Genomic DNA, 56,302 nt, shown 5'->3' on the forward strand with positions numbered 1-56,302 from the left:
GGGGGATTCGCGCATGTGGCGCGCAACCTGAGCGACCTGCCCTTCCGCAATCTCACCATTGAGTTCTTGAAGCCCCAGGGCGAGGTGCACAACCTCTGCGAGAAAATCGTGCCCGGCGACGCGGGGCCGTGCGAGAAAGTCCAGGGGAAAGGCCATGTGACCACGCCGCTGATGGAGACGGCGGAAATGCGCATCGAGTTGGTTCGGCTGGACCCGCAAGCGCAGAAGATCGAAATGGCGCCCGGCACAGGAACCCTGGTGGCCGCGCTGGAACAGGCCGGTATCGAAGTGGAATCCGAGGGGCAGCCGCCGGCGAGCATCGCCACCGGGGGACTCTTGTGGCTTCCGGCCGGGTCGCGGCAAGTTTTCTCCAATCTTCGCAACACGCCTGCAAATTTTCTGCGGATCGCTTTCAAGGACAGCGGGGCGCAGGAAACAACCGTGCACTGAGGATTTCCCCCGGCCTTCCGGAGTTTTTCCCGGTGATATACCGTGTGGCAAACCTGTACTGCACGGCGTTTGCCGGGCGGGCAGACCCGGGAGTAAGATACCTTCCCAGCGGGCTCCTCGCACCCGCTTGGCACGCACGCGGCCTGGCCGCGTACCAGTTCACCACGCGCACCCGGAGGCAATCATGGCCACACCTACTCTGACGAAACCCGCAGCCAAAGGGGGGAGTTTCCTGCTGGAGGCGGCGCGGCCCGAAGACGTATTCACGCCGGCGGATTTCACGGACGATCAGAAGCTGATCGGGCAGACGGCTGAGGAGTTTGTGACCAAGGAAGTGCTGCCGCGGGCGAAGGAGCTGGAAGAGAAGAAGCCCGGCCTGATGGTCGAGATGATGAAGAAGGCGGGCGAACTGGGCCTGCTGGGCGGGGGCGTGCCGGAGGCTTACGGCGGCGGAGGGCTGGACAAGGTGGCCACGACGCTGCTGACGGAAAAGATTTCGGTGTATGGCGGATTTGCGACCACGTTTGGCGCGCAGACCGGCATCGGCACGCTGCCCATCGTCTATTTCGGAACGGAAGAGCAGAAGAAAAAGTACTTGCCGAAGATCGCCAGCGGGGAATGGATTTCGGCCTATTGCCTGTCCGAGCCGCAGGCCGGCTCCGACGCGCAGAACCTGCTGACGCGCGCGGAGCTTTCCCCGGACGGGAAGAACTGGATCCTGAACGGGCAGAAGATGTGGATCACCAACGGCGGCTTCGCCGATGTGTACATCATTTTTGCCAAGGTAAACGGCGAGAAGCTTTCGGCGTTCATCGTCGAGCGCACTTTCCCCGGCTGCAAGCCCGGCAACGAAGAGCACAAGATGGGCATTCACGGCAGCTCGACGACGCCGGTGTTCCTGGAAAACTGCCAGGTGCCCAAGGAAAACCTGCTCTATGAGATCGGGCGCGGGCACATCGTGGCCTTCAATATTCTGAATTCGGGGCGCTTCACGCTGGGCGTGTCCTGCGTGGGCGGGGCCAAGCTGGTCATTGCGAACGCATCGAAGTACACCAAGGAGCGCAAGGCCTTCGGCAAATCCATCGGCGAATTCGGGCTGATGAAGGAGAAACTGGCGGAGATGGCTATCCGCATCTACGCGATGGATTCCGTGGTTTACCGCATCGCGGGGATCATCGAAGCGGCCATGGCGGCGGCCGAGGGCAGCGGCGACAAGACCCAGCAGATGATGAAGGTGCTGGAGGAGTACGCGCTGGAATGCTCGATCGCCAAGATCGCCGGCAGCGAGATGCTGGATTACGTGGTGGACGAGGGCGTGCAGATTTTCGGCGGCTACGGCTTTCATGAAGATTATTCCGTGTGCCGGGCCTATCGCGACAGCCGCGTCAACCGTATTTTCGAGGGCACCAACGAGATCAACCGCATGCTCATCATCCAGATGCTGATGAAGCGCGCCATGGGCGGGCAACTGCCGCTGATCCCCGCGGCCATGAAGCTGGCGGACGAGATTCTGGCCGGACCGTCGATGGAAGAGGCGCCGGAGGGCGTACTGGCCGAGGAGGCGCGCGTCGTCGCCAATGCCAAGAAGATGTTCCTACAGGGGGCGGGCGGGGCAGTGCAGAAGTACCGGGAGAAGCTGGCCGACGAGCAGGAGCTGATTGCGGCGCTGGCCAATATCGTGATGGAGATTTACGCCATGGAGTCCTCGCTGCTGCGCGCACAGAAAGCCGCCGCGGCCAGGGGCGAATCCGCCGCGCAAGCGATGATCGCGGCGGCGCGGGTGTTCATCGCCGACGCCGCGGAACGCGTGGAGCACGAAGCGCGCCGCGCGCTGGCCGCGGTGCACGAAGGCGACATGCTCACCACGCAGATGGCCGTCCTCAAGCGCTTCGCCAAGCGCCCCGCCGTGGATACCATCGCGCTGCGCCGCGTGGTGGCCGCCGCCGTGCAGGCCCAGGACCGCTATCCGTTCGAGGGCAAGTAAGAAAGTTGACCGCTTCGGGGTCACGCCTACGGAAGATTAGCCACAGAGACGCAGAGCCACGGAGTTCAAAGAGGAAGCCCAGGAAACAACGGGCTTCCTCTTTTTGTTTGTGCCGGTACCGTAGCCAGCGGCTGGCAGCGCCGCAAATTCGTCAGCGTCAGGCGGAAGCGCTGGCCAGGGCTTCGAGTTTCTTGATTTGGGTGTCGCCGCCGATGACGATGAGGTTGTCGTTGGGGCGGATGGGGGTATCGGGGGCGGGGTTGAAGAGCATGGCGCCGTCGGCGGGCTTCAAGCCGAGGATGATGACGCCGGCCTGCTCGCGGATCCGGGCATCGGCGAGGGTTTTGCCGACCAGCGCGGACTTGGGGCGAATCTCGACCTCGCTGATTTCCACGTCCAGGCGCTCGGTGCCGAAAGCGGCGTCTATGAAATCGAGGACGTTGGGGCGCAGCAGAAGCTGGGCGATGCGGTGGCCGACGAAGTAGTAGGGAGAAATGACCTGGGAGGCGCCGGCGCGCAGCAGCTTGGAGGTGGCTTCTTCTTCGCTGGCCCGGGCGATGATCTTGAGGTCGGAGCGGAAGCCGCGCGCGGTCAGGACGATATAGAGATTTTCGGCGTCGGAGCTGACGGCGGCGACAAAGCCCTGCGCGCGGTCGATATGCGCCTGCTTGAGGTTTTCTTCCGAGGAAGCGTTTCCGACGATCACGGGGATCTTTTCGTTGATGGCCCACTGCGCGCGGTTGGCATCGCGCTCGATGAAGATGCAGCTCTGCCCGCGGGTGAGCAGTTCCCGCGCCACGGTGCGCCCCACGCGCCCGGCGCCGCAGATGATGTAGTGGCCCTTGAGCTTGGCGATTTCCCGTTCCATGCGGCGGCGCCCGAAAACCTTTCCGAACTCGAATTCTAGCAACGCCTGGGTGAAGGTGGCAATCGTGAAGCCGCCGGCAATCACGGAGGCCACGATGAGGAAGCTGTTGAAGACCCGGCCGGCATGGGAGAGCGGGTGGATCTCACCGTAGCCGACGGTGGTCATGGTGGTCAGGGTCATGTAGAAGGCGTCGAACCAGGGCCAGCCTTCGAGGTAGTGGAAGCCGGCGCAGCCGCTGAAGACCACCAAAGCGAGGAGAATCAAGACCAGGCTGATGCGGTTGCGGAGGCTCATCGGGTCACCGGAGATGGCCAGGCATGGTGTTCCGCGGAGAAGGGAAAGTCAAGATGAGGGAAAGAAAGTGCCGGGAGGCGGGCGAAGGATTTGCGCCAAGAGAATAGGCCGGAGTGCGCAACAAAGCGGGAGACTCGGCGAACTTTCGCGCGTCCTTCCCGGGTCATTCCTTCGGCGATCTTCAGGCTGCGGTGCGTTCTTGATTGACGCGGTTTGTGCGCCTGTGTTAGAAACGGCACGATGGTTCTCCGCGCTGCTCGTGTGTAAGCAGCTCATTCCGCTGGGGCTATGGCCGACGATCCAAAGGAACAAAAACCACCTGTAAGTTCTGCGGGCGAACAACCCGTGGCGCCGAGTGCTGCCCCGGCACCACCCAAATCGGCCGCACCGCCCGCGCCCAAAGCCCCGCCCGTGGGCCCCGCCCCGCTCGAAAATGACCTGGTGCAGCGCTACCGCGCGCGGTTTGGCGATGCCCTTCGCGAAGCCGTGGAAGACCGCAAGCAGGCCATCCTGGTGGTGGAGCGTGAGCGCCTGGCGGAGATCGCCCGCTATACCCGCGACGAAGAAAAATTCGATCTGCTCAGCGACCTGACGGCGGTGGACTGGCCGAAGCGCGAGAAGCGCTTCGACGTGGTGCTGAACCTCTATTCGTTCGCGCACAACACGCGGCTGCGCCTCAAGGTGCAGGCGGGCGCGGATGAAAGCGTGGCCAGCGTGAGCGGGGTGTGGGCCACGGCGAACTGGCTGGAGCGCGAAGTCTATGACATGTTCGGGATCGACTTTGCCGGGCACCCGAACCTCAAGCGTATCCTGCTGCCGGAGGAGTGGCAGGGCTTTCCGCTGCGCAAGGATTACGACATTTTGACGCAGGATCAGGCGTGGGTGCGGGAGAATTTGGGGATTGAGAGCGGGCAGTAGCGGAAGAAGGGTCGAAGAGCCAGAGAGTGGAGAACACGCTAAAAGCCGGACCGGGGACGCTGCTGGGGGCGGACGAGCTCATTCTGAACATGGGGCCGCAGCATCCCTCGACGCACGGCGTGCTGCGGGTGAAGCTCAAGCTCGACGGGGAGCGGGTGGTCGGGTCGGAGTGCGTGATCGGGTACCTGCACCGCGGCGTGGAGAAGATCGCGGAGCACCGCACCTACCAGCAGTTCGCCCCCTACGTGGACCGCATGGACTACGTCGCGGCGGTGAGCAACGGGCTGGGCTACTGCGAAGCCGTGGAGAAGCTGCTGGGAGTGGAAGCGCCGCCGCGGGCCAGGGTCATCCGCACGATCCTCACGGAGCTGCAGCGCGTCGCCAGCCACCTGCTCTGGCTGGGCACGCACGCGCTGGATATCGGCGCGCTGACCCCGCTTTTTTACTGCCTGCGCGAGCGCGAAGAGATCCTCAAGATTTTCGAAAAATACTGCGGGGCGCGGCTGACCACGCACGCCTTCCGCATCGGCGGGCTGCAGTACGACGCCTACGACACGCTGGAGAAGGACACCGAGCGCTTCTGCAACGATTTTCACCGGCGCGTCGCGGAATACGAAGAGCTGCTGACGGGCAACCGCATCTGGATCGCGCGCACCAGGGGCGTCGGCATTCTTTCCGCCAAGGACGCCATCGCCATGGGCGTGACCGGCCCGGTACTGCGCGCCAGCGGCGTGCCGTGGGACATCCGCAAGGCCATGCCCTATGCGGCCTACGACCAGTTCGAATTCGACATTCCGGTGGGCAAGACCGGCGACACCTACGACCGGTATCTGGTGCGCATGGAGGAGATGCGGCAGTCGGTGCGCATCTGCATGCAGGCGATTCAGAGCATCCCCGCGGGGCCGATCCTCGGCAAGGTCGGCAAGGTCCTGAAGCCGCCGGTGGGGGAGGTCTATCACGCGATTGAGGCGCCCAAGGGCGAGCTGGGCTATTACGTGGTCAGCGACGGCACCGTGCAGCCCTACCGCGTGCGCATCCGGCCGCCGTCGTTCGTGAATCTGCAGGCTTTCGACAAGATGGTGCGCGGGCATCTGGTGGCCGACGTGGTGGCCATCATCGGCACGCTGGATATCGTGCTGGGGGAGGTCGACCGCTGATGCCGGCCGCTCTGCACGCCACGCTGGAATTTCTGCGCGCCTACGCGGGGCCGCTCATCGCGGCGCTGGTGATCGTGGGAGTGCTGCCGCTGATCGCCGGCTACGTGGTGCTGGTGGAGCGCAAGGTGATGGCGGACATGCAGGCGCGGCTGGGCCCCATGCGCGTGGGCCCCCACGGGCTGCTGCAGCCGATCGCCGACGCGGTGAAGCTGCTGCTGAAGGAAGACATCATCCCGGAGCAGGCCGATTTCTGGATCTTCTGGCTGGCGCCGCTGGTTTCGGTGACCGCGGCGATGCTGTCCATGGCCGCGCTGGCCTTCGGCCCGGCGTTTCAGATTGCCCGCGACATCAACGTGGGCATCCTCTTCGTGGTGGGGATCAGCGCGCTGGGTATTTTCGGCATTGTGCTGGGGGGCTGGGCGTCGAACAGCCACTATTCGCTGATTGGGGCGCTGCGCAGCGCGGCGCAGTTGGTGAGCTACGAAACCGCCGCGGGGATGGCGCTGGTGAGCGGCTTGCTCCTGGGAGGCAGCCTGCAGATCCGCGCGATTGTGGAAGAGCAGGCCCGCCAGGGCGTGTGGTTCATTTTTCTCGCGCCGGTGGCCTTCTTCACTTATCTCGTGGCTTCCATCGCGGAGACCAACCGTGCGCCGTTCGATCTGCCGGAAGCGGAATCGGAGCTGGTGGCGGGCTACATGACCGAGTACAGCGGCTTCCGCTGGTCGCTCTATTTCCTGGCGGAGTACGCGAATATGATCGTGGTGGCCTCGGTGGCCACCACGCTGTTCCTGGGCGGCTGGATGCGGCCGTTCGCGGGCGTGCGCTGGATGGGCTGGGTGGATTTCGCGCCGCCGCTGCTGGCGCTGGGGGTGGCGGGGTATTGCGTGTACCGCGCGCCGCGGCAGCCGGTGCCGGTTCAGAAGCTGGTGATGCTGGGCGTGGCCGGGCTGTGCGCGCTGGTGGCGCTGCTGCTGGCGGCGCCGCTGCTGCTGCCCGCCGCCTATTTCCTGAAGGCCGGAATTCACGGGGCCTTCTGGTTTCTGGCCAAGGTGGGCGCGTACATTTTCGTGTTCATGTGGCTGCGCTTCACGCTGCCACGCTACCGCTTTGACCAGTTGATGCGGCTGGGCTGGTATTTTCTGATTCCGGTGTCCATCGTGAACGTGATGGCCGTCGGGGTGGGGCTGGTGCTGCACTGGCAGTACCAGGTAAACCTCTGGCTGGCGCTGGGAGCCACGACGCTGCTCACCCTGCTGATCGCCCTGTGGCTGGTGTGGGCGGATCGCAAGCGCGAGGCGGAGGAGCTGCAGGCGCGCAGCGGGCCGGGCGCGCCGGCGACGGATTCCTATGCTGGATAAGGTGATTTTCTACATTTTCGCGGGGATCGCGGTGGTTTCCGCGGCGCTGGTGGTGACGCGGCGCAACGCGGTGCACAGCGCGGTCTTCCTGATCACCGCGCTGCTGGCCACCGCGGGGATTTTCCTGCAGTTGCGCGCCGAGTTTCTCTTCGTCGTGCAGATCATCCTGTACGTCGGCGGGATCATGGTGCTGTTCGTCTTCGTGATCATGCTGGTCAATCTGGACGTGGCCCTGCAGCAGATCCAGTTCAGCCGCCAGAAGTGGGTGGCGCTGCTGGTGACCCTGGCGCTGGCCGGGCAGGTGGGGGCCATGCTGTGGTGGGCGGGACAGCCGGGGAAGAAGACGCTGCCGCTGCCCGTCTCCGTGGCGGCGGCCGCGGAGAAGCTGCCGCCCAATGCCGAGGCGGTGGCGCACAGCCTGTTCGGGCCGTACCTGCTGCCGTTTGAGATTGCCTCTCTGCTGCTGCTGGTGGCCATGATCGGCGCGGTGGTGATGGCCAAGAAGAAGTTGTGAGGCGACGATGCTGTCCGTGAACCACTATCTGTTTCTGAGCCTGGCCCTGTTCACCATCGGGGTGATCGGGGTGCTGACGCGGCGCAACGTCATCGTCATCCTGATGTCCATCGAGCTGATTCTGAACGCGGTGAACATCAACCTGGTGGCCTTTTCGCGGATGTTCGGAGACGTGGCCGGGCAGGTCTTCGCGATTTTCATCATTACCGATGCGGCGGCCGAGGCCGCGGTGGGGCTGGGCATCATCATCGCGTTTTTCCGGAACCGCGAGACCGTGCTGGCGGATGAAATGGATTTGTTGAAGTGGTAGCAGCGCAGGCCAAAGTTCGCAGGAAAGAAAAGACACAGGCATGACGCCGACAGGCTACTTTCTCGGGCATATCTGGCTGATTCCGCTGTTTCCGCTGGCCACGGCGGCTCTGATGCTGCTGCTGGGGCGGCGGCTGTCCCATGGTGCGGTGAGCGTGCTGTGCGTGGGCAGCGTGTTTGTGGCCTTCGTGCACGCGGCGGGCGCGGTGCTGCAATTGCTCGCGGCGGACCCGGCGCACCGCGCCGTGCAGATCATTCTGTTCGATTGGGTGCCCGCGGGGCCCATGCACACCAGCGCCGGGCAGGTGGTGCAGTTCGTGGCCGACTGGGGGCTGCTGCTCGATCCACTCTCCAGCGTGATGGTGCTGGTGGTCACCGGGGTCGGCTTCCTGATCCACCTCTATTCGATTGGGTACATGGGCCATGAGGGCGGCTATTACCGCTACTTCGGCTACCTGAACCTGTTCATGTTCGCGATGCTCACCCTGGTGCTGGCCAACAACCTCCTCCTGCTGTTCGTGGGCTGGGAAGGCGTCGGGCTGTGCAGCTACCTGCTGATCGGCTTCTACTTCCTGAAGAAGTCGGCGGCCGATGCGGGGAAGAAGGCGTTCATCGTCAACCGCGTCGGCGATGCGGGCTTCCTGCTGGGCATTTTCCTGATTGCTTCGACGTTGGGGACGATCCGCTTCACGAATCAGGGCCTGCCGAATCCGGCGGCCTATTCGGGCATCCTGCAGGCGCTGGAGGCCGCGGTGCATGGCGGGGCGCTGGCCTACGGCGCGCCGGTGCTGACGGCGATCGGACTGCTCCTGTTTGTGGGCGCAGTCGGCAAATCGGCGCAGATTCCGCTCTACGTCTGGCTGCCGGACGCCATGGAAGGGCCGACGCCGGTGAGCGCGCTGATTCATGCGGCGACCATGGTGACCGCGGGCGTGTACATGGTGGCGCGGATGAACGCGCTCTACCAGCTGGCTCCCGCGGCGCTGGAAGTGGTGGCCGTGACCGGCGCCACGACGGCCATCTTCGCGGCGACCATGGGCCTGGCGCAGAACGACATCAAGAAAGTCCTGGCCTATTCCACGATCAGCCAGCTTGGCTACATGTTCCTGGCGCTGGGCGTGGGCGCATTTTCCGCGGGCATCTTCCACCTGATGACCCATGCCTTCTTCAAGGCCCTGCTCTTCCTCGGCAGCGGCAGCGTGATCCACGCGCTTTCCGGGGAGCAGGATATGCGCAAGATGGGCGGCCTGTGGGGCAGGATCCCGGTGACGGCGAAGACGTTTCTCGTGGGGGCACTGGCGATTTCCGGCGTTCCAATGCTGGCCGGATTCTTCAGTAAGGATGAAATTCTGGGCCAGGCCTTCGAACACAGCCCGCTGCTGTGGCTGGTGGGGTTCGTGACCGCGGGGCTGACGGCATTTTACATTTTTCGCCTGGTGAATATGACGTTTTTCGGGGCCTCGCGCGTGGCCCACGACGTGGAGCACCACATCCACGAATCGCCTGCGACGATGACCGTGCCGCTGGTGATTCTGGCGGTGCTCTCGGTGGTTGGCGGGTGGTTCGCGGCCCCGGCGCTCATCGGGGGAACGAATTACTTCGATGCATTTCTGGAGCCGGTCGTGGGAGCGCGGACGGTGGAGCACGCGCAAGCTGCCGCGCACGGCGCTGCAAACGAAACCCTGCTCATGCTGGCTTCCGTGGCCGTGGCCTTGGCGGGGATCTGGCTGGCGTTCCAGCTCTATCTGAAGAAGCCCGAGACGCCGGAAAAGATTGCCGCGGCGGCGCCCTGGCTCTACCGGCTGATCTACAACAAGTATTACGTAGACGAAATCTACGACGCGATGTTCGTGAACCGCACCAAGGATCTGGGCACGGCGCTGGGCGTGTTCGACGCCAAGATCGTGGACGGGCTGGGCGTGGACGGCACGGGCTGGCTGACGCGCTTCACTTCCAGCGTCTCCATGTGGTGGGATAAGTGGATCGTGGACGGTCTGGTGAATTTGACCGGGCGGCTGGTGCGCATGCTGAGCTATCCGGTGCGCATGCTGCAGACCGGGGTGCTTTCGAGTTACGCGCTGCTGATCGTGCTGGGGCTGCTTGCTTTACTCGGCTACTACGGAAATCTCATGCGGCACCTGGTGCGCTGAAAGGCAAAGAGTATGGGTCTTTTCGAGAATCATCTGCTGAGCGTGATCCTGTTTACGCCGCTCGCGGGGGCCATCCTGCTGCTGCTGGTGCCGCGCGCGTGGGACGACGCGCACCGCATCCTCGGCAACGTCTTCGGGGTTCTCGGCTTTGTGGTCTCCCTGCCGCTGCTCGCGCGCTTCCATGCCGGCCTGGCGGGGTATCAGCTCGGGGAGTCCGCGGAGTGGATTCCCTCCATCGGAGCGCGCTTCACGCTGGGGATTGACGGCATCAGCTTCCTGCTGGTGCTGCTGACCACGCTGCTGGGAATGATCTCCATCCTCTCCTCGTGGAGCGCCATCCAGACGCGCAAGAAGGAATACTACATCCTGTTTCTTCTGCTGCAGACGGGCATGCTGGGCGTCTTCATGGCCCTCGATTTCTTCCTCTTCTACGTCTTCTGGGAAGTGATGCTGGTGCCTATGTACTTCCTGATCGGCGTGTGGGGCAGCGAGCGGCGGCTGTACGCGGCCATCAAGTTCTTCCTGTACACCCTGGCGGGCTCGGTGCTGATGCTGCTGGCGATCCTGGCCGTCTATTTCAACGCGGCCAAGACGGGCGCGCCGTACACCTTCGACGTGCCCACGCTGCTCGCGGCGGTGCAGCAGTTCCCAGATTCGCTGAAGGTCTGGCTGTTCTGGGGTTTCTTCTTCGCCTTCGCCATCAAGGTGCCGATGTTCCCGTTCCACACCTGGCTGCCGGACGCGCACACCGAAGCGCCCACCGCGGGCTCGGTGATCCTGGCCGGCGTTCTGCTGAAGATGGGCACCTACGGTTTCCTCCGCTTCTCGCTGCCGCTCCTGCCCGGAGATCCCGCACTGCGCGCGCGCATCATTCACATCGTCATCGTGCTCTCCCTCATCGGCATCATCTACGGCGCGCTGGTGTGCATGATGCAGAAGGACATGAAGCGGCTGATCGCCTACAGCTCGGTCAGCCACCTGGGCTTCTGCACGCTGGGGATTTTCGCGCTGACCCCGCACGCCCTTTCCGGCAGCGTGCTCCAGCAGATCAACCACGGCATCTCCACCGGGGCGCTCTTCCTCATCGTGGGCGTGCTCTACGAGCGCCGGCACACCCGCTTGATCTCCGAATTCGGCGGGCTCTCCACGCCCATGCCGAATTTCGCGGCGGTCTATCTGATCATCACCCTGAGCTCGCTGGGCATGCCGCTGCTGAACGGTTTCATCGGAGAGTTCACCATTCTGCGCGGCACGTTTGAGGTCAACAAGGCCTGGGCGGCGTGGGGCGCGCTCGGCGTGATCCTCGGTGCGGCCTACCTGCTGTGGCTCTTCCAGCGGGTGATGTTCGGCCCGGTGACCAAGGCGGAAAACGAAAAGCTGCCGGATTTGAACTGGCGCGAGTATGCCACGCTGCTGCCGCTCATTGCCCTGGCCTTCTGGATCGGCATCTACCCCAAGCCCTTCTTCCGGTACCTGGAGAAGCCGGTGCAGCAGATCGTGGAGCGGGTAAATCCCGGCTACTACAAGGCCGAGCCGGCCAAGCTGCCCGCGGCGGCAGTTGCTGCCCAGCCGGCGGCGGAAACCGCCCCGGCGGCTGCGGCTCCAGTAAGCGCCCCAGCGGCGGAAGCGAAGCCGACCGGGACGGCGAGGTAGCCTACGGCGATGCCCAGCGCGCTCACCCCATTCACCTTCAACCGGCAGGACTTTAACCTCATCCTGCCGCAGCTTGAACTCACGCTGTTCGGGCTGGGCATCCTGCTGATCGATTTCTTCGTGGAAGCCCGCGTGAAGTATCTGAACGCGGTGCTGGCGGTACTGGGCACGCTCTTCAGCGCCTTCACGCTGTGGCGGCTGCGCGTGCAGTTGCAGATTGTGACCGAGCTGAGCCCGCAGCACCCCGATCTTCTCGGTTTTCACAATACGCTGCTGGTGGATTCTTTCTTCCTCTATTTCGCGGCGATTTTTCTGGCGGCCACGGCGCTGGTGGTGCTCCTCTCAGTGCGCTACATGGAAATCGAGGAAGAGCACCACGGCGAATACTACGCGCTGATCCTCTTCGCCTGCGTGGGCATGATGTTCATGGCCTCGGGCATCGACCTGCTGGTGCTCTTCCTGGGGCTGGAGACGATGGCCCTGAGCTTCTACGCGCTCACGGGCTTTCTGCGCCGCGACAAGCGCTCCAACGAGGCCGCGCTGAAATACGTTTTGCTGGGCGCGTTCAGCTCCGGGATTCTGGCCTACGGTTTCTCGCTGCTCTACGGCATGAGCGGTTCGACGAACATCGGGCAGATCGGGCAGATGCTGGGGCGGCGGGCGATGATCTCGCAGATGGGCGGCCTGACGGACTGGTTCACCATCATAGCCTTCGTGACCGTGGCCGCGGGCCTGTTCTTCAAGATCGCCGCCGTGCCCTTCCACCAGTGGGCGCCGGACGTCTACGAAGGCGCGCCGACGCCGATCACCGCGTACGTCAGCGTGGCGTCCAAGACGGCCAGCTTCGCGCTGCTGCTGCGGCTGTTCATCGCGGTCTTCGGGGCCACGCACCAGAGCTGGATGTACCTCGTGGCCGGCGTGGCCGTGGCCTCGCTCACCTGGGGCAACTTTGCGGCCATTACCCAGACCAACGTCAAGCGCCTGCTGGCCTACTCCTCGATCGCCCACGTGGGCTTCATCCTGCTGGGCCTGGTGGGCGGCAACGACACCGGCTTCCAGGGCATCGCCTACTACCTCTTCGTCTACGTGTTCATGACCCTCGGGGCGTTCGCCGTAGTGATCGTGCTGCGCCGCAAGGGACTGATCGGCGACGAGCTTGAGGACCTCAACGGCCTCTACCAGCGCAGCCCCGCGGCGGCGCTGCTGCTGCTGATCTTCATGCTCTCGCTCGCGGGCATTCCGCCGACGGCGGGCTTCATGGGCAAGTACTACATTCTGCAGTCGCTGATCGAGACGCATCACCCGGTGCTGGCGGTGCTGGCGGCGCTGTACATCGTGCCGGCGCTGTACTACTACTTCCGCATCGTGGTGCACGCCTGGATGAAGCAGCCGGGCGACGCCCCGCTCCCGGAGATCACCGCGGCGCAGACCGTGGCGCTGACCGTCACCGTGTTTGTATCCCTCGCCGCAGGGGTTTATCCTGAACCCTTCGCGCAACTGGCGCGCTACGCGTTTGCCATTGGACGATAAGCCCTCCACCACCGGAACCACACCGCCGCCGGGCAAGCGGCCCGCGCCGACCGCTGCGCAGCAGCTCGCCATGGCCATGGAACTGCCGTTCGTGCTCGTCTCGGCGATCGTCGTGGGCGGGCTGATGGGTTATTTTCTTGACCGCTGGCTGCACACCAAGCCCATTCTCATGCTGGTCTTTGGCGCGCTGGGCTTCTTCGCCGGCGTGCGGGACGTCCTGCGGCGGCTGCCGGGCAACGGCGGCGGAAGCCAGGGGCGCTGAGGGCGTGCAATTCCAACACATCGAAAAGAGGATACTCTGGCTGACGCCTGTTTTTGGCGCTGTGGCGGGCGTGACCGTGGGGTTGCGCTACGGCTGGCGCTGGGGCCTGGGTCTGTTCGTGGGCGCCATTTTGGCCTGGCTGAATTTCCGCTGGCTGCAGGACGCTTTGGACGGGCTGCAGTTGCTCTCCACGGCGCAGGGGGACGCGCCCAAGCCGCGCGTTCCGGTGGGGACCTGGGTGCGCTTTGCGGGCCGCTACGGCTTGATCGGGATCGCGATCTATGTTAATTTTAAAATCCTTAAGGTTCCCATTTTGAGTATGTTAGTGGGTCTGTGTGCTTTGGGAGCCGCGACGCTGGCGGCGAGTGTGTACGAAATCCTGCATCCCCTGGAATAGAGAGAATGGAACATCACGTAAGCGGGCTGACTCACTTCGTCAATCACTACCTGGGCTCCCTGGCCCTCGCGCTGCTCTCCGCGCTGCATATCCATCCGGCAAACCCCGAACTCCCCATTCCCGAGCATGTCGTGATGGCCCTGGTTGTGCTTCTCCTGGGGACAGTCCTGGCGCTCTGGCTGCGTTCCCGGCTCTCGGTGGAGCGCCCAGGCGGCGCGCAGCAGGTCGCCGAACTGCTGCTCACCAATCCCATTGGCTTTGGGATCCGCGACTTGCTGGAAGAAAACGCCGGCCATGAGGGGTTGCGCTGCGTGCCGGTGGTTGGCTCGATTTCCATCTTCATCCTGCTGTCCAGCGTCCTGGGCATTTTTCCGCTCTTCTCTTCGCCGACCACGGAGAAGACCGTGCCGCTCGCCTGCGCCATTCTCACGTTTTTCTATTTCAATTGGCAGGGCATTCGCCATCACGGTGTCGGCGGCTATTTGAAATCGTTCGCGGGGCCGGTCAAGGCCCTGTCCGGGCTGATTTTCCCCGTGGAGATCATCAGCACCTGCTCGCGCGTGCTTTCACTCACGGTTCGTCTGTGGGCCAATATTTTTGCCAGCGAGCTGCTGTATGTGATTTTCCTGGGCCTCCTGGTCCAGCCGGTGGCCTGGGGCTGGTCCAAGAGTCCGGTGCTGGGCGTGCTTCTGGGGGTCTTCCCGGCCAGCATCCCGCTGATCTTTATCGGCCTGCACCTCTTCGTTGCGATCATTCAGAGCTACGTGTTCACGCTGCTCCCGGCGATCTATATCGGGATGGCCACCGCGGAAGAGCACTAGACGCGCGCGTTTTTCGGGTTTGTTCGGCCGCTCCAGTGTGAGACCTGTTTGCAGCACGTGGAACCGGAAACCACCTCCTGGCGGCCATTTCAAAGGAGGCAGTGATGAAGAAAGTAACGTTCATGCTCAGTGCGCTCGTGACGGCTCTGCTGGTGGCGCCGGCCGCGTTTGCGCAGGGTACGGAAGCGGCAGGCAGCGGCAAGAGCGGGATCGCCATCGCGGCGGCGTTCGGTATGGCGCTGGCGGCCTTCGGCGGCGCGCTGGGGCAGTCCAGGGTGGCCTCCGCGGCTTGCGAAGGCATGGCGCGGAATCCCGGAGCAGCGGCCGCGATCCGCACAGCCATGATTCTCGGCCTGGTGTTCATCGAGACCCTCGCGCTGCTGACACTGGTCATCATCTTCGTGAAGGTCTAAGAGAAAAATAGAAGAGTTTCGATAAATGCCCGGGGGCGCAAGCCTCCGGGCATTTTTTTGTTTGTGGGACAACCCGGACGGAAGCAATAGCTCCGAGCTTTTAACTTTCAGCTCTTAACTGTCAACTGTTAACTATCTTCCCGCCGGCTCAGCGCCCGAAGAGACCGGGGCTCAGCGCGAAAGAGATGATGTGATTGGGGAAGAGGCCGAAATAGAGGGTGCCCAGGACGCAGATCGTCAGCACCATGCTCACCGCCGCCGGGAAGGGCGCGCCGGCCGCTTCCTCGCGCGGCTCGCGCATGTACATCACCACGATCAGGCGCAGGTAGTAATAGGCGCCGATCACGCTGTTGAGGCCCATGAGCACGGCCAGCCAGATCAGGTGCGATTGCAGCGCGGCCTTGAAAATGTAGAACTTGCCGAAGAAGCCCGCGGTGACCGGAAGGCCCAGCAGCGAGAGCAGGAAGACGCTCAGGGCGGCGGCGGCAAAGGGCTGGCGCTGTCCCAGGCCGGCGTAATCCTCGAGGTCGAGGTGCTTCTCCCCGGCGCCGCCGAGATGCGCGAGCACGGTGAAGGCCCCGAGCTTCGCCAGGGCGTAGGCCAGCAGGTAAAAGAGCACCGCGGCGACGCCGATCTCGCTGCGCGCGGCGAAAGCCACCAGCAGGTAGCCGGCGTGGGCGATGGAGCTGTAAGCCAGCATGCGCTTGACGTTGGTCTGCACCAGCGCGCCCAGGTTGCCGGTGAACATGGTCAGCACGGCCAGCAGCCAGAAAGCCCAGAACCACAGTTGCGTGGCCGCCGGCACCATCACGAAGATGCGCAGCAGCAGCGCGAACGCCGCAGCCTTGGGGCCGGCGGAAAACAGCGCGGTAACCGGCGTGGGCGCGCCTTCGTAGACGTCCGGGGCCCACACCTGGAAGGGAGCGGCGGCGACCTTGAAGCCCAGGCCGACGAGAATCAGCGCCAGGCCCAGCTTGAGAACCGTGTCGGAAGCGTCCGCGGTGCCCATCTGCGTCAGCACCGTGGTGCCGGTCTTGCCGTAAACCAGGGCGATGCCGTAGAGGAAGAACGCGGTGGCGAACGAGCCCAGCAGGAAATACTTCATCGCCGATTCACTGGACTTCAGAGTGTCGCGGCGGTAGCCGGCCAGGATGTAGCTGGAGATGGAGCTCATCTCCAGGCCGATGAAGGCGGTGAGCAATTCTTGCGCCGAGGCCAGGACGCCCATACCGGCGGCGGCGAACAGCACCAAGGCGTAGAATTCCGCCGGGGCCAGGCGCTCGCGCGCTAGATAGGACGACGAGCCGAGAACCACCAGGAAGACGACCAGGCCGATCAGCAGATGAAAGAAAAAGCTGAAGCCATCGGCGCGGATTAGGCCGCCGAAGGCCGTGCCGGGATTGAGGGCCGCGAAGACCGCGCTGAGCGTCGCGGCGGCGGAGGCCAGCAGGGCGAGGGAGGAAAAGGCCTGGCGGCTGCGCACGAACGGCTGCAGGAGCATGAGCAGCGTGCCGCCGGCACAGAAGACCAGCTCCGGCAGGACACGCAGAAAATCTTCGCGGAGAGGGAACATTTAACGGTTTCCGAGCCTTTCCACTGAAATTTGAGGTGCGCCGGGAATGCTGGCAGCCACGGGCGCGTTCAAAATTCCGGGCGCCTTCGGCGCGGCGGCTTCCTGGGCCTGGTTGCGCTGCATCTGGTCGAGGACGTTCTGGCAGGAGGCGGCGAAGCGCTGCGTGAACATGGCCGAGCCGATGCCCATCCACAGGATGACCACGGCCATGGCCGCTAGAATCCACTTTTCGCGCGCCGTGGCGTCCGGCAGCTCGCGGTTCTTTCCGTGGGTGACCTCGCCGAAGAAGACCCGCTGGTAGGACCACAGCAGGTAGCAGGCCGAGAGGATCACGCCCAGCGCGGCCCATACCGCCCAATTCCAGTGCCTCTGGTAGGTGCCCAGGAGGATCAGGTATTCCCCGACGAAGCCGTTGAGCAGCGGCAGGCCCAGCGAAGAGAGCGCCACGAAGAGGAAGAAGGCCGCGAGGCGCGGCATGGGCGTGGCCAGGCCGCCGTATTCCGCGATTTCGAAGGTGTGGCGGCGGTCGTAGAGCATGCCCACCAGGAGGAAGAGCGCGCCGGTGGAGATGCCGTGGTTGAGCATCTGGTAGACGGCGCCCTGCATGGAAATGTTATTGAAGGCGAAGATGCCCAGGACCACAAAGCCCAGGTGGCTGACCGAGGAGTAGGCCACCAGCTTCTTCAGGTTGGGCTGCACCAGCGCGACGAGCGCCCCGTAGATGATGCCGATGATGGCCAGCGCGGCCACCAGCGGCGCGGCGCGCCGCGATGCGCCGGGAAAGAGCGGCAGGCAGAAGCGGATCATGCCGTAGGTGCCCATCTTCAGCAGCACCCCAGCCAGGATCACCGAGCCCGCGGTGGGCGCTTCCACGTGCGCGTCGGGCAGCCAGGTGTGCAGCGGGAAGAGCGGCACCTTGATGGCGAAGGCCAGGAAGAAGGCGGCGAAGAGCAGCAGCTCGGCGCGCGGCGAGAGCACCACGAAGCCTGCCTGTAGCAGCTTCTGGATCGCCGGCAGGTCGAACGTGCCGGTAATGGTATAGAGCCAGACGATGCCCACCAGCATGAGGATCGAGCCGGCCATGGTGTACAGCACGAACTTGACGGCGGCGTAGATGCGCCGCTCGTGGCCCCAGATGCCGATCAGGAAGTACATGGGCAGAAGCATCACTTCCCAGAACAGGAAGAAGAGGAAGAGGTCCAGCGAGAGGAAGACACCGACAACGCCGACCTCCAGCAGGAGCAGCATGACGAAGAATTCCTTCACGCGGTGCTGGATGCTTTTCCACGACGCCAGGATGGAGATGGGCGTAAGGAAGGTCGTCAGGATGACCAGAAAGAGGCTGATGCCGTCCACCCCGAGGTGATAGTGGATCGGCGGGGAAGCGATCCACGCGCGGAACTCTTCGAGGTGATAGCCGGCGGAGCCCAGCGGCACGGCCGGGATCAGCAGCAGCGAAAGGGCGAACTCGGCAACGGATATGGCCAGCGCCAGCCGGCGGATCCATTCCTGGTCCTCGCCGCGCAGCAGCAACAGACCCAGCGCGCCGAGCGCGGGAAGGAAAGTGAGAATCGTCAGCAAGTGTCCGCCAGCCATCTCAGGGCACCATTCCCACGGCCGGTTTCAGCAGCGGCCAGAAAATCGCCAGAATCACCACGATCGCACCGATCACCACCCACACGGCGTAGCTCCGCGTGTTCCCGGACTGCACGCGGCGCAGGCGGTCGCCGAGGGCGGTGGCGCCCTGGGCCACGCCGTTGACCGCGCCGTCGATGCCCGCGGCATCCACGCTCCGCCACAGGACATTGTCGGAGATCCAGGCGAGCGGGCCGACGATCAGCGCGGCGTAGATTTCGTCCACGTAATATTTGTTGAGCAGCGTCGTGTAGACGCCCTGGAAGGAATTGGCCAGGCGCTCGGCCGTGCCGGGCTTGCGGATGTACATCCAGAAGGCGACCAGGAAGCCGGCCAGCGCCGTGAACACGGCGACCCCGGCCATGGTCAGTTCGAGCGAGCGCCCCGCGGCCTCCGCCGCCGGCCCCGCGGCTTCCGCAGCGGCCTCCGCGCCTCCGGCGCCGAAGACCGGGGCGAGGAACGCCGCGAAGTGATCCGGACCGCCCCAGAAGGCCGGCGCGGCCATCCAGCCGCCCGCAATCGAGAGCACGGCGAGAATCACCAGCGGCACCAGTATGCTCTTCGGCGATTCGTGCACGTGCACGTGATGCTCGTCGAAGCGCGGCTGGCCGTGAAAGGTCAGGAAAATCAGCCGGAACATGTAGAACGCGGTCAGCAGGGCGCTGAACAGGCCGGCGGCGTACAGGATATGCCCGCCCGTTTCGCTCTGGAAGGCGCTGAACAGGATGGCGTCCTTGCTGAAAAAGCCGGCAAAGAGCGGCGCGCCGGCGATGGCCAGCGTGCCCATGAGCATGGTCAGGTAGGTCCAGCGAATCTTGCCGCTGAGGCCGCCCATGCGGCGCATGTCCTGCTCCCCGCCCATGGCGTGGATGACGCTGCCCGCGGCCAGGAAGAGCAGGGCCTTGAAGAAGGCGTGGGTCATCAGGTGGAAGATGCCCGCGGAAAACGCGCCCACGCCGCAAGCCAGGAACATGTAGCCGAGCTGGCTGACCGTCGAGTAGGCCAGCACTTTCTTGATGTCCGTCTGCACCAGGCCGATGGTGGCGGCGAAGAGAGCCGTGGCGGCGCCGGTGATGGCCACGACCAGCATGGCCGTGGGAGCGTGGGTGAAGAGCACGTGCGAGCGCGCCACGACGTAGACGCCCGCGGTGACCATGGTCGCGGCGTGAATCAGCGCGCTGACCGGCGTGGGGCCTTCCATGGCGTCCGGCAGCCAGACGTACAGCGGAATCTGCGCCGATTTTCCGGTGGCGCCCATGAACAGCAGCAGGCAGGCCGCGGTCACGACGCCCACCTGACCCAGCGCGTCCGCCTGCAGCGGCGCGGCCTTGGCGAACAGCGGCACGAAATCCAGCGTGCCGAAGGTGCGGTAGAGCAGGAACATCCCGAGCATGAAGCCGAAATCGCCGATGCGGTTGACGATGAACGCTTTCTTTCCGGCGTCGGAGGCCGACTTCTTCAGGAAGTAGAAGCCGATGAGCAGGTAGCTCGACAGGCCCACGCCCTCCCAGCCCACGAAGAGCACCACGTAATTCGCGCCCAGCACCAGAATCAGCATGAAGAACATGAACAGATTCAGGTAGGAGAAGAAGCGGTAGTAGCCGCCCTCGTGCGCCATGTAGCCCATCGAATAGATGTGGATGAGCCAGCCGACCCCGGTGACCACCATAAGCATCACGATCGTGAGCTGGTCCACCTGCAGGTCGAAGCCGGCGCGGAAATTTCCGGCCGTGATCCAGGTGAAGTACTGCTGCACCCAGGGAATCTGGTCGGGACGAAGCTGCAGGAATTCGCGCACGCACTCCAGCGCGGCCAGGAACGACAGCCCGGTGGAACCGACGGCGACGGCGCTGACGGTCTTGTTCGGCCATTTCGCGCCCAAAAGGCCATTGATGGCCGCACCCAGCAGCGGCAGCAGCGGAATGATCCACAGATGAGTGAGTATGGGCATCAGAATTTCAACAGGTTCACGCGCTCGACGTTCAGCGACTGCCGGTTCCGCGCGATCAGAATAACAATCCCCAGTCCGACAGCGGCTTCCGCCGCCGCGACCACGATCACAAACAGCACGAACACCTGCCCGTCCAGCTTGCCTAGGGCCTGGCTGAAGGCCACGAAGGCCAGGTTGACGGCGTTGAGCATCAGCTCGATGGACATGAAAATGGTGATGATGTTGCGTTTGAAGACAAAGGCCACGACGCCCAATCCGAACAGGATTGCGCTGAGAACCAGGTAGTAGTTCGTCGGCACCATGCTTATTTCTCCCGCTGGGCCAACACCAGCGCGCCCAGGATGGCCACTAGAATCAGGAACGACGTCAGCTCGAAGGGATAGACGAACTCGCGAAAGAGCAGGTTGGCCAGCGCCCGCGTGGAGGCGGCGCCCTGCGGAGCCGCGCCTGCGGCCGTCACCGGCGTGGACCGGGCCACGGCGGCGGCGAGAAAGCCGGCCAGGGCCACGGCCAGGGGGATGCCCGCCGTGCCCGCGAGGCGCGACACGTTCGTGCGCTCTTCCTCGCCGGCGTTGAGCAGCATGATCACGAAGACGAAGAGCACCATGATCGCGCCGGCGTAGACGATGATCTGCACCGCGGCCACGAACTCCGCGCCGAGCAGCAGGTACAGCCCGGCCAGCGCGACCATCACCACGATCAGCGCCAGCGCGCTGCGGATCGGATGCCGCGCTACGACCAGGCTCAGGGCTCCGCCCACGGCCAGCGCGGCCAGCACGAAGAAGAGGATCAGTTGCGGGGTCATCGTGGGCACGCTTCCCGGGAAATCGCGCGGGGCCTCACTGTCCACCCCACTTCAGAATGGCCAGGCTGGTGAGCACCACGTTGGCGATGGAAACCGGCAGCAGCAGCTTCCAGCCGAAACTCATGAGCTGGTCGTAACGCAGACGCGGCAGCGTGGCCCGCGCCCACACGTAAATGAACAGGAAGACGAAAATCTTGGAGAGAAACCAGAACGGCCCCTGGATGTACGAGGTCACGGGCGGCACCAGGGCGAAGAGCGCCCCCAGTCCGCAGAACGCCGCGCCCACGCCGGGCAGCACGAGCTTCCCGAAGATCGTCTCGTAGCGGATGCCGTCCCAGATGACGAACAGCCCGAAGCCCGCCAGCAGCACGCTGGGCAGGAAATGCGTCCAGGCCCAGGCCGGCGTGGAAGGGAAGGGCGAGATCCAGCCGCCGAAGAACAGGATGGTGGCCAGGCAGGAGACCGCGATCATGTTCGCGTATTCGCCCATGAAGAACATGGCGAACTTGAAGCTGGCGTATTCGGTGTGGAAGCCGGCGACCAGTTCGGATTCCGCTTCGGCCAGGTCGAATGGGGCGCGGTTGGTCTCCGCGACGGCGGCGATGAAGTAGCACAGGAAGCCGAGGATCTGCGGGGCCGGCCCGGCCAGGATGTTCCAGCGCGGCAGAATTCCCCACAGCATGCGGCCCTCCTGCGCGGTGATGATGTCGCGCAGGCTGAAGCTGCCGGCCAGCAGCAGCACGCCGACCACGGACAGCGTCAGCGCCAGCTCGTAGCTGATCATCTGCGCCGAGCTGCGCAGGCCGCCGAGCAGCGAGTACTTGCTGTTGGAGGCCCAGCCGCCCAGAGCGATGCCGTATACGCCGAGGGCGGTGATGGCGAAGAGCACCAGCAGGCCGATGTTGAGGTCGGCGATGCCCAGGTGCGTCTCGTAGCCGAAGATGCGGATGGGCTCCGGCCCGAAGGGAATGACCGCCAGCGTGGTCAGTCCCAGGGCCAGCGTGAGCGCGGGCGCGAGGAAGTACACCAGCCGATCCACGCCCGCGGGCGTGGGGTCTTCCTTGAAAAGAAACTTGAGGCCATCGGCCGCGGGCTGCAGCAGGCCGTGCGGCCCGACGCGGTACGGTCCCCAGCGCGACTGCATGTGCGCGATCATCTTGCGCTCGAACCAGGTGAGATAAGCGAGCACGGTCAGGACGATGAAGAGCAGCAAGCCGCTCTTGACGAGGGTGGTGATCAGGAACGCATGTTGGAGGAAGAGTTCTTTCACGGCTTGGCTTCGTTCTCCGGGAGTGCATCCATCAAAGTGCAATAGCGCCCCAGCGTGCCGCTGGTGAACAGCGTGTCCCGCGCCGAGAAGATCAGGCCCGCGGGCACGTCGTACGGGGCGTGGCCGTTGCGCGGCACCGCGATGCGCGCGGGCTCGGCGCCGCCGGTGAGCAACCCGGCCTGCGCCACGTCGTAGCCCTCGACCGCCTTGCCAATCTCTTCGAACACGGCTTCCGGCGTGCGGTAGTGGAAGGCCTTGCCCGCTCCCAGCTTTTCCATCTGGTGGGAGAGAATGCGCAGCAGGTCGAAATCGCTGCGCGGGCCCATCACTTCCGCTCCCTTGTGCAGGAGCTGGATCTCGCCGGCGGTGTTCGTCACCGAGCCGTCCTTTTCATAGGCGGACGCGGCGGGGAAGACGATGTCGGCCTGCTGCGCAGTTTCCGTCAGAAACAGTTCGTGCACGATGAGCAGCTCGAGATTGCCGCGGCCGCCGTCGCGCTTGCCAAAGTGCTTCAGCGGGTTGGCCCCGACCACGTACAGGGCCTTGAGCTTCCCGGCTTGCGCGGCCTCCACCATCTTCGATGCGCTCAGCCCGGCCCGGGCCGGAAGCGGGCTGCCCCAAAGCTTTTCGAAGGCATTGCGCGCATGGGCATCCTCCACGCTGGCGTAGCCCGGCAGACGGTCGGGGAGCAGGCCGAGGTCCGCGGCGCCGCGCGAATTCGCGTAATCGCCGAGGGCCATGTAGCGCACGCGGCCGGAAAGTTTTGAGCCGAAAGCGACGAGCTCGGCGATGGCCGCTCCGGTAATTTCCGCGCCGAAGACGATGGCCAGATCCGTTTCGGTCTCGAGCTGGGCCTTGAGCGCGGTGAGCTCGCTCACCAGTTCCGGCGTGAGCGCTTCCTTGCCCTGCGCCAGCCAGCGTACCGCGGCGGCTTCCTGCCCCGCGCCCAGCCGGAGGTACTGATTGGCTTTGCGGCGGAGCTTGATCTCGCCGGCGTTCAGGATGTAAAGCCGCGCGCCGTTGTGCCGGATGGCGGAGCGGATCTGCCAGGCCACCAGCGGATTCTGCTGCGTGGGGTCGTTGCCGATGAGCAGGACGGCCGTAGCTTGCTCGAGATCGCCCATGCCCAGCTGTTTTTCCGCGGCGTTTTCGCCGAGCGCGGCGTGCAGCCCGGCGTAGTCGGCGGTGCGGTGGTGGTCCATGTTGTTGGTGCCGAAGGTGGCGCGCGCCAGGCGCTGCAGCAGGTAGTTCTCTTCGTTGGAGGTGCGGTTGGAGCCGATGACTCCGATGGCATCCCCGCCTGAAGCGTCCAGCACCTGCTTCAGCCGCGTGGCCGCCGCCTCCGCGGCCTCTTCCCAGGAGACCGGGTAGAGCCTGCCGTCCTTGCGCAGCAGCGGCTGGCGGATGCGCTCGGGGTGCTTGGTGAAGTCGAAGCCGAAGCGGCCCTTCACGCACAGAAATTCCTTGTTGATGCCGGAGAGGTCGCGGTTGTTGGAGCGCAGGATCTCGTGATTGCGCACGCTCAGCGTCGTTTTGCAGCCGTTCGAGCAGTGCGTGCACACGGTGGAGACGTACTGCATCTCCCACGGCCGCGTCTTGTAGCGGTACGTGCCGCTGGTAAGCGCGCCGACCGGGCAGATGTCGATGCACATGCCGCACTCTTCGCACTCCAGATGATCGCCGGCGTTGGGGATGATCACGCTGTTCACGCCGCGCAGGCCCACGCCCAGCGCCTTCACGTCCATGCCCTCATCGCACACGCGCACGCAGCGGAAGCACAGGATGCACCGCGGCGCGTCGTAATAGACCAGCTCCGACCACTTCTCCTCTGGGCGGTGAACCTTCTCCTCGATGAAACGGCTGGAGTCCGCTCCGTAACGGAAAACCATGTCCTGCAGTTCGCACTCCCCGCCCTTGTCGCACACCGGGCAGTCCAGCGGGTGGTTGGTCAGCAGGAATTCCAGCATGGCCTTGCGCGCCTGGCGCACCTGCTCGGAGTCCGTGCGCACCACCATGCCTTCGGCCGCCACCAGCGTGCACGCCGTGGCCAGCTTGGGCGCCTTTTCCACTTCCACCAGGCACATGCGGCAGGCCGCTTGCAGCGACAGGCCGGGGTAGTAGCAGAACGACGGAACCTCCGTCCCGATGCGCCGCGCCGCTTCGATCACCAGCGTCCCCGGCGCGACCTGCACTTCCCGGTCGTTGATCTTCATCGTCACTAGCTTCTGGTCGGCCATGGTTCCTACCGCGCCCCGACAATGGATTCGGCCTGCTTGTAGGCGCAGCGGCCGTTCAGATGTTCTTCGAATTCGTGGCGCCACTTGGTGATGATGCTGATCGTGGGCATGGCCGCCGCGTCGCCGAGCGGGCAGAACGTCTTTCCCAGCATTTTTTTGGCGAGCTCCCCGACCATGTCGATGTCCTCGGGGCGTCCCGCGCCGGCGTGGAAGCGCTCCAGCATCTTGCGCAGCCAGCTCGTGCCTTCGCGGCAAGGGATGCACCAGCCGCAGGATTCGTGTGCATAAAACTGCATGATGCGCCGCGCCAGGTCCACCATGCAGGTGGTTTCGTCCGCCACCACCATGCCCCCGGAGCCCAGCATGGAGCCGGCCTTGGCCAGCGAATCGTAGTCCATGGGAATGTCGATCTCGTCGGGCTTCAGCGCCGGGCAGGAACTGCCGCCGGGAATGACCGCCTTCAGCTTCCTGCCGCCGGGGATGCCTCCGGCCACTTCTTCGATGAAGCGCTTCATGTTGAAGCTGAGTGGCACTTCGTAGATGCCGGGCTTGTTCACATGCCCCGAGACGCAGACCAGGCGCGTCCCGCCGTTTTTCGGCGTGCCGCGGCTGGCATACGCTTCGCCGCCCTCGCGCAGAATGGCCGGGACACTGCTCAGCGTTTCCACGTTGTTGATGATTGTCGGGCAGCCGTAGAGGCCCACCACCGCCGGGAAAGGCGGCTTGATGCGCGGGTAGCCGCGCTTGCCTTCCAGCGATTCCATCAGCGCGGACTCTTCCCCGCACTCGTACGCGCCCGCCCCGGTGTGGATCAGCAGGTCGAAGTCGAAGCCCGAGCCGAGAATGTTCTTGCCCAGATAGCCCCGCGCATAGGCCTCTTCGATGGCGCTGTCCACGATGTCCAGCACGTAGCGATATTCCCCGCGGATATAGATGAAGCCGTGGTGCGCGCCGATGGCCCGCCCCGCGATGACGATGCCCTCGATCAGCTGGTGCGGGTCCATCTCCATCAGCGGCCGGTCCTTGCAGGTGCCCGGCTCGCTCTCGTCGGCGTTGCAGATCACGTATCTCGCCTTCGGGGAATCCTTGGGCACGAAGCTCCACTTCATTCCCGCGGAGAAACCCGCGCCGCCCCGCCCGCGCAGGTTGGACTTCTTCACTTCCTCGATGATGCTTTCCGGCGTCATCTGCTTCAGCGCTTTTTCCAGCGCCTGATAGCCTTCGTGCTGCAGGTAGACGTCGATGCTCTGCGAATTGGGAATCCCCCAGCGCTTGCTGATCAGCGGAGTTTCCAGCGGGTGCCGCGGGTGCAGCGCGCCGCTGATGACCCGCACGGGAGCGGGCTTGCGGCCCGCGTCCAGGTCCTCGATAATGCGGTCGAATTTATTGGGAGTCACCTCTTCGTAATAATCGTAGTTCACCTGCATGGCCGGCGCCCCGGTGCAGGCCCCCAGGCACTCGACCTCTTCCAGCGAGAAGACGCCGTCCTTGGTCGTTTCCTTGTGCCCGATCTCCAGCCGGCGCTTGGCGCGCTCGAGAATTTCGTTGCCGCCGCGCAGCATGCAGGCGATGTTGGTGCAGACCTGCACGTGGTGCTTGCCCGCGGGCTTGCGCCGCAGCATCGAGTAATACGCCAGGGTCTCTTCCACCTGCACGGTGTTCAGCCCCAGCCGTCCGGCGATCTCCACGACCATCTCGTCGGTGACGTAGCCGTACTCGTCCTGCGCGTAGATGAGCATGGGGATCAGCGCGGAGCGCTTCACCGGGTAGCGGTTCTCAAGGGTCTCGAACTTCTTCGCGAGCTGGGGCGAAAGTTGCATGATGTTTTTACAGTCCAGTTCTTCCGCGGCCTTTTCGGCCGAATCTCTTCTGCGGCCTTACCGGTCGACTTCGCCCAGCACGATATCGATCGTGCCGATGCACGCCACGACGTCCGCGATCAGCCGCCCTTCCGCCAGTTTCGGCAGAGCCTGCAGGTTCACGAACGACGGAGTGCGGAAATGCACGCGCAGCGGCTTGGGCGAGCCGTCGCTGGCCACAAAGACGCCCAGTTCGCCGCGCGGCGACTCGATCGTCACATAGGCCTCGCCGGGCGCCGGCGAAAAGCCCTCGGTGAAAATCTTGAAGTGGTAGATGAGCGCTTCCATCTCCGTCTTCATCTTCTCGCGCGGCGGCGGCACGATGCCCGGCGCGTCCGTCTTGATGGGGCCCTCGGCCGGAATTTTGGCCATGGCCTGGCGGATGATCTTGACGCTCTCGCGCATCTCCGCGACCCGCACCAGGTAGCGCGCGTAGCAGTCGGACTCCGTGCGCAGCGGCACGCTGAATTCGAATTCCTCGTAGCTCGAATAGGGAAAGAGCTTGCGGTTGTCGTAGGGGAGGCCCGCGGCGCGCAGCGTCGGCCCGGTCATGCTCAGGGCCACGGCGTCTTCCGCGCTGATGCAGCCGATGCCCTGCGTGCGCGAGAGCCAGATACGGTTGCGCGTGAGCAGGTCTTCGTATTCGTCGATGCGTCCCGGCATCATGTTCACGAAGCGCTCGACGGCCTTCAGCCAGCCCGGGGGCGGCTCCAGGGACAGGCCCCCGATGCGGAAGTAGCTGGTCATCATCCGCTGGCCCGCCACCATCTCGAAAATCTTGAGGATATCTTCGCGCTCGCGGAAGCAGTACAGGAAGACGGACATCGCGCCGAGGTCAATGGCGTGCGTCCCCAGCCACACCAGGTGCGAGGCGATGCGCGTCATCTCCGTCAGCAGCACGCGGATGTACTGCGCGCGCTTCGGCACTTCGAGGCCCAGCAGTTTTTCCACGGCCAGGCAGTAGCCCAGATTGTTGGAGAGCGGCGCGAGGTAATCGATACGATCCGTCAGGGTAATCGCCTGCGAGTAGGTCTTGGCCTCGCAGGTTTTTTCGATGCCGGTGTGCAGGTAGCCCAGGTCCGGCACGGCCTTGACCACGGTTTCGCCGTCCAGCTCCAGCAGCACGCGCAGCACCCCGTGCGTGGACGGATGCTGCGGCCCCATGTTCAGGACCATGGTCTGTGCGGCGCCGGTGGCGGTCTGTACCGTTGTCATCCTCGGGGTCCTTTTGCCATCCTTCTCAGCGGAATCCTTCCACCGGGAAATCTTTGCGCAGCGGGTGGCCTTCCCAGTCGTCGGGGAGGAGAATGCGGCGCAGGTCGGGGTGCCCGTGAAAGTGCACGCCGAAGAGATCGAAAACTTCGCGTTCCATCCAGTTGGCGCCGGGCCATACGGAGGTCACGGAATCGGCCGCGGGATTGTCGCCGGGGACGCGCACGCGCAGGCGGACCTTGTCGCGCCGGGAAATGGAGGTCAAATGATAGTTGAGTTCGAAGCGCGGCTCGACGGGAAAGCGGTCCACGCAGGTCATGTCGGAAAGCAGGTTGAACTGCAGCTCGGCGTTATCGCGCAGGCACTCGGCGGCGGCACGGAGCAGTTCGCGGGGAACGACGATAGTGGTTTCACCGTGGTATTCGACGACCGACTCGACCGCCCGGGGATTCCATCCGCGCAGCCGCTCGGTTACAACATTAGCGTTTGCTTCCGTATTCTCCATCGCGTATATGTTCCCGGGGAGCCGGCTAGCGGTTCCAGTCGAGAGCGCCCTTTTTCCAGAGATAGAGGTAACCGACCAGCAGGATGGCGATATACAGCACCATCTCCACGAAGCCGAACCACTTCAATTCTCGAAAAATGTAAGCCCAGGGGTACAGAAAGATGGCTTCCACGTCGAACAGGATAAAGACCATCGCCACCAGATAAAATTTGACCGAGAACGGCTCGCGGGCGTCGCCCGTCGGCTCCATTCCGCACTCGTAAGGGAGCTGCTTGGCCCGGCTGGGCCGCCGCCAGCCCACCAGCACGGACAAGCTGACCAGGACGCCGGCGAGCAGAAAGGCCAGGGTAAGGAACAGTAGGAGTGGCGCGTACGCTTGCAGGTTCGGAGCGTTCATGGCGAAGAGGTATAATAACGTCTGACCGCCAAGTGGTCAAATGCACCGTGCGGTCAGAGGGGTTCTGGCGCCGCGTTGGGGCGCGCAAGTGAAGATGGCCTTCGGACATAACAGCAACGCCGTCTTCGACGGCACCACCTACCACGTGCAGACGGAATCGCGCGGTGTCGAGCATCCCATCATTGATAGCATGGTCTATTTCAAGGGCCGCGTTATGCACCGCCGCAAGAACGGCTATGAGGACCTGCTGCCGCTCACCCCGGAGCACGAGGCGGTCCTGCAGCAGCGCGTGGACGCGCAGCATCTGGCGATTGTGGAAGAGATCCGTTCCGGCGCGCTGAAACTCGATCCCGGGACAGCGGCGGCGCCCAAACCTGCGCCCGCTCCCCCCGCGGCTCCTGAGCCGCAGGAGCTGCACCTCGAAGTGCTCAATCCGCGCAACTGGCTGGCCGGCGGGCGCGCCCATCTGAAGGTGCGAGTAAGCCTGCGGCCGTCGCAGACGGCCGTGGCGAGAGCGCGCGTCGCGGCGCAGATCGAAGGCGTGGTGACGCCGCTGGAATTTGTGGCCGAGACGGGGCCGGACGGAAACGCCACGCTGGATTTTCCCATGCCGCGGCTGGGCGGCGGGGAAGCCGTGCTGGCGCTGCAGGCCACGCACGGCGGCGGCAGCGCGCACGTGCGCTTCCAGTTGCGCGCCAAGTCCAAGCCGCCCGCGGCGCAATGAGGAAGGGAAAAATGCCCACAGATCTTTCCATCACGGTGAACGGCGAAGAGCGCCAGGCGCAGCCCGGCGCCACGGTCGTGGACCTGCTGCGCGAACTGGGCCTGCAAGCCGGGCGCGTGGCCATCGAGCGCAACCGCGAAATCCTCCCGCGCGCGGAGTGGACCGGAACGCGCGTCGCGCCCGGCGACCGCTACGAAATCGTGCAGTTTGTCGGCGGCGGATAAACGAAACCTGGGGCGGCGGACCTGGCGGGCGCTCAGAGCCCTTCGAGCAGGTGGCCCATCTTGGCTTTTTTGGTTTTCAGGTAGCCGCGGGAGACGTCGCAGACGCGGGGCTGGCAGGGGACGCGCTCGACGACGCGGATGCCGGCTTCCTCGAGTTGCTTCACTTTTTCCGGATTGTTGGAAAGCAGGCGGATCTTGCGGGCGCCGAGTTTTTTCAGGATTTCCGCGGAAAAGCGGTACTCGCGGACGTCGGCGGCGAAGCCCAGCGATTCGTTGGCTTCGACGGTATCCAGGCCGAGGTCCTGCAGTTCGTAGGCGCGCAGCTTGTTCATCAGGCCGATGCCGCGGCCTTCCTGGGGGAGATAGAGGAGCACGCCGCAGCGTGATTTGCCGATTTTTTCCAAAGAAAGTTCGAGCTGCGCGCGGCAATCGCAGCGCACCGAGGCCAGGACGTCTCCGGTGAGACACTGCGAATGCACGCGCACCAGCGGTGGCGCGCTTCCCCGCAGCGGACCGTGTACCAGGGCCACCGCCTCTTCCAGCGGGCCGCGTCCGGTGAAGCCGTAAATGGTGAAGCGGCCGTAGCGCGTGGGCAGGGCCGCGCGGGCCACCAGGCGCGGCGCCGTGTCCGTCTTTGCCGGCCTTTTCGGTCTTGATTTTGCGCGCATAAGAAACAACCAGTATAACAGGGTCGCGGAAACCCCCCAAAAAGCCGGCGGGGCGCAGGCCCAACCGGTGAGCGGCGCTTTACATCGCTGCGCGGATTGGCTAGCGTTAACGGGAGCCCGCGCCGCGGCCAACCATGGATACGCTATCCTCCATCAAAGAGCTGCTCTTCACCCTCCTGCTCAAGGTGGGCGTGGCTTCCTCGATCGCCGCGCTGCTGGCGCGCTGGACGATGTTCCGCAAGGTGCTTTTCACCGAAGAGCGCGATTCGGACCAGAAGCTCAAGCTGATGTTCTTCATGACCCCGCCGCTGCTCATCGGGGTGACGCTGCGGCTGTTCGGCCTGCCCTACCGCTTCGCCGATCTCACGCTGGAAGGCGCCTTCCTGCTGGGCCTGCTCGGCGGACGCGTGGTGGGGCCGATCGGAGGCGCGATCGTAGCCATTCCGGCGCTGGCGGCGCATGAATGGCTGGCCATGCCCATGGCCTCGGCTGCCGGACTGCTCGGCGGGCTGATCCGCCAGGCCATCCCCAACAAGGAAGACATCTGGAATTTCGGCCCGTTCACCTTTCTGAATATACCGCGGGCCACGGTGCGGCTGATGCGCCAGGCGACGATTTCCTGGGAGCTGCTGCCGCTGTTCACCTGCGTTTGGCTGGAGATCGGGCGCGTGGCGCTGGTGCGCGCCACCAAACCCACATGGCTCTTCGCCATCGACGCGCACCGCGAGTGGGGCATGGGGCTGGACGTGCTGGCCACGCTAATGGCCGTGGCCGTGCCGCTGAAGATCTGGAACAACACGCGCATCGAGATGAACCTGGAGCGGCACCAGCAGCTCCTGCTCAAAGCGCGCATGGACGCGCTGGCCAGCCAGATCAATCCGCATTTCCTCTTCAACACGCTGAACACGGTATCCGCGCTGATCCGCTTCGATCCGGACCGGGCGCGCGTGGTGGTGCTGAAGCTGAGCAATATCTTGCGGCGGCTGCTGCGCAAGCACGAGACATTCGTGCCGCTGCGCGAGGAGCTGCAGTTCATCGACGATTACCTGGATATCGAGGTGGCGCGCTTCGGGCGCGACAAGCTGGAAATCGTCAAGCAGATCGACGAGGAGACGCTGGAGGCCTTCGTGCCCAGCATGCTGCTGCAGCCCATCGTGGAAAACTGCCTGAAGCACGGGCTGGCGCCGAAAATCGACGGAGGGAAGATCCAATTGCGCACCACCACGCGCGAGGGGCGGCTGCACATCGAAATCGAGGACAACGGCGTGGGCATCTCGGAAGAGCGGATGTCCGGGGTGTACGGCGAGGGCATCGGGCTGAGCAACGTGCGCGAGCGCCTGCAGGTGCTCTACGGCGCGGATTTCCACCTGGAGATCCGGAGCCGCCCCGGCGAAGGCACGCTGATCCGCATTGACATCCCCGAAGTGGTCTCCCCGATGCCGACCGTCGGAAGGTAGACGGAACGCCGCGGGTTTCCCTGAAAAGAAAAGAGTTGCGGCATAGAGCCTTTTTCCATGAAAAAGATTTTGTTTAGAAAGACCAAGACTACCCCTACCCCCGGTGTTTTTCGTAAGAGCGGCAAACAATGGGGTTACGGGGCAGGGGTGTCTAAGAGCGGCAAACACAGGGCTTAAAGATGTGTGTTTGCATATTGATGCACAGAAGCGTGGATCAGTGGCCAAGAAAGAAGTTGGTGCGAGGGGCGAGCCAAAGAGCGTGTGATGGGAAGAGGGAAGCGCGGCCGCGCGCCCGAGGGGTGCGCGGGAGGGCGGAGGCGCCGAAAGCATGGAGCATGGTAGCTCGCAAGGTAACGACGTTCAATAATTTACTGAATAGTATTCGAATGGGCTGAGGAAAAGTGTTCGAATGCGGTGGTTGCGAATAGTTCTCGCGGCCTGCGGGGTGCTATTCCGATGGATTGGGGCGGGCTTCTTTGGCGAAGTCTCTGCGCGCGCCCGCGGCCACGAGCGCCAGCCAGCGCGGGTAGGCTTTCTTGAGATCGGCGAGGATGGCGTCGTACGGCACGTCGGGATAGTGACCACGCTGGCTGACGTACTCCATGTGGCGGCGGCCGCCGTCGGCGAACTCGTGGAAGAGCGAATCGTGGCGGCCATCGAACTCCAGGGGGCGCACACCGAAACGCCGGCAGAGGCTGAGGTTGAAGGCGGGCGTAGCCTTTACCCAGCGGCCCGCCAGATGCAGCTCGGTATAGCCGTGCCAGATGAAGAGGTCGCCGCCAAGCAACTCGAGGAGTTTCTTCGTGGACAGGTGGTTGCGCACGTCGGCATAGCCGACCCGCGCGGGGATGCCCAGAGAGCGGGCAGCCGCAGCCAGCAGGGCCGCCTTGGGAATGCAGAATCCGCGCTGGGCACGGAGGCAATCGCTGGCGCGGAAGTAAGAGCGCGCTTCGCCCGCGTAGTAGGGATCGTAGGGAATGGCGTCGCGGACCGCGTAATAGAGCTGTACGGCGCGGGCGACATCATCGGGGGCGCCAGCCGCGGTTTTCTGCGCGAAGTCCCGCACGCCGGGATCGCTGCTGTCGATAAATTCACCTGCTGCCAAGTACGGGGCGAGATTCATGACTCCTCCATAATCGCACAGACCGGAAGTTTTGTGGTACTTGCGAAGGGAGTGGGCGCTAACAGGATGCGGAAGAAGGGCTAGAACAAGAGTAGCGGCCGTTTCCAGGCGGGCAAAACAATGAAAACAAGATGCCGGGCTGAAGCCCGGCATCTACAAAATCGGGAGGAAAAAGAGTTTTTCCGCAGTCTGGTAAGACTGCCGCCTGCACCCCCAGCATTTGCGGGTGTTGCAGCAGATCGCGGGGGAAGCGGAACACAGGCGGGCGAACTGAATCGTCCGCGTGCCAGCGTGCCACCTTTGAAAGCTTCGGAGAGATTCCTCGCTTCACTCAGAATGAAGGTGTTTGGTTGGTCGTCTTTGCGAAAGGTGCGGGTCAGAGGCGGGGTGCGGGGGATTGCGCGAGGATCTGCCGGTAGTAATGCTCGTAGACGGGGATGACGTCGTTGGCGCAGTATTTTTTGCGGGCGTGGATGCGGGCGGTCTGGCCCATCTCGCGGCCGCGGTCGGCGCGGGAGAGGATGTCAATGGCGTGGCGCGCCGCATCCTCGACGTCGCCGGGGTCGATGAGATAGCCGTCCACGCCGTGCTCGACAACTTCGGGGAGGCCGCCGACGTCGCTGGCGATGACCGGGACTTCGCAGGCCATGGCTTCGAGGGCGGCCAGGCCGAAGGACTCGAGTTGCGAGGGCAGGAGGAAAAGATCGGCGAGGCCGAGCTTTTCATAGACGCGGTCGAGCTTGCCGAGGAAGAGCACATCCTTCTGCAGACGCTTTTTGCGCACGAGGAATTCCGCGGCGCCGCGGTCCGGGCCGTCGCCGATGAGCACCAGCTTGGCGGGCATCTTCTCGCGGACCTTGGCGAAGATCTCAATCACGTCGGGGACGCGCTTCACGGGGCGGAAATTGGAGAGGTGCATGAGGATGGGCTCGCCGCCAGGGGCCCATTCGGCGCGCAGGGCGGCGTCGGTGGAGCGGTGGTAGAGGTCGCAGTTTACGAAATTGGGGATAACCTCGATGGGGCGCTTGATGTCAAATTCCTGCAGAGTCTTCTGGCGGAGGTATTGGGAGATGGCGGTGACGCCGTCGCTTTGCTCGATGGAGAAGCGGGTGATGGGCAGGTAGCTGCGGTTGCTGCCGACCAGAGTGATGTCCGTGCCGTGCAGGGTAGTGATGAAGGGCAAGCGGCGGGGCGCGGCCATGGAGCGGGCCAGGAGCGCGCTCACGGAATGGGGAATGGCGTAGTGCACGTGGAGGAGGTCGAGGGATTCGGCCTCGAAGACCTCGAGCATCTTGGTGGCCAGGGCCAGGGTGTAGGGAGGGTGATCGAAGAGCGGGTAGGAGACGACTTCGACCTCGTGGAAATGGATGCGCGCGGTGCCCAGGTCCATGCGGACGGGCGGGGCATAGCTGATGAAGTGAATGTCGTGGCCGCGCGCGGCCAGCTCCATGCCGAGCTCGGTGGCCACGACGCCGGAGCCGCCGTAAGTGGGATAGCAGGTGATGCCGATGCGCATGGTTGTTCGCAGCCGCGAAACGTCCCGAGACACTACCACGCCGCGGCCCGGCTTGCGAGCCCGCGGCACGGGTGCTAGAGTCGCGCGGCGGCGTCTGCGGCCGCGCTTTGTTCCTGATGACCGCAAAGCGGTCAACACTTAGACGCGGGAGCTGGAGAAAACGTGACACGGCTGGCGGGGAAAATCGCGCTGATCACCGGCGGGGGAACGGGCCTGGGGCGCGCCTGCGCCCTGCGTTTTGCCCAGGAGGGCGCGCGAGTGGCGTTGGCTGGGCGGCGCCTGGAGCCATTGGAAAGCGCCGCTGCGGAGATACGCGCCGGGGGCGGAGAAGCACTGGCCATCGCCTGCGACGTGACCCGCGCGGGAGATGCGGCGCGCGCGGTACGCGAAACCGCAGCGCGCTTCGGCGGGCTGCACGTACTCGTCAACAACGCCGGAATGCTGCACGTTTCCAGCGTAGAGAGCATTTCCGAGGACGACTGGGACCGGGTGCTGGAGGTGAATCTCAAGGGGCCATTCCTGATGTCCCGGGCGGCGCTGCCGGAGTTGCGCAAGGCCGGCGGAGGCGCCATTGTGAACATCGGCTCGATTCTGGGACTGGTGGCCATGAAGGAGCGCGCCGCGTACTGCGCCTCCAAGGGGGGAGTGACGCTGCTAACCAAGGCCATGGCCTTGGACCACGCCCACGAAAATATTCGCGTCAACTGCATCTGCCCTGCGATCGTGGAGACGGACCTCGTGAAGGAGCTCTTCACCCGCGCACCTGATCCGGAAGCGGCGCGGCGCGCGCGCCTGGCCACCATTCCCCTCGGGCGCATGGGGCAGCCGGAGGACGCCGCGCATTTGGCCGTGTACCTGGCCTCGGAGGAATCGGCCTGGGTGACCGGGGCGGCCATTCCCCTGGACGGCGGGCTGACCGCGTATTGAAGAAGGAGAGAGGAAGAGACCGCACCGGAACAAGGAGCAGCAGAGCTTATGACATCCAAACTGATCGAGCGGGCCCGCTGGCTGGAGAGAGAGGTGCGCAAGCGGATGAAAGAGAGCAGCGCGACGCAACTGCTGGGGTTTTCGCTGGAGGCGATCGAGGAGGGACGCGCCGTGCTGCGCATGGACATCCGCGAGCGGCACAAGCAAATCCACGGCGTGGTGCACGGCGGGGTGCTGGCGGCGCTGGCGGACAATACCGCGGCGATTGCCGCCTATACCATGATTGCGCGGGGCCGGGAGCTGGCCACGGTGGAAATGAAGATCAATTTCCTGATGCCGGTGGCCGGCGAGCACGCCATCGCGGAGGCGCGGGTGCTACGCGCCGGACGGAATTTTATCGTTACGGAATGCGAGATCCGCACGCGCAAGGGGGAACTGGCGGCCAAGGCGCTGCTGACGTTCGGCGCCGCAGGGGGATATTCGCTGCGGCGGTAGAGTGGAGCGCCCCCGCGGGTTGCCTTCTTGAACCAGCGCTACTCGTTGCCGTTCGAGGAGCTTTCGTCGCCATCTTTGAAGACATACTTGATGGCTTGCTTGAAGACGAGCAGATTGGGGCTGCCGGTCCTGGTCAGCTTGATGCAGTCCCGGTCATACCACTCGATGACGCCGTGCAAGGTTTCGCCATCCAGTAGAACGACGGTCATGGGCAGGCGCGCCTGCATCTGCTTGACCCAGTAAAAATTCTCGGCGTGGGTCACTTCGGGCGGCGCGGGCTTCTTGGTAGGAGCCGGGCCTTGCGGAGTGCGCCCCGGGCCAGAGCCCATCTCCCGCCCCTCCGGGAAACCCGGACGGAATAATCTACGGTTCACCATGGAAACTCCTCGACGAAATACAACCAGGTGAGATCTAACTCTGAGGATAAGACGCGCCGCAATGCATTTTGGTTACCTCCACAAAGTATTTTCGTGAAGTGCCGCGGAGTTAGCGCGGCGGTCAGCGAGGCCGGGGAGTAGCGGAGGGCCGGGCCGGGGTGGCGGCTGCGAGTTCCGTGGCCAGGGCGTCCAGGCCGAGTTGCCGGTTGAGGTTGCGGCGGGCGCCGGCGGCCAGTTCGTCCATGCCGGCGATGGCGCGCTGGACCCAGGGGGCGTCCACGGCGCGGCTCAGGGCTTGCAGTTCGCGGGCCAACGCGGGATTGCGCAGCAGCGGCTGCTGCACCCCGGCGGTGAGCTCCAGGAGGTCGGTCAGGAGCATATAGAAGACCGCGAGCTGCTGGTCGAAGGAGGTCTCGCGGCTCTTGGCCAGGGCGGCGGTTTCCGCGAAGAGCTGGGCAAAGCCCTGGCCGCGCGCGGCGCATTCCAGAATGCGCAGGGCGTCGCGGCGCAGCTTCATTTCGACTTCCACATCCATGGCCATGGCCAGGCCGGGGCTGCCTTCGGAAAGCTGCGCGGCAAGCTTCAGGTCGGCGGGCGTGCATGCGGGCTGTTCGCCGGGAGGCAGCTTGCGCAGCAGCTCTTCGACCTCGGAGGTCTCCAGCGGCGCAAAATGGAACTGCAGACAGCGCGAGACGATGGTCAACAGCAGCGCGGTGGGGGACGGCGCCAGGAGGATCAGGGTGGAAGACTCCGGCGGCTCTTCCAGGATTTTCAGGCAGACGTTGGCGACGTCCCAGCGCATGGTCTCTGCGCCGTCCAGGATGAACACCCTGCGCTTGCCCTGGGGCGCGAAGTAGGCGGCGCGCTGCATGGCGCGGATCTGCCCGATGCGCAGCATGGGCCGAGCCACCGGAGTGCGCAGACGCACGGGGTCCGGCACGAGGGCCCACACGTCGGGATGGGTCTGCAGGATGAGGGGCATGCGCTCGACCAGCGCAGCGTCGGCGCTTTCGCCGCGTTCGGTGAGCCCCTGGGCGATGAGCGGCTCGGGCTGCGCCAGCAGGCCGATGCGGCGGCAGGGATCGCATGCGCCGCAGAAATCATCGGTCATCCGCTCGCAGTTGGCGGCCTGCGCGAACATGCGCGCCAGGGTGAATTTGCCGAGGCCGCGCGGCCCGGTGAAAAGCAGCGCGTGGGGCACGCGTCCGGTGCGCAGGGCGCCGCGCAGGGCGGCCACGATGCGCGGGTTGCCATGAAAGTCGGAGAAGGGCATCGCTCAGCCTCGCTCCGCGGGGGCCGGGGCGGAGCCGAGGACGGGCTCGACCGCCGCGAGCACGTCGCGGGCAATCTCTTGCGGGGAGCGCATCGTGCCGCGCGCCGCGTCGATGCACTCGATGCACACCCAGCCGGGGCGCCGTGTCAGCTCGTCGTAGACGGCCGCGGCCTCTTCCAGGTGGCGAATGCTGGCCTCCTGGATATCGTGGCGCGCGGTGGTGTAGGCGCGTTCGGCCTTTTGGGCGATGAGAGTCTGTGCCTGGCGCGGCGGTACACGCAGGTAGATCACGCGGGCCTCGCGCGGCAGCGCATAGATGGTGTATTCCAGATGCTCGATCCAGGCGATGAAGGCATCGCGTCTCTCGCGCGGCGCGCGGGCGGTCTGGTGCGCCAGATTCGAGGCGATATAGCGGTCGGCAAGAACGACGGTACCCGCCGCCAGGGCCGCTTCGATGCGCGGGCGGGCCTCGAAGCGGTCGCCGGCATAGAGCAGCGCGGTGAAATGCGGGTCCACGGTTTCCAGGGGGCCGAATTCGCCGTTCAGGAACTGCGCGACCATCTGGCCGAACCACGACTCGTACTGCGGAAAGCCCACGCGCACGACGGTGTGGCCGCGGGCCACGAGCGCCTTTTCCAGCAGCTCGACCTGCGTGCGCTTGCCGCTGCCGTCGATCCCCTCGACGGCGATGAGTTTGCCCGAATGGGACATTGGCGAAGTCAGCGCCAGTCTAACCGCAGACGCGGGCCTCTGCAACGCCGCGCATGTTAGGATTCTGTCCGGGATGAGCAGTCCTGCCATTGCCGAGAATCTGCGGGAGATCCGGGAGCGCATGGCGCGCGCGGCGGCCCGCGCGGGCCGCCGCGCAGAGGAGATTACGCTGATCGGGGTGTCGAAGACGCACGCCGCGGAAGCGATTCGCGAGGCCTTCGCCGCCGGGGTGCGCCACTTCGGGGAAAACCGCGTGCAGGAGTGGGAAGGGAAGCGCGGCGCCGTCCAGGATTTGCCGGCGACGTGGCACCTCATCGGCCACTTGCAGAGCAACAAGGCCGCGCGGGCCGCGCGGCTTTTTGATAGCGTGGACTCGCTGGACGATGCCGTTCTGGCGCTGCGGCTGGACCGGGCGCGGGCGGAAATGGCCGCCGCAAAGAAACTGCGCGTGCTCATCGAAGTGCGTGTCGCGCCGGAAGAGACCAAGAGCGGGGTTGCGGAGGCGGGACTTGGGGCGCTGGGAGAAAGGATTTGCGCGTTGCCGCAGCTCGATCTGGCCGGGCTAATGTGCATCCCGCCGTTCCTCGAGGATCCCGAGCAGGTGCGGCCGTATTTCCGGCGGCTGCGCGAACTGCGCGATGCTCTGGCGCAGCGGCTGGGGCGGCCGCTGGAGGCGCTGTCCATGGGCATGTCGCACGATTTTGAAGCGGCCATCGAAGAGGGGGCCACGGAAGTGCGCGTGGGCACGGCGCTCTTCGGCGAACGTCCAGGGACATAAGGAGAGTGGCCGCTTGCTTGACATTCGCCAACGCGATGGAAGCGTCACCTTGTCCGTGCGGGTGCAGCCGCGCGCCAGCAAGGACGAGATTGCCGGGGTGATGGGCGAGGCCCTGAAGGTGCGGCTGCAAGCGCCGGCGCTGGAGGACCGCGCCAACGAGGCGCTGTGCGAATTCCTGGCGCGGCTTTTGAAAACGCCCAAGTCGGCTGTTAGAATCGTGAGTGGAGCGCGCAGCCGCACGAAGCGCGTGGAAATCCGCGGGGTGACGCCGCAGCAGGTGCTGGCGCTGCTGGTGCACGAGGCCTAGGAAGCTGCTGGAAGAAAAATCTCAGGGTTGTCATTTGGAGCTACCGCGACCATGACTGCCGACCTATCCGCGATCCAGAGTGACCTGCGGGCCGCCAAGCTCGACGGGTGGCTGTTCTACGATTTTCGGGGGCGCGATCCCATCGCGCAGCGCATTCTGCAGTTGCCCGAGGGCATGCGCACGCGCCGCTGGTTCTACTACGTGCCGGCCAAGGGCCGCCCGCGCAAGCTGGTGCACCGCATCGAGCAGGCTTCGCTGGCCGCGCTGCCCGGAGAGACGCTGTACTACGCGGCGCAGGAGGAGCTGCAGAAGAATCTGCGCAAGCTGCTGGGGCGGGGCGGGCGCACCGCCATGCAGTACTCGCCGAAAAACGCCATTCCCTACGTCTCCATGGTGGACGCCGGCACGATCGAGCTGGTGCGCGGCGCCGGGGCCAAGGTGGTCAGCTCGGCGGACCTGGTGCAGAAGTACGAAGCCTGCTGGAGCGCCGCGCAGCTGGAGTCGCACCTGGCGGCCGGCCGCGAGATCGACCGCATCGTGCGGGAAGCCTTTGCCTATGTGACGCGGTGCGTGCGCGAGAAGAGAACCATCACGGAATACGACCTGAAGCTGTGGTTTCTGGCGCAGTTCGATGCCGCCGGCCTCACTGCCGACCAGGGGCCGGACATCGCGGTGAATGCGAATGCCAGCGACCCGCACTACGGACCCGGGCCTGAGAATTCCTCGCCAATCCGCGAAGGAGATCTGCTCCTTCTGGACATCTGGGGGAAGCAGAAGAAGCCGGGAAGCGTCTATTACGACATCACCTGGACGGGTTACTTGGGCGTGAAGGTGCCGGAAAAGTACGCCAAGATTTTCAACATTGTACGCGCCGCGCGGGACCGAGCCGTGGAATTTGTGCGCAAAGGATTGGCCGCGGGGAAGCCGCCCGAGGGCTGGCAGGTGGACAAGATTGCGCGCGGGGTGATCGAAAAGGCCGGGTACGGCAAATATTTCTTTCATCGCACGGGGCACAGCATCGGGGAAGAAGTGCACGGCAATGGCGCGAACATAGATGGCTGGGAGACGCACGACGTCCGGCACCTGATCCCGCGCACTTGCTTCTCGATCGAGCCGGGAATCTACCTTCCGGAATTTGGAATTCGCAGCGAAATCAACGTTTACGTGACGGAGCGCGAAGCGCGCGTCACCGGCGCGGTGCAGACGGAACTGCCCGCGCTGCTGGCGGAGCGATGACCGAAACCAACATGCCGAACAACGGAGATTTTCTCGCCCATTCGAAGCGCGAAGGCTACGCCCTGGCCCTGGCCGTGGCCGGGTGGGCGGTGCCCGGCCTGGGCCACGCATTGCAGCGCATGTGGGGCCGCGCGCTGACCTTTTTTCTCTGTGTGGGGCTGCTGGTGGTCGTAGGGGCGCGCGCGCGGGGCAACGTCTTCACAGCGGGGCCCGGCGACGCCTTCGACACCCTCGGGTATGTCGCGGACCTGGGCACCGGAAGCTTCTATCTGGTGGCGCGCGACATGGAAACGGACGGTGCGGATGTTTCGCGTTCCGGGGGAGATTACGGTACGCGTTTTCTGGCCACTGCCGGCGTGCTGAACCTGTTGGCGGCGCTGCACGCCTACGAAACCGCGCGCGGACGAAAGGCCTGACGGAATTCCCCCATGACACTCACACACCTGCACGGCATGCTGCTGTTCGCGCTAATCGTTTCGGTGGCCTTCGGCTTTCTCAGCCGGCGGCGCCCGCTGGACCGCGTGAAGTACATCGTGTGGTCGCTCTTCCTGTTTCTGCTGGTGGGCATCGGCATCGGCTGGGCCATGTATCCCTTCTCCCGGTGAATTGCCGCGCAACCGAGGAAACGCAGGAATTGCGCGTGGCTGCGCGAATTGACAGAAATTTTCCGCGAATGCTACAGTGGATTGGTTCAGCCGAGGTAGCTCAGTGGTAGAGCAGCCGATTCGTAATCGGCAGGTCCGGGGTTCAAATCCCCGCCTCGGCTCCAGATTTTTTCTAACTTACTTCTTTTCAATCAGTTATCTCATCCAATTTTGTACCCGCTAAAAACTCAGGGTTCCGAGAGAGGCGGCGGCCGCCTTCGTCCTAGTCTTGCGCGCCGATTACGGCCTGGCCGAGGGCAAGGCCGCCATCGTTGGGCGGGACAATTCTGTGGGTCAGCACTTCGAAATCAGCCTGGAGGAGGCGAGCCTTTGTTAGCTGGAGGAGGAGCACATTTTGAAAGACTCCTCCGGTGAGAGCGACGCGCTGAATTCCGGTTTCTCCGCGCAAGCGGTTGCAGACGCTAACGGCGCAATCCGCGACGGCGGTGTGAAATCGCGCGGAGATCACGGCCGGCGGAATCCCGCCCAGCAGTTCACGGACGATGGACCGGAGAACCGGGGAGGAGTCCATCCCGATCTCCCCTTCGCCGGACAGGGCAAACTGGTAGCCCTCCACGGGCTGCGATTCCGCGCGCATTTCGAGTTCGATGGCGGCCTGAGCTTCGTAGGATGCGAAGTGGCAGATTCCAAGCAGCGAGGCCACGGCGTCGAAGAGACGTCCCATGCTGCTGGTCTGGGCGCAGTGGAATCCCGTCTCCATCTGCCGTTGCAGGACGGCGAGTTCCTGCACGGAAGCGGCGGCCACGCAAGGCAGCTCCGGGAGCCAGGGGATTCCGGCGGCGTGCAGGTGCGCGAGAGCGATGCGGTAAGGACGTTTCACAGCGGCGTCGCCGCCCGGGAGCGGCACATAGTTCAGGTGTGCCGCCCGGCGGAAGGAAGAATAGTCCGCGAGGAGAATCTCGCCGCCCCAGATCGCGCCATCGGTGCCGTAACCGGTGCCGTCGAAAGACACCCCGATGACCGGTTGCGAACCATCCAAGCCGTGCTCGGCCATCAGGGAGGCGACGTGGGCGTGATGATGCTGGACCTGCAGGAGCGGAATCCCATGCTCTTCCGAAAATTTCGTGGCCCAGCGCGTGGACAAATATCCAGGGTGGAGGTCGCAAATCACACGCTGCGGCGTGCAGCGAAAGAGGGACTGCAAATGGGAAAGGCTGCGCTCGAAGGCTTGCTGTGTTTCCAGGTTTTCCATGTCGCCGATGTGCGGGCTCAGGTAGGCGTAGCGGCCTTTTGTCAGGCAGAAGGTGGATTTCAACTCCCCGCCGACAGCCAGCACGGCCTCTGCGCTCCGGGGGAGCCGCACCGGCAACGGAGCATAGCCCCGAGCCCGCCGCAGCGGCAGCTCGCGGCCCTCGTGGATGCGGGTGACGGAGTCGTCGCAGACCACGTGAATTTCGCGGTTGTGGAGGAGGAAGAGATCGGCGAGTGGGGAGAGGCGCTGGATGGCTTCCTCGTTGACTCTGCAAATCGGCTCATCGCTCAGGTTGCCGGAAGTCATGACCAGGGGCCGGTCCGTGAGCAGGAGATGATGGAGCGGAGAGTAAGGCAGCAGGAAGCCAAGAAGAGCAGTGCCGGGAGCCACAAAGGGGGATAGAGGGGTGCTTTCCTTCCGACGCAAGAGGAGGATGGGCCGTTCGCGGCTGGTCAGAAGGGCCGCTTCCTCTTCGCTGACTTCCGCGAATTGGCTAACCTGCTCCAGATCGCGAGCCATGACGGCGAAGGGCTTGTCGCCGCGGCCCTTGCGGGAGCGCAATTCGCCGACGGCGTCCGAATTAGTGGCATCACAGGCCAGGTGGAATCCGCCGATGCCCTTGATGGCGACGATGCGGCCGGCGGCGAGGGCCTGGCGGACGGCCTCCAGTGCGGCTGGCCCCACCTGGTTTCCGGGATGCAGCCACACGTGGGGACCGCAGACGGGACAGGCGTTGGGCTGGGCATGATAGCGGCGATTGAGCGGGTCCCGATATTCCGCGGCACAGGCGGGGCACATCGGAAAGGAAGCCATGGTGGTGAGGGGGCGGTCATAAGGGATGTCCCGAATAATGGTGAAGCGGGGACCGCAGTTTGTGCAATTGATGAAAGGATAGAGATAGCGGCGGTCAGCGGGGTCGAACAACTCCTGCAAACAATCCGGACAGGTGGCCACGTCGGGGGAGACGGGGGTGCTCGGCCCCGTCTGCGCCGTACTCTCGTGAATCTCGAAAGAAGAGCTGCCTTGGGGTGCGACGGATTGGACGTGGACGGAATCGATGTGGGCCAAGGGCGGGAGTTGCGACTGCAGATCGGAGTGAAACTGTCGTAGAGCGTCGGGCTGGCCCTCGACCTCGATGTGGACTCCGTCGGAGCGATTGGCCACAAAGCCACACAAACGGTGGCGAGACGCGAGGGTGTAGATGAAGGGGCGAAAGCCGACTCCCTGCACCACCCCCTGCACCAGCAGCCGCCAGCGCGCCATGTCGTTCATGGATGAGGGGCCATAGTAAGCCGCAGATAGAGCAAGTTCATGCCACAAAACTGGAGACTTGCCTTGGTCATGCTCAGGTCCTAAAGGAGGATTGTGCCATGGCGCCCAATACTCCTGCACCGCTTTCTCCCCAGAAGCAACTGCAGGCACGGCGAAATGATGGCTGGATTTCTGCGGCGCGGGAGTCCGGGATTCCGAATCCCCGCCTGGGCTCCCTTGCAATTCCCGCCGCAGCCGGCGGGTATAACTCACCCACTTAACTGCGCGGATTCCAACTGGCGTAGAAGTCGTTGGAGTCGATGGGCTTGCTGTTGATGCCGAGCTGCAGGATCTGCATCTGGCTGGCGCGGTCGAAGACTTTGCCGGGGAAGAAGAACTTGGTGAGCATGCGCACGCCCCCGAAGGCCACGCCGAAGACGATGGCCACAACTAGGATGACGCCGGTGCCCAGGATAGTGTTGACGACCATGACCGGCCAGGGCGCATCGGTAAGAGTCTGCGATTTTTCGTTCCAGGTGACATTCGTTTCATAGCGCACGGCGTCGAGAAGGGCTTGCGAGCCACGCGGGACGCCTGCTGCGGGGGCCAGAACCAGCGAGAGCAGGGAACCCTTGCGCCGCAGAGGCAGCTCCGCCGGCGGCGCCACGGAGCGCAAAGCGGTTTCGATGTGCTTCTGGTGGAGTCCCGCGGCTTGTGGCGTGGGGTATTCGAACAGCAGCACCAGGGACTCTTCGCGGCCGAGGCGGTAGCGGGCCAGCATGACCTCCGCGCCGGAAGCGAACCCGGCCTTGTCCGCAAGCGCCGCGATCTCGGGTTTCCCGAGAGCCACGGCCTCGGCGCGGAGCCCCGCCGGGCCAAGGAAATACTTTTCCGTACCGCTGAGCTTGCCGCGCAACGGGAGATAGGTGCGAATGGGAGGCAGCGGAGTCTTGTCGGCGGTGCGCGCGAGAGTGGCCGCCAGCGCGCGCAGATCGGCGAGCGAGGCGCCAGCGAGCCCGCGGGCTTCCAGGAGCGAAGCGCCGGAAAGGATCAGCGCGGTGTCGCGGCTCACCGCAGCGTACTCCGCCAGATCGGAATCCGCCATCTCCGGGGTGCGCAGATAGGTGAAGGCGGCGTAAGCGCCGCTCGGATCGTGCAGTTGGTAAAGGGTCAGGGTCAGCGTGCGTCCGCTGCTGGCATAGGCACGGCGGGTCACGCCGTCCAGCCCGGCTTCCTGCAGGACAGCCACGGCTTCGCCCGAGGGCTTGCCGGGAGCATCCACGGCGGTCTTTACCGCGGGTGCCGAGGAACTCCAGCCCCCGAAATGGTCGGGCAGGCCCTGCTGGGCGCGGAGAGCCGGGGCCAGGCAGAGGCCGAGAAGAAACACGAAGATAAGAGCGCGACGCATGGGTACAGTTATATTAGACACTAACAGACTACTGTTGGTTGCGTGATTGTTCAACTGCAGCGGCCGGGGCATGCGGGCGGGGGGGGGCATTCCGTGCCGGGAGGTTGTAGGTCACACTGTTGAGGCTTTTGAGGTAGCTGGCGACACCCTGGTAGAGGCCGTCGGCAACACGCTGCCGGTAGTCGGGCTTCTTGAGCAGCTTTTCGTCCGCGGGATTGCTGAGGAAGGAGATCTCCGTCAGGATCGAAGGCATATCCGCCCCGATCAGCACCACGAAGGGGGCCTTGCGCACGCCGCGGTTCTTCACCCGGCGGCTGGTCTTCTGGACGCGCTGGGCCAGAGAATCCTGGATGTCCGAAGCCAACTCGCGCGACTCTTCGATCTTTTCCGTGCGCGCGATCTTCTTGACCAGGTCCTGCAGTTCGTGGACGCCGCCGCTGGCCATGGCGTTTTCGCGGGCGGCCACGTCCATGGCTTCGGGCGAGCCACGCAGGTTCAGGTAGTAGGTTTCCACGCCGCGGGCCGCGTGATCGTGGCTGGAGTTGGCGTGGATGGAAATGAAGAGGTCAGCCTTGGCCTCGTTGGCGATTTCCGTGCGCCGCTCGAGGGGCACAAAGGTGTCGTCCGGGCGCGTGAAGATCACCTCCGCGCCGGGCAGCTTCTGTTCGATGACCTTGCCGAGGCGCAGGGCGATGTCCAGGCAGAGATCCTTCTCCAGCAGGCCGGTGGGGCCAATGGTGCCGGTGTCGTGGCCGCCATGTCCGGCATCAATCACGATACGCCCGATCTTCAAGCCCAGGGTGCGGGTGAGGGTGGCCTGGCCGTCGCGTGTTGGCAGCGGGGCACTCGGCGGGACGGCGTCGCGTTCCGGCCCGGCGGCTCCGTCCTTGCGGCTGTGCGTCAGGGAACTGTTATTCACCGCCGGGGAATCGTGCGCCGCGCCGCGAATCCTGGAATCCGCTAGTTCGGCGGAGCGGGCCGCGGCGGTATCCGCGGGCTCAACGGGAATCTTCCTGGCCACGGCGGGCTGCAGTGCGGGCTTCGCGGCTGTTTTTTCGGCGACGTTTTCGGGCGCGCCTTCCAGGCGGGTCTTGCGCGCCGCACGCAACGCCGCCGCGGAGGCATACAGGTCCACCGTCAGGCGCGGGGGATTATCGCTGACCGCCGCGGTATAGCCGCGCACGCCGGCGACATCCAAAACCATGCGCACGGTGCCCGCGTGATTCTGAGCCATGCGTACGGCCTTTAGCATCTCCCCGCTCACCGTGATCGTGCGGCTGGCCATTTCCGGGGTCAGCCGCGCAGCTTGCAAATCGAAATAGATACGGTCCGGATTGCGGATGCGCGCCGAGGTGTAAGTGACTTTGTCTTCGAGGTCGACGACCACGCGCGCGGAATTGGCCGTTATGGTCGTGGAGATCCCCTTGACGCGGGGAATTTCCATGGAAGCGGAGGGGGAGGGGGCTGCCGCTGCGGGCTCGGCCACCGCCGGCTCTTCCTTCATCTTGGCGGAGCGCGCGGGGGCTTCCTTTGTAACTGGGACCGCGAAGCGGTCAACGGGCGTGCCGGGAGGCGCCGGTAGTTCACCGCGCTGCAGCAAGGCCAGTTCGGCAAGCGCTTCCTGGGCTTCGCGGCGCCGCGGCGAACGGCGGTAGCGCTTCAGAAACTCTTCATAGGTTTTCGCCGCCAGCGCGGGATCGCCAAGCTGGTCTTTCTGCAGGTGCGCCATGCGCAACATGGCGTCGCTGCAGGAGTGGCTCGCGGGATATTCGTGCAGCAGAAACTGGTAGGTGTCCACGGCGGCCTGGAAATATCTGCGTCCGAAGCGGTCGCCCATCTCGGCATTCAGTTCGGCCACCGCCAGCAGCGCGTCCGGCACTTCCACGGCGTGCGGAGTGATCAGATAGACGCGGCGATAGGTGGAAACGACCTGCTTGTATTCGGCCAGAGTACGCTCGGCGAGCGGCTTGCTGTTCAGCGCGGCGCGCTGCTCTTCGCCGCGGGAAAACTGGGATTGCGCGGCTTGGCGCTTAAGGTCGGTGGTGTGGGTGGCGAAGGCGGGAAGGGTCAAGACAAAAGACAGCGAAGCGGCGGCGAAAGCCGCGCGAAGCCTGCGGCAGGTAAGCAATTCGAGCACGCCTAACATCTTCCCCCAACCCCTAATCGTTCCTGAAGATGATGCGGCCCTGGGCGTCCGTCTCCTTGTGGATGGCGCGCGAAAAAGTCCATCCCGAAGCAAGGCGGCCGGAGCCAGGCCGGAAATACGCATTCTGCACTTTCTGGACGTAATCCCGCGTTTCGCGGAATGGGGGAATCCCACCGTGGCGATCCACGGCCCCCTCACCCGCATTGTACGCCGCCAGGGCCAAATCCAGGTTGCCTTTGTATCGTTGTAGCAACCTCTTCAGATAGCGTACCCCGGCGTCCACATTTTCCTGCGGGTTGAACGCGTCGTCCACTCCAAATCGTTGTGCCGTCACTGGATGCAATTGCATCAGTCCCACTGCACCGCGCCGCGACACCGCCGAAGGATTCCAGCCGGACTCGGTCTGAATCACCGCGCGGACCAGTGCGGGGTCCACGTTGTGCCGGTCGGCGGCCTCCCGCACGATGCGCTCCGCCCCGTCGCGGTCGAGATGTACGGCCGGCCGGGACTGGCCGATAAGCGAGGGCGCAGGAGGGAGGTAGATGGCCGAACGTGGCTTTGCGGGAGTACCCTTGACGAGAGCTGGGGTGTTGCCGTTGATGAACAACCGCCGGCCGCTCTCGTCATGGACCGCAGCGATCTGGGCGCTCCCCGGAACAGCAAGCAAGAGCTGTATTCCCAGAAAGATAGAGCCCGTTATGGTTATGCGATGTGCCATCGAACCCTGGGAAAGGCAAAACGATTTCCGTTACCGTAGCCCTATAGAAACCCGTGCCCAAGGCAGGGGTGTGTCTCCTGTCGGACACGTTTCTAGCGCTGCCCAAAATTATAACAACGGGTCAAGAAGGGAGGGGAGGGTCTGCAAGGTACTTTTTAGGGCGGATGTGTCCTTTCCGCCAGCCTCGGCCAGATCGGGTCGGCCACCCCCGCTGCCGCCGACTAGCTTGGCCAGGGCCTGAACCAACTTTCCGGCATGGACACGATTGGTCAGGTCCTTTGTAACTCCAACAATTAAAGATACTTTTCCGTCGTCTACGGTTCCCAGGGCGACCACGCCAGAGCCTAGTTTCTGGCGCAGACTATCCACCAACTGGCGGAAGCTCTCCCGGTCTACCCCGGTCACTTCCTCGGCTATGACCTTGACCCCCTTGACCAACTGAACCCGGCTGGCTAGCTCGTCCATCTGGCCAAGAGCCCCCTTGCGTTTCTGGGCCTCCAGTTCCTTTTCCAAGTGCCGGGCGGTGTGGGTCAGCTTCTCCACCGTGGCCCGAAGGGCCTCCTCGCCCACGTTCAGGGCGCCGGCTATCTGGGTCAGGAGCTGGGCCTGGTGCTGGTAGTGCTCCAGGGCTCCGGTTCCGGTGACGGCCTCGATACGGCGGACGCCCGCAGCGACGGACTGCTCGCTGACGATCTTCAGGACGCCGATGTCGCCGATGCGCCGCACGTGCGTGCCGCCGCACAGCTCCTTGCTGTAGAAGCCGCGCGGCGCGCGCGGATCGGGAATCGTCACCACGCGGACGTTGTGCTCGGGATACTTGTCGCCGAAGAAAGCCAGCGCGCCGGAAGCCAGGGCATCCTCGAGCGAGGTGACGGCGGTCTCGATCTCGGTGTTCTGGCGGATCTCGTCGTTGACCTGCTGCTCGATCTCGCGCAGTTCTTCGGGAGCCACATGGGTAAAGTGGGAAAAGTCGAAGCGCAGACGCTCCGGGGCATTCAGCGAGCCGGCCTGCTTCACATGCACGCCGAGGATGTTGCGCAGGGCTGCGTGCACCAGGTGCGTGCCGGTGTGGTTGCGCTTGATCTGCTCGCGGCGCGCGGCGTCTACGACCACCGCCACGCGATCGCCCGTGCGCAGCGTCTCCTTGGCCACGATCTTGTGGGCGATGAGCCCGGCGACGGGGTAGTAGGCGGCCTGTACATCCGCGAGCAGCAGCGATTCGGAATTGTCGTAAAACGCTCCGATGTCGGAGACTTGCCCGCCCGATTCCGCGTAGATCACGGTGCGGTCGAGGACGATCTCGGCGGTTTCTCCGGCGTTGATCTCGTGCACCAGGCCGCGTTTGGTCACGATGGCCTCGATGCGGCAGTCGCGCGTGTTGGTAGCCTGGTAGAAGTCGGCTTCGGTGCGGAAGGTCTCCGCCAGCTTGGCGTAGGCCGGATTGGCCGCTTCCTTTGTTCCGCCCTTCCAGGAGGCACGCGCCCGCGTGCGCTGTTCGTTCATGGCCCGGTCGAAACCCGCCTCGTCGAACTGGATGCCCAGGTCGCGTGCGGCGTCCAGAATGAAATCCATGGGCAGGCCGTAGGTATCGTAGAGGCGGAAGGCGCTTTCCCCGGTGTAGATTGCCGGGGCGGCGGTTTTCTGGGCCGCCAGCGGCTTCAATTCGTCTTCGAGCTTGCGCAGGCCGATGTCCAGGGTGTGGCTGAAGCGCTTCTCTTCGCTGAGAACGATCTCCGGCACGCGCGCCGCGGCCGCTTCCCGCAGCTCGGGATAAGCATCGCCCATCAGTTCGCGCACCGCGTGCACCATTTCGAAGAGGAACGGCTGGGTCACTCCCAGCAGCCTCCCGTGGCGGATGGCCCGGCGCATGATCTTGCGCAGGACGTAACCGCGCCCTTCGTTCGAGGGCAGGACGCCGTCCGTGATGAGAAAAGTCGTGGCCCGCGCGTGGTCTGCGATGATGCGCAGGGAAGCAGCGCCGCCCTTGCCGGCCTCCATCTTCAGTTCCTTCTCGAAATTGACCCCGCAAAGTTCCGCGGCGCGCTGCATCAGGGGCACAAAAAGATCGGTGTCATAGTTGGAAATCTTGCCCTGCACCACCGCGGCCAGGCGCTCGAGGCCCGCTCCGGTATCGACTGACGGCTTAGGCAACGGGGTGAAATTGCCGGTGGCGTCGCGATTCCATTGCATGAAGACGAGATTCCAGATTTCGACATAGCGGCCGCAATCACAAGGAAACTTACAATCGGTGTGGCCTTGCTCAGATGCCGCAGGCCCCATGTCGTAATGAATCTCACTGCACGAGCCGCACGGACCTGTATCGCCCATGCTCCAGAAGAGTTCTTTGATTCCCCTATCTCCTGAAAGAGAAAGGATCCGTTCAGTTGGCGCACCCATGGCCTTCCAAGAATTCAGGGACAGGTGATCAAGGCCGATCTGAACGCCAGGAGCCATATCTGCGCCGCCAAACACCGTGAAGTACAGTTTGCCGACGGGGATGTCGAACCATTTGGGCGAAGTGAGCAGTTCCCATGCGTAGGCGATGGCTTCTTCTTTGTAGTAATCGCCGAAGGAGAAGTTGCCAAGCATCTCGAAAAAGGTGTGGTGGCGCTTGGTGAAGCCGACATTTTCCAGGTCGTTGTGCTTGCCGCCGGCGCGCACGCATTTCTGGGCGGTGGTGGCGCGCTTGTAGTCGCGCTGCTCCAGCCCCAGGAAGACGTCCTTGAACTGGTTCATGCCGGCGTTGGTGAACAGCAGCGTGGGGTCGCCGATGGGCACGAGCGAGGAGCTGCGCACCCTGCGATGGCCCTGGCCCTCGAAGTAGCTCAGAAATTTTTCGCGGATCTCGTTGCCGGTCACGGATACCTCAGTGGAAATCCACCCACAATTCATTATCGCAGAGGGAGAAGAGATGCCGCAATTGGAAGACGGGGCGCCGGGAGGTCCGGTGGGACTTATGTCACAGCGCGGGTTGCCAGCCGGGTTGTAGGCTTTCCGTGGAAGCCGTACGGGGGCAGCAGAACCCAGCCCTCGAAGGAGAGAAGATGGCCAGCGCACCCGTGAGTAATACGAGCAAGCCGCGGTGGCTCGACGCGAAGACACAATCCATCATGGAGCGCACCATCACGCGCGAGAAGGCGCTCTCCACGCTGCTGATGACCTACATCCTGACCGGGCTGGCCTTCATGCTCTTGCCGGGAACCTTTCTCGGCGTCTGGAACCTGATTTCCATCAGCAAGCTGCAGGCGGCCCAGTCGGTGGCTCCCGGCTGGATTCAGGCGCACGGTCACGCCCAGATCTTCGGCTGGGTGGCGACGTTCATTCTAGGCATCGGTTTTTATTCCATCCCCAAGCTGCGCAAGATGCAGCCGTTTTCGCTCTGGCGCGCATGGGTTTGCTGGGTGCTGTGGACGACGGGCGTCCTGCTGCGTTGGGGCGCGACCATCCAGCCCTGGCACTGGCGCGCGCTGCTGCCCCTTTCCGCGTTGCTCGAGCTGGCGGCCTTCGCCCTGTTTTTCTTCACCATCGGCCCCGCGCATGCCACCATCAAAAATGAAAAAATGGCCTGGGACACCTGGGTGTATGTGGTCATTGCGGCCACGGCCGGACTGCTGCTCACCCTGCTCCTCCAGGTCTTGGAAACATTCTCGCTCGCGCTGAGTGGCGCCTCTCCCGCCTTTCCGCATCTCTTCGACCAGCGCTATCTCGTCGTCGCCACCTGGGGATTCCTCGTGCCGATGGTCTGGGGATTCAGCGCCCGCTGGGTGACCGTGTTTCTCGGGCTGCGGCCGCTGCGTTCGAGGCTGCTGACTCTGGCCGTCGTGGCGAATTCTCTCGGCGTCCTGGCTGCGCTTTTCGGAGCCTTCGCCCTGGCCGCCGATGTGCTCCTCGCGGGCGCCCTCTGCGCGGGAGCGGCGATCCGCATCTTCGAACCGCCGGTGAAAACGCCCAAGGTTGGCGGCGTGCATTCCAGCTTTCCGTATTTCGTGCGGAGCGCCTTCGTCTGGCTGGGCATCTCCGCGCTGCTGGGCATCTGGGCCTCGCGGAATCTCCTGGGGAGCGCCGGGATTCTGGGGGCTTCGCGGCACGCCCTGACCGTCGGCTTCGTCGCGGCCATGGTGTTCAGCGTGGGGCAGAGGATTCTGCCGTCGTTCTGCGGAATGCGCGTGCTGGCCAGCCCGCGGCTGATGTTCGCCGGGCTGGCGCTGTTGATGACCGGCTGCACGCTGCGGGTCGGCTCGGAAATCCTGGCCTATCAGAACTTCGCAGCCTGGGCCTGGAAGCTCCTGCCCGTCTCCGCCATCATCGAAATGACCGCCGTGACGCTCTTCGCGGTCAATCTTGGCTGGACGTTCCTGCGCCCGCCGGTCGTCGCACCCAGCCCGCTCACCCAATTTGCGGAGTAATCCTGATCCGCAGGGGCGCGATCCAGCGTGCCCTTACGGCGGTGAGCCGGAACGATTGCGCGCCGTTGATCCTTACGCGGACTCTCCGGATGCATCTCCCATGTCCGGAACATCTTCCTTGGTCATGGCGCGCAGCTCGCGGCGGATGATGTCGGTGGGGAAGCCGGCGCGGAGCAGGCTGCGGTAGAGCGAAGCGATCTTGCGCACGTCGATCTCGCCGCGCAGCAGCTTGAGCTTGCGCGCGATGCGCTGGCGCACCAGGGCGGCCTCGTCGGTCACCTGGGAGATCTCTTCCAGGGCGGCTTCGATTTGCCGGTCGGGCACGCCGCGGGCGCGCAGGTCGCGGGCGATGCGGAACTTGCCCTGGCGGCGGATTTCGCTGCGCTGGCGCACGAACTGTCTGGCGTAGCGCGCGTCGTCGAGCAGCCCCGCGCGCTTCAGGCGCTCCAGGACGGGCTGCACCAGGGTCTTGTCCTCCGCGCGGCGCTCCAGCGCCTGCTTCATTTCGTGCACGGAGTGTGCGCGGCGCACCAGGGCGCGCAGCGCGGATTCATAGAGGCCGGATTCGGAGTCGAGCTTGCGTGGGGAGCGCACCGGGGAAGGATAGAAGCAGGAGACGCAGGAAGCAAGGCGGGAAGGAAAGTTGAGGGTTTGCGGAGCCGAGCGGTGCAAAAGGGGAAGAGGTCCGGGCCTCCTCCGGTTCTCATTTCTTTCCATCTTTTCGAGTTTGCAGGGTTCAACTGCTTTTATTTTTTCGAGAAGCGCTCGAAATCCGCCATCTGCTTTTCCATCTCTTCGCGCGCGGCGTCGGCGGTGGAGCGGATGCCTTGCAGGCGCAGCTTGAATTCGTCGGGGTTGGTGGCGCGCGTGAGAGCTTCGTCCATAGTGATGAGTTGCTTGGTGTAGAGGTCGAAGAGCGACTGGTCGAAGGTCTGCATGCCGTACTGGCTGGTGCCGGCGGAGATGGCGTCGTGGATCATGCGCGTCTTGTCGGGATTGATGATGCAGTCGCGGATGTAGGCGGTGGCGATCATGATTTCCACGGCGGGCACGCGGCCCCTGTCGTCGGCGCGCCGCACCAGGCGCTGGCTGATCACGGCCTTGAGCGTGGAAGCGAGCTGCAGGCGGATCTGCTTCTGCTCGGGCGGCGGAAAGACGGCGATAATACGCTGAATGGTCTCGGTGGCGTCCAGGGTGTGCAGGGTGGAGAAGACCAGGTGGCCGGTTTCGGCGGCCAGCAGGGCGGTGGAAATGGTTTCCAGGTCGCGCATTTCGCCGACCAGAATCACGTCAGGGTCCTGCCGCAGGGCAGCCCGGAGCGCGGAAGCGAAATTGGCGGTGTCCACTTCGACTTCGCGCTGGTTGATGAAGCTGCGCTTGTCGCGGTGCAGGAACTCGATGGGGTCTTCGATGGTGATGAGGTGGTCGGCGCGATTGGCGTTGATGCGGTCGATCATCGCCGCCAGGGAGGTGGATTTACCGGAACCCGTGGTGCCGGTGACCAGCACCAGCCCGCGCTGCTCTTCGCAGATCTTGTTGATGACCGCGGGAAGGTTCAGCTCTTCGATGGTGCGGATCTTGGTGGGAATGACGCGCAGCACCATGCCCACGTTGCCGCGCTGCTGGAAGACGTTGACGCGGAAACGCCCCAGGCCCGCCACGCCATAGGCCATATCCAGTTCCGCGGTTTCCTTGAATTTCTGCTTCTGGCGGTTGGTCATCATGCTGAACGCCATGGAGAGCATCTCTTCCGGCGTGATGCGGGAGACGTCGCTGATGGGAGTGAGCAGGCCGTCCACGCGCAGATAGGGATGGTTTCCGACCTTCAGGTGCAAGTCGGAGGCCTTGTTTTCGACGGCGCGGCGGAGAAGATCGTCAATGCTCAGTGCCATGTCGTGTAAACCCCGCAGAGGCCCGCCGAAGCGGGGCCAAAGCCGACACTAGCACCGGCCCCTGGCGGCGGCAAGGCGCATGCCGCGCGGAGTTGCTCGACAGTAACCCGGGGGCCAAAGCGGGCCGCGCGATGGGCAGATTCAGCTTTTCTTCAGGAACAGCGAATCGTAGAGCAGGCCGGCAAGGAAGCCTCCGGCCAGCGGCCCCACCCAGTAGACGCCATGATTGGCCCAGTGACCGGCGGCCAGCGCGGGACCGAAGGCCCGTGCGGGGTTCATGGCCGCGCCGGTCAGCGGGCCGCCCATGAGGACGTCCATGGTGATGGTCAGGCCGATGCCGAAGCCGGCGATCTTGTTAAAGGCGCCCTTCTCATCTACCGCGGTGGCAAAGACCACCAACACGAGGAAGAAGGTCATGACGCTCTCGAGGATCATGCCGTTGAGGCGCGTGAAGTCGCGCGCCAGGTCCGGCGTGCCCAGGGCCACGGCGCGCCAGGTGTCTTCGGGAACGAGCATCTTCAGCAGAAAGGCGGCCGCCACTGCGCCCGCCAGTTGCGCCGCCCAGTACCCCACGACCTCCAGAGTGCTGAAGCGCTTGGTCACCCAGAAGCCGATGGTCACCGCGGGATTGAAGTGGCCCCCGCAGATGTGGCCCAGTGCTGTGATCATGATTCCTATCGCCAGCCCATGCGCGACGGCAATCCCCAGGAGACCCGGCCCACCCGTGCCGTGCAGGAACTGATCCGCACAGATGGAGCCGGCTCCGATGAAGATCAAGGTGAACGTGCCGATGAATTCGGCGACAAGTTTCTGCGGCATGCTGTACATCGAGGTAGCCTCCGGCCGGATCAAGCAGGCGGGCAGCATCCGGCTGTGCCTATCGCGCGGATTCTACTCAAACCCGCGCGGGCAGTCAAAACAACTATTGAAAGATGGGAAAGGGTGGCGGAGCGCTGAACTGTTGAACAATTCAAACGTTCAACGGTTCAACGGCGTAGCGCAAGTGCCGCCGGAAGGAGAATGCGCCCCGCGGGTTACCGGGAAGTGCCTACGGCCGCGGCGCACGGCGTGAGCCAGTTGTGGCGGTCGGGCTTGGTACCGCTGGTCAGGGCGAAGAACTCTTCCTGCAGGCGCCTGGTGACCGGTCCGGCCACGCCCTTGCCCACCTGGATGTGGTCCACCGAGCGGATGGGCGTGACCTCCACGGCCGTGCCCACGAAGAAAACCTCATCCACGATGTACAGCATCTCGCGCGGGATGATCTGCTCCTTCACCGGGATCTTCAGGTCCTCGCTCAGCGTGAGCACCGCGTCACGGGTGATGCCGGGGAGCACGCTTGCGCCCAGCGGCGGCGTATACAGCGTGCCGTTATGCACCAGGAAGACATTCATCCCCGAGCCTTCGCTCACGTAGCCGGCAGTGTCCAGGGCGATGCCTTCGGCAAAGCCGTTGGTGGCCGCTTCCATGCGGATGAGCTGCGAATTCATGTAATTGCCCGCGGCCTTGGACATCGCCGGAAGCGTGTTCGGGGCGATGCGCGTCCACGAGCTGACGCACACGTCCACGCCCTTGGCCAGCGCTTCCGGTCCGAGGTAGGCGCCCCACGACCAGCAGGCCATGTAGCACTCCACCGGAGAGTTCATCGGGTTCACCCCGACATCGCCGTAGCCGCGCAGCGCCAGGGGCTTGACGTAGCAGGACTTCAGGTTGTTGCGGGGCACCAGCTCGGTGGCCACCTTGCAGAATTCGTCCACGGAGTAGGGCAGCTCCATGCGGTAGATCTTGGCGGAGTTGATCAGCCGCTGCATGTGCTCCCGCAGGCGGAAGATCGCCGGGCCCTGCTTGGTTTCGTAGCAGCGGATGCCCTCGAAGACCGCGGAGCCATAGCTCACCACGTGCGAAAGCACGTGCAGCGTCGCGTCGTCCCAGTTGATCCACTTCCCGTTGTGCCAGATCTTCTCCGTCTTCTGAATGGGCATGTGCTCTCTCCGGTAGTTGACTCTCGGCCCGCCTGGCTGCGCGGCGCGTGCGGCGTGGCTTGCTCTTTTTTGCCGCGCAGGTGCAGGAAGTCCTTGCGCCTGCTCCCGGCAGAATACGGCAGGGGTGGGGGAGCGTCAATGCGCCGTTGGTTCTGTTCCGCGGCCGCCGCAACCAATTTGGCGCGCGGCCAATTTGGCGGTGCGCGTGCGCCGACTCCCGCAGGGCTCAGCGCGGAGCTTTGGCGGGTTCCGCGGGCGGCTCTGGCGCCGCCTCCGGTGCGGTCACCATCTTGTACGCCGACTTGGC

The 56,302-nt window shown here is 64.5% G+C and carries 53 protein-coding genes and 1 tRNA gene (2 of these 54 cut by a window edge); 26 read left to right on the top strand and 28 right to left on the bottom strand.

The window, feature by feature from the left end:
* Positions 1-450, top strand: partial view of a hypothetical protein gene (locus tag LAN61_14300; GenBank protein ID MBZ5541685.1) — the 3' portion only. 327 nt of this gene lie to the left of the window's left edge; the window shows 450 of its 777 coding nt (coding positions 328-777); its start codon lies beyond the left edge, outside the window; its stop codon occupies positions 448-450.
* Positions 451-634: 184 nt separating this feature from the next.
* A complete protein-coding gene (locus LAN61_14305; GenBank protein MBZ5541686.1) occupies positions 635-2,434 on the top strand; it encodes an acyl-CoA dehydrogenase family protein in 1,800 nt (599 codons plus the stop codon).
* A 157-nt stretch (positions 2,435-2,591) separates the two neighbouring features.
* On the opposite strand, the gene LAN61_14310 is transcribed toward LAN61_14305, so the two are convergent.
* Positions 2,592-3,596 (bottom strand): potassium channel protein, encoded by a 1,005-nt coding sequence (locus tag LAN61_14310; protein ID MBZ5541687.1) that lies wholly within the window; start codon positions 3,594-3,596, stop codon positions 2,592-2,594.
* A 288-nt stretch (positions 3,597-3,884) separates the two neighbouring features.
* Between LAN61_14310 and LAN61_14315 the strand changes: the two genes are divergently transcribed.
* The 12 genes from LAN61_14315 to LAN61_14370 all read left to right on the top strand — a co-directional run bounded on the left by LAN61_14315 (position 3,885) and on the right by LAN61_14370 (position 15,078).
* On the top strand, positions 3,885-4,514 hold the full coding sequence (locus LAN61_14315) for an NADH-quinone oxidoreductase subunit C (protein MBZ5541688.1): 630 nt from the start codon (positions 3,885-3,887) through the stop codon (positions 4,512-4,514).
* An 89-nt stretch (positions 4,515-4,603) separates the two neighbouring features.
* Entirely contained in the window at positions 4,604-5,671 is a 1,068-nt protein-coding gene (locus LAN61_14320; GenBank protein ID MBZ5541689.1) for an NADH-quinone oxidoreductase subunit D, read from the top strand.
* Positions 5,671-7,029: an NADH-quinone oxidoreductase subunit H gene (locus LAN61_14325; protein MBZ5541690.1), complete on the top strand. Its 1,359-nt coding sequence runs from the start codon at positions 5,671-5,673 to the stop codon at positions 7,027-7,029. Before LAN61_14320 ends, LAN61_14325 begins: the two co-directional genes overlap by 1 nt.
* Positions 7,019-7,543, top strand: coding sequence for an NADH-quinone oxidoreductase subunit J (locus tag LAN61_14330; GenBank protein MBZ5541691.1), 525 nt, complete (start codon positions 7,019-7,021; stop codon positions 7,541-7,543). The genes LAN61_14325 and LAN61_14330 overlap by 11 nt, the downstream gene beginning before the upstream one ends.
* Before the next feature lie 7 nt (positions 7,544-7,550).
* Complete coding sequence (gene nuoK, locus LAN61_14335; GenBank protein ID MBZ5541692.1) at positions 7,551-7,853, top strand: NADH-quinone oxidoreductase subunit NuoK; 303 nt, start codon at positions 7,551-7,553, stop codon at positions 7,851-7,853.
* Between the two features lie 40 nt (positions 7,854-7,893).
* The gene (gene nuoL, locus LAN61_14340) at positions 7,894-10,002 is read left to right on the top strand and encodes an NADH-quinone oxidoreductase subunit L (protein MBZ5541693.1); all 2,109 of its coding nucleotides are present in this window, start codon (positions 7,894-7,896) and stop codon (positions 10,000-10,002) included.
* Positions 10,003-10,014: 12 nt separating this feature from the next.
* Positions 10,015-11,655 (top strand): NADH-quinone oxidoreductase subunit M, encoded by a 1,641-nt coding sequence (locus tag LAN61_14345; protein MBZ5541694.1) that lies wholly within the window; start codon positions 10,015-10,017, stop codon positions 11,653-11,655.
* A 9-nt stretch (positions 11,656-11,664) separates the two neighbouring features.
* Complete coding sequence (locus LAN61_14350; protein ID MBZ5541695.1) at positions 11,665-13,185, top strand: NADH-quinone oxidoreductase subunit N; 1,521 nt, start codon at positions 11,665-11,667, stop codon at positions 13,183-13,185.
* A 70-nt stretch (positions 13,186-13,255) separates the two neighbouring features.
* Positions 13,256-13,447 (top strand): AtpZ/AtpI family protein, encoded by a 192-nt coding sequence (locus tag LAN61_14355; GenBank protein MBZ5541696.1) that lies wholly within the window; start codon positions 13,256-13,258, stop codon positions 13,445-13,447.
* 4 nt (positions 13,448-13,451) lie between these two features.
* On the top strand, positions 13,452-13,844 hold the full coding sequence (locus LAN61_14360) for an ATP synthase subunit I (protein ID MBZ5541697.1): 393 nt from the start codon (positions 13,452-13,454) through the stop codon (positions 13,842-13,844).
* A gap of 5 nt (positions 13,845-13,849) precedes the next feature.
* The gene (locus LAN61_14365; GenBank protein MBZ5541698.1) at positions 13,850-14,665 is read left to right on the top strand and encodes a F0F1 ATP synthase subunit A; all 816 of its coding nucleotides are present in this window, start codon (positions 13,850-13,852) and stop codon (positions 14,663-14,665) included.
* A 104-nt stretch (positions 14,666-14,769) separates the two neighbouring features.
* Positions 14,770-15,078, top strand: coding sequence for an ATP synthase F0 subunit C (locus tag LAN61_14370; GenBank protein ID MBZ5541699.1), 309 nt, complete (start codon positions 14,770-14,772; stop codon positions 15,076-15,078).
* A gap of 148 nt (positions 15,079-15,226) precedes the next feature.
* Here the strand turns inward: LAN61_14370 and LAN61_14375 are convergent, their stop codons facing one another.
* The 11 genes from LAN61_14375 to LAN61_14425 all read right to left on the bottom strand — a co-directional run bounded on the left by LAN61_14375 (position 15,227) and on the right by LAN61_14425 (position 28,522).
* Positions 15,227-16,651 carry an NADH-quinone oxidoreductase subunit N gene (locus LAN61_14375; protein MBZ5541700.1) on the bottom strand — a complete coding sequence of 475 codons (1,425 nt, stop codon included), beginning with the start codon at positions 16,649-16,651 and terminating at the stop codon, positions 15,227-15,229.
* Entirely contained in the window at positions 16,652-18,247 is a 1,596-nt protein-coding gene (locus LAN61_14380) for an NADH-quinone oxidoreductase subunit M (protein MBZ5541701.1), read from the bottom strand.
* A 1-nt stretch (position 18,248) separates the two neighbouring features.
* Positions 18,249-20,237 carry an NADH-quinone oxidoreductase subunit L gene (gene nuoL / locus LAN61_14385; protein MBZ5541702.1) on the bottom strand — a complete coding sequence of 663 codons (1,989 nt, stop codon included), beginning with the start codon at positions 20,235-20,237 and terminating at the stop codon, positions 18,249-18,251.
* Complete coding sequence (nuoK, locus tag LAN61_14390; protein ID MBZ5541703.1) at positions 20,237-20,536, bottom strand: NADH-quinone oxidoreductase subunit NuoK; 300 nt, start codon at positions 20,534-20,536, stop codon at positions 20,237-20,239. Before nuoK (LAN61_14390) ends, nuoL (LAN61_14385) begins: the two co-directional genes overlap by 1 nt.
* A 5-nt stretch (positions 20,537-20,541) precedes the next feature.
* Positions 20,542-21,042 carry an NADH-quinone oxidoreductase subunit J gene (locus LAN61_14395; GenBank protein MBZ5541704.1) on the bottom strand — a complete coding sequence of 167 codons (501 nt, stop codon included), beginning with the start codon at positions 21,040-21,042 and terminating at the stop codon, positions 20,542-20,544.
* A 34-nt stretch (positions 21,043-21,076) separates the two neighbouring features.
* Complete coding sequence (locus LAN61_14400; GenBank protein ID MBZ5541705.1) at positions 21,077-22,312, bottom strand: NADH-quinone oxidoreductase subunit H; 1,236 nt, start codon at positions 22,310-22,312, stop codon at positions 21,077-21,079.
* Entirely contained in the window at positions 22,309-24,549 is a 2,241-nt protein-coding gene (nuoG, locus tag LAN61_14405) for an NADH-quinone oxidoreductase subunit NuoG (protein ID MBZ5541706.1), read from the bottom strand. Before nuoG ends, LAN61_14400 begins: the two co-directional genes overlap by 4 nt.
* A gap of 5 nt (positions 24,550-24,554) precedes the next feature.
* The gene (gene nuoF, locus LAN61_14410) at positions 24,555-25,976 is read right to left on the bottom strand and encodes an NADH-quinone oxidoreductase subunit NuoF (GenBank protein ID MBZ5541707.1); all 1,422 of its coding nucleotides are present in this window, start codon (positions 25,974-25,976) and stop codon (positions 24,555-24,557) included.
* A 450-nt stretch (positions 25,977-26,426) separates the two neighbouring features.
* On the bottom strand, positions 26,427-27,623 hold the full coding sequence (gene nuoD, locus LAN61_14415) for an NADH dehydrogenase (quinone) subunit D (GenBank protein MBZ5541708.1): 1,197 nt from the start codon (positions 27,621-27,623) through the stop codon (positions 26,427-26,429).
* A gap of 25 nt (positions 27,624-27,648) precedes the next feature.
* On the bottom strand, positions 27,649-28,125 hold the full coding sequence (locus tag LAN61_14420) for an NADH-quinone oxidoreductase subunit C (protein MBZ5541709.1): 477 nt from the start codon (positions 28,123-28,125) through the stop codon (positions 27,649-27,651).
* Positions 28,126-28,150: 25 nt separating this feature from the next.
* Positions 28,151-28,522 carry an NADH-quinone oxidoreductase subunit A gene (locus LAN61_14425; GenBank protein ID MBZ5541710.1) on the bottom strand — a complete coding sequence of 124 codons (372 nt, stop codon included), beginning with the start codon at positions 28,520-28,522 and terminating at the stop codon, positions 28,151-28,153.
* Between the two features lie 94 nt (positions 28,523-28,616).
* On the opposite strand from LAN61_14425, the gene LAN61_14430 reads away from it, so the two are divergent.
* Together LAN61_14430 and thiS are read left to right on the top strand one after the other, a co-directional pair.
* Positions 28,617-29,246, top strand: coding sequence for a hypothetical protein (locus LAN61_14430; protein MBZ5541711.1), 630 nt, complete (start codon positions 28,617-28,619; stop codon positions 29,244-29,246).
* Between the two features lie 11 nt (positions 29,247-29,257).
* Positions 29,258-29,470, top strand: coding sequence for a sulfur carrier protein ThiS (thiS, locus tag LAN61_14435; protein ID MBZ5541712.1), 213 nt, complete (start codon positions 29,258-29,260; stop codon positions 29,468-29,470).
* Positions 29,471-29,502: 32 nt separating this feature from the next.
* On the opposite strand, the gene ribA is transcribed toward thiS, so the two are convergent.
* A complete protein-coding gene (ribA, locus tag LAN61_14440) occupies positions 29,503-30,138 on the bottom strand; it encodes a GTP cyclohydrolase II (GenBank protein ID MBZ5541713.1) in 636 nt (211 codons plus the stop codon).
* Between the two features lie 134 nt (positions 30,139-30,272).
* Between ribA and LAN61_14445 the strand changes: the two genes are divergently transcribed.
* Positions 30,273-31,595 carry a histidine kinase gene (locus tag LAN61_14445; GenBank protein MBZ5541714.1) on the top strand — a complete coding sequence of 441 codons (1,323 nt, stop codon included), beginning with the start codon at positions 30,273-30,275 and terminating at the stop codon, positions 31,593-31,595.
* 448 nt (positions 31,596-32,043) lie between these two features.
* On the opposite strand, the gene LAN61_14450 is transcribed toward LAN61_14445, so the two are convergent.
* Together LAN61_14450 and bshA are read right to left on the bottom strand one after the other, a co-directional pair.
* Positions 32,044-32,718 (bottom strand): transglutaminase-like domain-containing protein, encoded by a 675-nt coding sequence (locus LAN61_14450; GenBank protein ID MBZ5541715.1) that lies wholly within the window; start codon positions 32,716-32,718, stop codon positions 32,044-32,046.
* A gap of 376 nt (positions 32,719-33,094) precedes the next feature.
* Positions 33,095-34,234: an N-acetyl-alpha-D-glucosaminyl L-malate synthase BshA gene (gene bshA / locus LAN61_14455; GenBank protein MBZ5541716.1), complete on the bottom strand. Its 1,140-nt coding sequence runs from the start codon at positions 34,232-34,234 to the stop codon at positions 33,095-33,097.
* Positions 34,235-34,396: 162 nt separating this feature from the next.
* Here bshA and LAN61_14460 point away from each other — a divergent pair, with 162 nt between their 5' ends.
* Together LAN61_14460 and LAN61_14465 are read left to right on the top strand one after the other, a co-directional pair.
* Positions 34,397-35,161 carry an SDR family oxidoreductase gene (locus tag LAN61_14460; GenBank protein MBZ5541717.1) on the top strand — a complete coding sequence of 255 codons (765 nt, stop codon included), beginning with the start codon at positions 34,397-34,399 and terminating at the stop codon, positions 35,159-35,161.
* Positions 35,162-35,209: 48 nt separating this feature from the next.
* On the top strand, positions 35,210-35,656 hold the full coding sequence (locus LAN61_14465) for a PaaI family thioesterase (protein ID MBZ5541718.1): 447 nt from the start codon (positions 35,210-35,212) through the stop codon (positions 35,654-35,656).
* 38 nt (positions 35,657-35,694) lie between these two features.
* Here the strand turns inward: LAN61_14465 and LAN61_14470 are convergent, their stop codons facing one another.
* From LAN61_14470 to LAN61_14480, 3 genes are all read right to left on the bottom strand, one after another.
* Entirely contained in the window at positions 35,695-35,985 is a 291-nt protein-coding gene (locus LAN61_14470; protein ID MBZ5541719.1) for an RNA chaperone Hfq, read from the bottom strand.
* A 169-nt stretch (positions 35,986-36,154) separates the two neighbouring features.
* Positions 36,155-37,306 (bottom strand): DNA polymerase III subunit delta', encoded by a 1,152-nt coding sequence (locus LAN61_14475; protein ID MBZ5541720.1) that lies wholly within the window; start codon positions 37,304-37,306, stop codon positions 36,155-36,157.
* Between the two features lie 3 nt (positions 37,307-37,309).
* Positions 37,310-38,017, bottom strand: a complete 708-nt coding sequence (locus tag LAN61_14480; protein ID MBZ5541721.1) for a thymidylate kinase — start codon at positions 38,015-38,017, stop codon at positions 37,310-37,312.
* A 73-nt stretch (positions 38,018-38,090) separates the two neighbouring features.
* On the opposite strand from LAN61_14480, the gene LAN61_14485 reads away from it, so the two are divergent.
* The 6 genes from LAN61_14485 (at position 38,091) to LAN61_14510 (ending at position 41,107) form a co-directional block, all read left to right on the top strand.
* The gene (locus tag LAN61_14485) at positions 38,091-38,795 is read left to right on the top strand and encodes a YggS family pyridoxal phosphate-dependent enzyme (protein MBZ5541722.1); all 705 of its coding nucleotides are present in this window, start codon (positions 38,091-38,093) and stop codon (positions 38,793-38,795) included.
* Between the two features lie 13 nt (positions 38,796-38,808).
* On the top strand, positions 38,809-39,102 hold the full coding sequence (locus LAN61_14490; protein MBZ5541723.1) for a DUF167 domain-containing protein: 294 nt from the start codon (positions 38,809-38,811) through the stop codon (positions 39,100-39,102).
* Positions 39,103-39,153: 51 nt separating this feature from the next.
* Entirely contained in the window at positions 39,154-40,338 is a 1,185-nt protein-coding gene (locus LAN61_14495; GenBank protein ID MBZ5541724.1) for a M24 family metallopeptidase, read from the top strand.
* Positions 40,335-40,754 carry a hypothetical protein gene (locus LAN61_14500; GenBank protein ID MBZ5541725.1) on the top strand — a complete coding sequence of 140 codons (420 nt, stop codon included), beginning with the start codon at positions 40,335-40,337 and terminating at the stop codon, positions 40,752-40,754. Before LAN61_14495 ends, LAN61_14500 begins: the two co-directional genes overlap by 4 nt.
* A gap of 12 nt (positions 40,755-40,766) precedes the next feature.
* Positions 40,767-40,943 carry a hypothetical protein gene (locus tag LAN61_14505; GenBank protein MBZ5541726.1) on the top strand — a complete coding sequence of 59 codons (177 nt, stop codon included), beginning with the start codon at positions 40,767-40,769 and terminating at the stop codon, positions 40,941-40,943.
* 89 nt (positions 40,944-41,032) lie between these two features.
* A tRNA-Thr gene (locus LAN61_14510) sits at positions 41,033-41,107 on the top strand.
* A 98-nt stretch (positions 41,108-41,205) separates the two neighbouring features.
* Here LAN61_14510 and hypF read toward each other — a convergent pair.
* The 5 genes from hypF to alaS all read right to left on the bottom strand — a co-directional run bounded on the left by hypF (position 41,206) and on the right by alaS (position 50,610).
* Positions 41,206-43,467 carry a carbamoyltransferase HypF gene (gene hypF / locus LAN61_14515; protein MBZ5541727.1) on the bottom strand — a complete coding sequence of 754 codons (2,262 nt, stop codon included), beginning with the start codon at positions 43,465-43,467 and terminating at the stop codon, positions 41,206-41,208.
* Positions 43,468-43,723: 256 nt separating this feature from the next.
* Positions 43,724-44,854 (bottom strand): hypothetical protein, encoded by a 1,131-nt coding sequence (locus LAN61_14520; GenBank protein ID MBZ5541728.1) that lies wholly within the window; start codon positions 44,852-44,854, stop codon positions 43,724-43,726.
* Positions 44,855-44,882: 28 nt separating this feature from the next.
* Positions 44,883-46,991 (bottom strand): N-acetylmuramoyl-L-alanine amidase, encoded by a 2,109-nt coding sequence (locus LAN61_14525; GenBank protein ID MBZ5541729.1) that lies wholly within the window; start codon positions 46,989-46,991, stop codon positions 44,883-44,885.
* Positions 46,992-47,013: 22 nt separating this feature from the next.
* A complete protein-coding gene (locus LAN61_14530) occupies positions 47,014-47,718 on the bottom strand; it encodes a lytic transglycosylase domain-containing protein (GenBank protein MBZ5541730.1) in 705 nt (234 codons plus the stop codon).
* A gap of 108 nt (positions 47,719-47,826) precedes the next feature.
* The gene (gene alaS, locus LAN61_14535) at positions 47,827-50,610 is read right to left on the bottom strand and encodes an alanine--tRNA ligase (protein ID MBZ5541731.1); all 2,784 of its coding nucleotides are present in this window, start codon (positions 50,608-50,610) and stop codon (positions 47,827-47,829) included.
* A 218-nt stretch (positions 50,611-50,828) separates the two neighbouring features.
* Here alaS and LAN61_14540 point away from each other — a divergent pair, with 218 nt between their 5' ends.
* A complete protein-coding gene (locus LAN61_14540) occupies positions 50,829-52,124 on the top strand; it encodes an NnrS family protein (GenBank protein ID MBZ5541732.1) in 1,296 nt (431 codons plus the stop codon).
* A gap of 72 nt (positions 52,125-52,196) precedes the next feature.
* On the opposite strand, the gene LAN61_14545 is transcribed toward LAN61_14540, so the two are convergent.
* The 5 genes from LAN61_14545 to LAN61_14565 form a co-directional block, all read right to left on the bottom strand.
* On the bottom strand, positions 52,197-52,718 hold the full coding sequence (locus LAN61_14545) for a recombination regulator RecX (protein MBZ5541733.1): 522 nt from the start codon (positions 52,716-52,718) through the stop codon (positions 52,197-52,199).
* A gap of 152 nt (positions 52,719-52,870) precedes the next feature.
* A complete protein-coding gene (locus LAN61_14550) occupies positions 52,871-54,010 on the bottom strand; it encodes a type IV pilus twitching motility protein PilT (protein MBZ5541734.1) in 1,140 nt (379 codons plus the stop codon).
* A 147-nt stretch (positions 54,011-54,157) separates the two neighbouring features.
* Complete coding sequence (locus LAN61_14555) at positions 54,158-54,844, bottom strand: aquaporin (GenBank protein MBZ5541735.1); 687 nt, start codon at positions 54,842-54,844, stop codon at positions 54,158-54,160.
* A 206-nt stretch (positions 54,845-55,050) separates the two neighbouring features.
* Complete coding sequence (locus tag LAN61_14560) at positions 55,051-55,995, bottom strand: branched-chain amino acid transaminase (protein ID MBZ5541736.1); 945 nt, start codon at positions 55,993-55,995, stop codon at positions 55,051-55,053.
* 226 nt (positions 55,996-56,221) lie between these two features.
* A protein-coding gene (locus tag LAN61_14565) for an ABC transporter permease (protein MBZ5541737.1) crosses the window boundary here: on the bottom strand, positions 56,222-56,302 show its 3' end. 831 nt of this gene lie beyond the right edge of the window; only the last 81 of its 912 coding nucleotides appear in the window; the start codon falls outside the window, past its right edge; the stop codon is at positions 56,222-56,224.

Source organism: Terriglobia bacterium (genome assembly GCA_020072785.1).
GTDB lineage: Bacteria > Acidobacteriota > Terriglobia > Acidiferrales > UBA7541 > Acidiferrum.

Coding starts and splice junctions, on each gene's coding strand:
- LAN61_14395 (MBZ5541704.1), bottom strand. CDS start 21,042: ATGACCCCGCAACTGATCCTCTTCTTCGTGCTGGCCGCGCTGGCCGTG.
- LAN61_14555 (MBZ5541735.1), bottom strand. CDS start 54,844: ATGTACAGCATGCCGCAGAAACTTGTCGCCGAATTCATCGGCACGTTC.
- LAN61_14485 (MBZ5541722.1), top strand. CDS start 38,091: ATGAGCAGTCCTGCCATTGCCGAGAATCTGCGGGAGATCCGGGAGCGC.
- LAN61_14370 (MBZ5541699.1), top strand. CDS start 14,770: ATGAAGAAAGTAACGTTCATGCTCAGTGCGCTCGTGACGGCTCTGCTG.
- LAN61_14325 (MBZ5541690.1), top strand. CDS start 5,671: ATGCCGGCCGCTCTGCACGCCACGCTGGAATTTCTGCGCGCCTACGCG.
- LAN61_14310 (MBZ5541687.1), bottom strand. CDS start 3,596: ATGAGCCTCCGCAACCGCATCAGCCTGGTCTTGATTCTCCTCGCTTTG.
- nuoD (MBZ5541708.1), bottom strand. CDS start 27,623: ATGACAACGGTACAGACCGCCACCGGCGCCGCACAGACCATGGTCCTG.
- LAN61_14425 (MBZ5541710.1), bottom strand. CDS start 28,522: ATGAACGCTCCGAACCTGCAAGCGTACGCGCCACTCCTACTGTTCCTT.
- LAN61_14560 (MBZ5541736.1), bottom strand. CDS start 55,995: ATGCCCATTCAGAAGACGGAGAAGATCTGGCACAACGGGAAGTGGATC.
- LAN61_14305 (MBZ5541686.1), top strand. CDS start 635: ATGGCCACACCTACTCTGACGAAACCCGCAGCCAAAGGGGGGAGTTTC.
- LAN61_14430 (MBZ5541711.1), top strand. CDS start 28,617: ATGGCCTTCGGACATAACAGCAACGCCGTCTTCGACGGCACCACCTAC.
- LAN61_14465 (MBZ5541718.1), top strand. CDS start 35,210: ATGACATCCAAACTGATCGAGCGGGCCCGCTGGCTGGAGAGAGAGGTG.
- LAN61_14355 (MBZ5541696.1), top strand. CDS start 13,256: ATGGCCATGGAACTGCCGTTCGTGCTCGTCTCGGCGATCGTCGTGGGC.
- LAN61_14540 (MBZ5541732.1), top strand. CDS start 50,829: ATGGAGCGCACCATCACGCGCGAGAAGGCGCTCTCCACGCTGCTGATG.
- nuoF (MBZ5541707.1), bottom strand. CDS start 25,976: ATGCAGGTGAACTACGATTATTACGAAGAGGTGACTCCCAATAAATTC.
- LAN61_14475 (MBZ5541720.1), bottom strand. CDS start 37,306: ATGCCCTTCTCCGACTTTCATGGCAACCCGCGCATCGTGGCCGCCCTG.
- LAN61_14375 (MBZ5541700.1), bottom strand. CDS start 16,651: ATGTTCCCTCTCCGCGAAGATTTTCTGCGTGTCCTGCCGGAGCTGGTC.
- LAN61_14505 (MBZ5541726.1), top strand. CDS start 40,767: ATGACACTCACACACCTGCACGGCATGCTGCTGTTCGCGCTAATCGTT.
- nuoL (MBZ5541693.1), top strand. CDS start 7,894: ATGACGCCGACAGGCTACTTTCTCGGGCATATCTGGCTGATTCCGCTG.
- hypF (MBZ5541727.1), bottom strand. CDS start 43,467: ATGAACGACATGGCGCGCTGGCGGCTGCTGGTGCAGGGGGTGGTGCAG.
- LAN61_14330 (MBZ5541691.1), top strand. CDS start 7,019: ATGCTGGATAAGGTGATTTTCTACATTTTCGCGGGGATCGCGGTGGTT.
- LAN61_14480 (MBZ5541721.1), bottom strand. CDS start 38,017: ATGTCCCATTCGGGCAAACTCATCGCCGTCGAGGGGATCGACGGCAGC.
- alaS (MBZ5541731.1), bottom strand. CDS start 50,610: ATGAATTGTGGGTGGATTTCCACTGAGGTATCCGTGACCGGCAACGAG.
- LAN61_14315 (MBZ5541688.1), top strand. CDS start 3,885: ATGGCCGACGATCCAAAGGAACAAAAACCACCTGTAAGTTCTGCGGGC.
- bshA (MBZ5541716.1), bottom strand. CDS start 34,234: ATGCGCATCGGCATCACCTGCTATCCCACTTACGGCGGCTCCGGCGTC.
- LAN61_14320 (MBZ5541689.1), top strand. CDS start 4,604: ATGGGGCCGCAGCATCCCTCGACGCACGGCGTGCTGCGGGTGAAGCTC.
- LAN61_14345 (MBZ5541694.1), top strand. CDS start 10,015: ATGGGTCTTTTCGAGAATCATCTGCTGAGCGTGATCCTGTTTACGCCG.
- LAN61_14445 (MBZ5541714.1), top strand. CDS start 30,273: ATGGATACGCTATCCTCCATCAAAGAGCTGCTCTTCACCCTCCTGCTC.
- LAN61_14380 (MBZ5541701.1), bottom strand. CDS start 18,247: ATGGCTGGCGGACACTTGCTGACGATTCTCACTTTCCTTCCCGCGCTC.
- LAN61_14450 (MBZ5541715.1), bottom strand. CDS start 32,718: ATGAATCTCGCCCCGTACTTGGCAGCAGGTGAATTTATCGACAGCAGC.
- nuoL (MBZ5541702.1), bottom strand. CDS start 20,237: ATGCCCATACTCACTCATCTGTGGATCATTCCGCTGCTGCCGCTGCTG.
- nuoG (MBZ5541706.1), bottom strand. CDS start 24,549: ATGGCCGACCAGAAGCTAGTGACGATGAAGATCAACGACCGGGAAGTG.
- LAN61_14500 (MBZ5541725.1), top strand. CDS start 40,335: ATGACCGAAACCAACATGCCGAACAACGGAGATTTTCTCGCCCATTCG.
- LAN61_14520 (MBZ5541728.1), bottom strand. CDS start 44,854: ATGCGTCGCGCTCTTATCTTCGTGTTTCTTCTCGGCCTCTGCCTGGCC.
- thiS (MBZ5541712.1), top strand. CDS start 29,258: ATGCCCACAGATCTTTCCATCACGGTGAACGGCGAAGAGCGCCAGGCG.
- LAN61_14495 (MBZ5541724.1), top strand. CDS start 39,154: ATGACTGCCGACCTATCCGCGATCCAGAGTGACCTGCGGGCCGCCAAG.
- LAN61_14420 (MBZ5541709.1), bottom strand. CDS start 28,125: ATGGAGAATACGGAAGCAAACGCTAATGTTGTAACCGAGCGGCTGCGC.
- ribA (MBZ5541713.1), bottom strand. CDS start 30,138: ATGCGCGCAAAATCAAGACCGAAAAGGCCGGCAAAGACGGACACGGCG.
- LAN61_14470 (MBZ5541719.1), bottom strand. CDS start 35,985: ATGGGCTCTGGCCCGGGGCGCACTCCGCAAGGCCCGGCTCCTACCAAG.
- nuoK (MBZ5541692.1), top strand. CDS start 7,551: ATGCTGTCCGTGAACCACTATCTGTTTCTGAGCCTGGCCCTGTTCACC.
- LAN61_14350 (MBZ5541695.1), top strand. CDS start 11,665: ATGCCCAGCGCGCTCACCCCATTCACCTTCAACCGGCAGGACTTTAAC.
- LAN61_14530 (MBZ5541730.1), bottom strand. CDS start 47,718: ATGGCACATCGCATAACCATAACGGGCTCTATCTTTCTGGGAATACAG.
- LAN61_14365 (MBZ5541698.1), top strand. CDS start 13,850: ATGGAACATCACGTAAGCGGGCTGACTCACTTCGTCAATCACTACCTG.